Source organism: Acinetobacter sp. 25-47-130, from assembly GCF_056779705.1.
This window is the reverse complement of sequence record NZ_JBWYII010000003.1, coordinates 1-57,671: the sequence shown is the minus strand read 5'-3', so window position 1 is coordinate 57,671 and position 57,671 is coordinate 1. Positions and strand designations below refer to the sequence as shown.

Genomic DNA, 57,671 nt, shown 5'->3' with positions numbered 1-57,671 from the left:
GTCGTTTTTGAAAATCTGATTGAGTAAGTTTCATATCTTTTCTGCAGCTTAGGCTATTTAATTTAAGAAAATACAGTACTACTTATATGTTAAGTAGTACTCTTGATTAAATGTAATCAACTTGGTCGATGAGGTGTAAACATCTCAACGACACTTTGCTCATTTTTTTTCGAAATTGTTGGTTTTACATGTTTCAGTAATGAGCTTTCTTCAACAGCAATCTTGGTTCGTCCAACAGATAAACTCACTGGAATTAATCGAACAAATTCATAAAGTTCTTGATAGCTAATTTCACCTTCTTCATCATTATCAGAATCTTCAAACTCGACTGCTGCAATATCTTGCAAGTGTTCAATCAACTCAGCTTCATCAGCACGAATATGCCCAGACGCTAATCCAAACCCCAATACCACTCCTGCACACCAATCTGCTAAAGCTTGAACACGCTCAGACAATACATGTTCATCATCAGGCAAAATGGGTAAATAATCTAATTCATCTTCTGATAAAGCATGCGAAACATCTTCAGATTCCTCAGCCAGTAAATTAAGCGCCGTAGGTTCTAATTGAGGCACATTCAATGTAGACAAAATTTGTATCCACTCCTCATGAGATGGCGGTTCAGTTACACAAACAATACCTGTAAGTAGACCATGTAACTCACTAGGACTAGTAATTTCCTCAATTGAACCGAATTGTTGGTTCCAATCTGTCCAACCTGAAATATCGTCTTGCATTCGCTTTTCCAATCTCTATACTTCTGTATATATTACCTTTGATTGCGAAACTACGCGACCTCGTTATGTTAGAACAATTACAGCGTTTACAAACGCATTTAGGCACGCTTAAACATCGTTTGTCCGAAACCGAACAAATGAATAGTTCTCTTGAAGCTAAGCAGAAAGAACTTCAGGAAACTCATCAAACTCAAACTGCTCAAAAAAATAGCGTCATCACTCAAAAGCAAGAACAGATTGAAAGTCTAAATGACAAATACAATCAATTGGATGGTATTTATAAAACTTTAAATCAAGATGCTACTGCTTTAGCAGAACGTTATAGTCGTTTAGAAAAGAGTTGTACTGATTTAAAAAATAGATTTCAGGAAATCTTGGCTGAAAGGAATGAGTTGAGAGTCATCAAAGAAAAAATGTTGGCTGAACAACGTCAAGCTCAAAAAGAAATTGATGAATTGAAGGCTGAAAATCAACGTTTAATCAAAAAAAATGAACTCGCTAAAACTAAGGTTGAGCAAATCATTCAACGATTGGCCATTTTAGGTACTGATCAAGATCATCATGCCCAAGAAATCCAACAATTAGAAAATCCGGCTGAACAAAATGAGGAAGCATAATTATGTCTGAAGTCGTTACAGTCGAGTTAAGACTAATTGAACAAACATTTAGACTTTCAACCACTCAAGATCGGAAAGATGATTTACAACGTGCTGGTGATTTGCTGAATGAGAAATTTCAAGAATTTCGTAGAAAAGCACCTAACGTAGAACACAATAAGCTCGTTATCATGGTGGCTTTAGAGCTTATGCAAGAAGTTTTAACAATGAACAAATCCTTACAAGAATATTCTCATTGTGAACGCTTACTTGCAACAATCTTGGAAGACGTTGAAAAAACTGTATAAATTTGATCTAAGTTTGCACAGTCAGTTTTACTGAGTGAATTATCACGCAAATAATGGGTACACCAAGGTTTGCCAATCTCACTCATTTCGTTATACTTAATTTAACTCTGGGATGTTCGCCAGCGGGTCTATTCCCCTGCCGATACTTAAACTTATGGATTGTGTTCTGTATATTTAGAGCGTATGCCCACCTCGAGTGGGAAACCCAGTAAGTATACGTCGCGTCCACCTTGAACTCGTCGGGTTCAGGGTAACGACACATGCAGCGGCATCTCCGGAGTCTTTATTTTATTTTCTCTTTTTTCTTATTTTTGAATAAACATCCTTGCGCTTTATCCCAAATTAATAATCAATATTAATAATTTTTGATTTTTATCACATTATTTTCACTATAAACAACTTATTAGACACTAATCTAAAACAAATATACTTAACTCTCAATATTATTTAATTATTTAAACCTATTGCTTTATATATATTTAACAATATAAAAAAATTGACATATTATTTGTAAATTTGGTTAATAATGACCTAGTAACTTTTCTAAAATTTAAATTATTATTCCCCATAATAGAAATTACACAAAAAGTATTTCATTTTAATGTCTTCTTATTGTTTAAAGACTTCATATTATTAGTCAAACATTATAAACAATGAGAATAGATTTATATTTAAAGGAAGAGAATATGTCTAAATTAGCAAAATTGGCTGGGGTTGCGAGTATTGCTGCAATACTAAGTGCATGTGGTGGTGGAAGTGAATCGAAGCTTGACACGCCAAATGATAATTATATTAAACCAGGCGATGTGAGCTCTACATTTATACCTTTTAAAGATAAGGATTTTTTAACAAAACTTAAAGAAAAGCTTGGTTTTTCAGAATCTTTGAATGTCATGGATGATCGATTTAATCAAGCATTAGGACATATGATTGGCGAAACATTGGGTGATGGACCCATTACTCGTACAGGTAGAGTAATTGAATTAACAGATCAAGGAACAAGTGCATTTACAATTTTTAGAAATTCAATTTGTACTGAGCTCACTAAAAGTGGAACTACTCAAACAATCAAGCTAAAAAGTGGTAATGATTCTTGTGCAACTAGTTTCGGCAAGGAAGTCGTAACATTTAAAGGAGGATCTATTTCGCTTACTGAAACATTAAGCTCTACCACAGTTGAGTTTAATAATGCGCTTTATACACCGTGGACTGATACATCTAAACTATATTTAGTCACTGGTAAAATTGTAAAAGATACAGTTGGTTCTAATGGCGCAATTTATTCTGTAAAAGATCCTTTAAAATTCCAGATTTTAGATAAAAACAACCCTAGCACTACATTGGAATATATGGGGCTACAGGATTATGAATACCGTTTTTTTGATGATCAATTACAAAGTGTGTCAAGTAAAGGTACAATCGTTGGCCAACCTAAAGATGCTAATTTTTCATATGCATTTAACTTCAGTGTAACTCAACCATTCGAAAAAGAGTGGTGGAGAATTTACCCGAAAGCAGGCGGTAAGTTAGAAATTATTGATGAGTACAATCAAAAGATTGTCGTTGAACAAACTAAAGATTATTCATCATCCGCATCAGTTCGCTTTAACTCAGGCGTGCCAACTAATGTGTCTTGGAGCGATATCGTTAAAAAGAAATAGGCATAAAGCCCCCATCTGGGGGCTTTTTTAACCATTTAATTCCATGTGTTGCGCGTTCTCTGACATTCTAAGCTGCTCATAATGCACTGGATCATATGCGCATGCACTTATCAACAAAGTATAAGTAACTACTGCGATAAAAATTTTCATCTCACATTTACTCATGAACCAATATGTGGGTAATTTAAAGCATGGCTAAAAACAAATAAAACCGATTAAAATTATAAAAACCATCTATTTTTTAGATTATTAGTTACTCATCTTGAAGCGCACACTCATAATTCTTAGGATCATCACTACATCGTATCTTTTTAAGGATAGACATCATTTCAGGATGATAATGCCCTTCTTTTGTCATCTGAATTCTAGCTTCGCGCATAATTTTCAAATATCCAGGTTTCTCAGCATCTCTAATATTCATCCAAAATTTAGGATCAATTTTAGATTCAGTTTGATCAATAAATTTATAAGCTGGTGTCAATTGCTTGGAAATAATCTCCCTTGCTATGGGCCCCATTCCAGCAGGAAATTTATTTCGATGCATAATCAATGTACCCGTCACTTGAACCAGTGGAAAACGAATAATTGCGCCTCGTACCTCGCCCTTGTTTGTCATTCCACGATAGAGTTCCAAAGGTTCAAATAAGATTGCAGGTGCTGCGATAATATCAACTTCCTTATTGTTGAATTTTCCGCCTACAGAAGTTAAATCCACTGAAACTGGTTGAGCACCAACATTTTGGACTAATTTTTTTTGGGTTGCGTCAAAACTCATTACAGCAACTTTTTTCCCAGCTGCTTTAGATAAAGTATCAATTTTACGATCATTTACCATAATATAAGCAGCACCTAAAGGCACAATACCTACAACCTCATAATCCTTATTGACCATTTTCGAATCAAATTCAGGTCTTGCTAACAGCTGAATCACTTTAGTCAGTTGTTTATAGTTTTGAACTGCACCTATTGCATCAATACTTCCAACAAAAGAGTTGAATTGCTTAGCACGTAAATTACTTATTCCAGCACCATCACAACGTTTACTTCTAAAGTCTTCAGTTAAAACCCGTTCATCTGTATAGACTTTTAAATTAACTTCAGTGGATGTTTTTTGCTTTAATTTTGGATAATTCAAATCTATCTGCATTTGTAGCTTAGCCGTACGATTGACAGTCATTTGCACGCCAAAATCTTGAGCAACTTTAGCAATTCGTGGTAATTCACTCATATAGCTCGTCGCCTGCTCAAATGCTTCACCATGAGCACCGCTCGGTGAATACACACATAAGGTGACTTGTTTCGGAATCTGTTGCCAAACTTTTGGATCATTCAGTAGTTTTTTTATTTTATTCACAGAATGGCTGGACAATGATAAATCCAACTTAGAGTTAGTTTGAGCATTTACATGATTTGTGATTAGACCAGAAAGACTAATTACTGTCGTGAGCATAACCATACGATAAGCATGCTTGCTCTTTTTAAATAGACTACCGTTTTTTTTATTTTTCATTATCGTTCCCTTTTCTATTCTTTATGATCAGAGCTTCATTGATCTGATAGAGTTCAGCTTATCGGCTTCAATTAAAAATTAAATTGACCCCAATCTTTTATTTGTTACACCTAGGGTAAATGAAAAATATACTATCGAAAATATTCAAATCAGGTTGATTAAACCTGAGTAAAAATCGATAAACTACTTACCCTTACACATGCACTTAGATTGGTACAGTTTGAAATGCAGTTGCAGACACAACTTTTAAGAAAAAATCTACGTTCTCGTAGAAGACAACTCTCAATTTTTACGCAACGACGTTCTGCTTTTCAGATTTTGTCAAAAATCCAATCTCATTCTAAATTTAAATCTGCACAAAAAATTGGGATTTATTTAGATGCATTCGGTGAAGTTCAAACACATATCCTAATCATGCATTGCTTTTCAAAGCATAAAGTCGTCTATCTCCCAAAAGTCTCCAGACTTGATTCAACTTTAAAATGGGTTCCAATTTCAAAGCATCAATATCTAAATAAACGTTTTACTAAACATAAATTAGGCATGTATGAGCCTATGCATAGATTGGGGCAAAATGTAAAACAACTTGATGTACTGTTGATGCCCCTTGTTGCGTGTGATCATCATGGAACACGTATGGGTATGGGAGGTGGCTTTTATGATAGAACGTTAAAGCATGCGAGCAATCACCCCTATCGCATCGGTTTAGCGCATGACTTTCAATTAATTTTAGATCCTTTAAATCGCCAGCCTTGGGATCAGCCATTAGATGAGTTAATCACCCCTAAAAAACGATTAAAATTCAAACGGAGAATGTTAATTCACCCTAAATCCAACTGAATTTATCAAGATTAGTAGAAATAAATCGAATTTTATCGATTTTCACCCTTGTATTTTTTAAATTACACATCACTATAAAAATATGGCAACACCGTTGTCACTCATTAGGAGTGCTCATGACTGATATTATTATGAATGAAGAAAACTTAGAACTTCAGACCCCTAGCGTGTTACCGCTATTAGCTTTGCGTGATGTTGTGGTTTATCCACACATGCAAATTGCGCTTTTTGTCGGCCGTGAAAAATCGATTAAAGCAGTTGATGTAGCTCGTAACAGTGACAATTTAGTTTTTGTAGTAGCTCAACAAGATTCTCTTACAGAAGAAATTGATCACGACAATTTATATCAATACGGTACTGTCGCGAAGATTGTGCAAGTCGTAAATCATGAGAACGATGAAAACTGCATTAAGGTTTTAATCGAGGGTATTTATCGCTCTAAATTGATTAATATTTACGATCAAAACGATTATTTAGAAGCTGAGCACAGCCTTAGCCCAATGACGATCCGTATGGAATCGTCAACTCAACAAACTCGCCTCGAAGAATTACGTGGTCTTTTCAGCCAATACGCTGAAGCAAAACTACGTAATGCGCGTGAGTTAATTAATGCTGCAAATAAAATCGATGATTTATTGCAACTCATGTTCTTCGTCGCAACACGCGTGCCGTTAAATATCGAAGTGAAACAAAAATTCCTCGAACACGATGAATTTGAAGCTCATTTACAAGAGTTAATGACTTATTTGCTTCAACAGTCTGAAGAACAACAGATTGAGCAAAATTTACATGACAATGTAAAACGTCAAATGGAAAAGAATCAGCGCGAATATTTTCTAAATGAAAAAATGAAAGTTATTCAGCGTGAACTTTCTGACATGAATGGCGGTGCTGAAGATGATATCGCAGAGATTGAAAAACGTTTAGCTGAAGCTGATCTTCCTGAGCATGTTCGTAAAAAAGCAGAAGGTGAATTCCGTAAGCTCAAAGCAATGCAGCCTGCATCGAGTGAAGCAGCCGTAGTTCGTAATTACATCGAAACTATTTTAGATACACCATGGAATAAGGCGAGCAAAGTAAGTATCAATCTTGCTAAAGCTCAAGATATTCTTGATGCTGATCATTATGGTTTGGATGAAGTTAAAGAACGTATCGTTGAATATCTTGCTGTTCAGTCACGTGTAAAAAAACTACGTGGACCAGTATTGTGTCTCGTAGGTCCTCCTGGTGTAGGTAAAACCTCATTAGGTGAGTCTGTAGCTAAAGCAACAGGTCGCGAATTCGTTCGAATGGCACTTGGTGGTGTTCGTGATGAGGCTGAGATTCGTGGACATCGCAGAACTTATATTGGTGCGATGCCAGGTAAGATTGTGCAATCACTTTCTAAAGTCGGTGTAAAAAACCCTTTATTCCTACTCGATGAAATTGACAAAATGGCTCAAGATCATCGTGGTGATCCTGCATCTGCCTTGTTAGAAGTGCTTGATCCTTCACAGAATCACAAATTCAACGATCACTATCTCGATCTTGATCTTGATCTATCTGAAGTCATGTTTATTTGTACTGCAAACAGTATGAATATTCCTGAAGCTTTGTTAGATCGTATGGAAGTCATTCGCCTTCCTGGTTATACAGAGGAAGAGAAAATCAACATTGCTGAGCGTTACTTAGTACCTAAAGCAATCAAGAATAATGGCTTACGTGCTAAGGAATTGAGTGTACATGAAGAAGCAATTCGAGATATCGTACAACGCTATACACGTGAAGCTGGTGTTCGAAGTTTAGAGCGTGAAGTTTCTAAAATCGCACGTAAAGTGGTTAAAGAAGCGGTTAGTAAAAAAGCGAAAAACCTTCAAATTGAAGTTAATTCTGCAAATCTACCTGACTACTTAGGGCCACATAAATTCGATTTTGGTATGGCGGAAGAAGAAGCTCAAGTCGGTCGTGTTAATGGTCTAGCTTGGACTTCAGTTGGTGGTGAACTACTGACAATTGAAGTTGCAGCAATGAAAGGTAAAGGCAAATTCGTAACCACTGGTTCTTTAGGTGATGTTATGAAGGAGTCTATTACTGCAGCGATGACCGTAGTGCGTACACGAGCTGATGCTTTGGGTATCGATTCTACTCGCTTTGAAGAAACCGATATTCACGTGCACTTACCTGAAGGCGCTACGCCTAAAGATGGTCCTTCAGCTGGTCTTGCTTTGACGACAGCATTAGTTTCAGCGTTTACTGGCATTGCGATTCGACCTGATATTGCAATGACTGGTGAAACTAGCTTGAGTGGACGTGCAATGCGTATTGGTGGTTTAAAGGAAAAATTACTGGCTGCGCATCGTGGCGGTGTAAAAATGGTCTTTATTCCACAGGAAAATGCACGCGATTTAGTCGAAATTCCTGATAATGTGAAAGAAGGTTTAGATATCAAAGTTGTAAAATCAATTGATGAAATTTTACCACTAGCATTAACCTCTATGCCTAAACCATTAGTAAAAACACCCATTGTGAAAGCAGTTGACGAATCAAAATCTGCACGACACTAATCGGTCTTTTAACTGAAGAAAGAGAGCTTAGGCTCTCTTTTTTTATAAGATATCAATGGATGCAAATTTAACAACTCATTATGTTTTAACTTTTGATTTTATAAATTCATCACTTTGAAATGTATAATATCGTGAAACTTCTAGTGACACATTTTCATGAAAATTCGTATCTTGACCATTGGTCAAAAAATGCCAGCATGGGTTCTTACTGGTTTTGAAGATTATTTCAAAAGAATTCAACCTTTTGTACAAACTCAAATTGTTGAGCTTCCTATGGCGAAACGCGGAAAGAATGACTCTGAAGCTGATATTTTAAAATACCGTAATATCGAAGGCGATAGCATTTTAAATGCACTGAAAGGAAATGAACTTTTAATTGCACTTGAAGTGGGAGGAAAAGAGTTTAGTACAGAAAAATTAGCTGAAACCATGAAAGGTTGGATGCTTGAAGGGAATGATGTTGTGCTCGCGATTGGTGGACCTGATGGACATTCTGATGCAGTTCGTAAAGCTGCTGCTTGGCACTGGTCTTTATCTAAATTAACGCTACCCCACCCTATGGTTCGCATTCTGTTGATTGAACAACTGTACCGTGCCATGAGCATTAATCATAACCATCCGTACCATCGTGCTGGATAATCGTTCCGAATTTGCAACATGATGTTCAAATTTAAATGGTTACTCTGATTTCTAAAATTTGCGATGATCACCTCATACATCTAAGAATGGAACTACCCTCATGACTATTCAAACGCTACCTGGCTTATTCATCTCACATGGCTCTCCAATGCTGGCTTTGAATCCTGAACAGGTTGGTCCAGCTTTACATCGCTTGAGTCTCAATTTGCCCAAACCTAGAGCGATAATCGTCATGTCTGCGCATTGGGAAAGCAATGCACTCGAAGTAAGTACAGGGGCTAGACCTGAAACATGGCACGATTTTCGAGGTTTCCCAGATGAACTCTATGAAATTCGCTATCCTGCCCCTGGTGCTCCAGATGTTGCTGAACAAGTTTTAAATTTATTCGCTGAGGCACAAATTACTGCACATGCCAATAGTACACGACCTCGTGATCATGGCGTATGGATGCCTTTATTACATATGTATCCAGAAGCTGATATCCCCGTAGTCGAAATCTCTTTACCCATGACGATGTCTGCTGAAGCGATATTTAAAATTGGTCAAGCTCTCGCTCAATTAAGAGATCAGCAAATATTATTAATTGGCTCGGGAAGCATTACTCATAATTTAAGAGAGCTTGCTTGGCATGGTGAAACGAGTGAAGTTCCAGAATGGGCATCAACTTTTAGAAACTACGTGGTGCAGCAGCTCACTCATTCGGATTATCCTGCTATTTTAGCGTGGAATACGATTCCTTATGTTCATCGTAACCACCCTACGATAGAACACTTTGCACCTTTATTTTTCTCTATGGGCACTGGTGATCGTTTTAGCATTGTACATAGTAGTTTTACCATGGGTGCTTTAGGAATGGATATTTATCGCTTTGATTGAGAGAAAATAAAATATCATTTTTTAAATGACCATCACGAATTAATCATCGATCAATGGATACATTTTGATACTGAAAAGTGCAGAATGTATCCATATTTTTTTAAATGCCCTGCGTTATCCTTCTTCTGATCAATACAATTTAGAAAACTTGTTATGAAATTAAAATTAATTGCCTTGGCTATTTTGCCTATCACACTTGCTGCGTGTCAGACTTCCGATCTACAAAAAGCTGGGGATTTAGCTGTGTCTGTGCTTCAACAACAAAATGCTGATCAAACTCTCTCTGCATACCAATGGCAAGCCAATCCACAAAATGCGCCTCAACCAATCACTTTAAACTTCACCACTGATAAAAAACTTTCAATTCATACGAGCTGCAATACTTTATTTGGCGGGTTTGAGCTAAAAAACAATACTATCGTAGCTGCTCAACTTGCATCTACCATGAAGGGATGTAATGGTTTGGCTGCCGAACAAGAACGCTTTGCTGGAAATCTATTTTCCCAAGCTGCTGTTCCTTTCGTGCTTAATTTAAATGATCGTGATAATCCAACGTTGACTTTGGTACAGCCGAATGGTGAAAAGATTATCTTCACGGGTAAAATGACACCTGAAACCAAATACAAAACTCAAGGTGAAACCATATTTCTTGAAATTTCGCCAGAAACTAAACAATGTACAGGTGTAGCTCCCCAAACTTGTCTACAAGTCAGAGAAATAAAATACAACGATAGTGGTATTAAAACGCAAGTCGATAAAGACTGGACTTTATTCTACGATCAAATTGAAGGTTTTTCACATAGTCCGAATGAACGTCAAATCATTCGTGTAAAACGTTATGAAATTAAAAATCCTGCTGCAGATCAATCAAAGTATGCTTATATTTTTGATATGGCTGTAGAGCGTGAAGCTGTAAAAGGTTCTTTATAAAGAATAAAAAACCGAGGCTAAGCCTCGGTTTTTTTATTTTTGAATATATTATTAGAATACACCCTGAGCTAACATCGCATCAGCAACTTTTACGAAACCAGCAATGTTCGCACCATCTACATAATTCACAGTACCATCTTCTTGAGTACCGAATTTTACGCAGTTACGGTGAATTTCTTTCATGATTGCATGTAAACGCTCATCTACTTCTTCGAAAGACCAACCTAAACGAAGCGCATTTTGAGACATTTCAAGCCCAGAAGTTGCAACACCACCTGCATTAGATGCCTTACCTGGCGCATATAGAATTTTTGCATCAACGAATTTTTCAACTGCAGCAAGTGTAGAAGGCATATTTGCGCCTTCAGCTACGCAGATCACACCATTTGCAAGCAATTTATCCGCATCATCAGCATCTAATTCATTTTGTGTGGCACATGGAAGTGCGATATCACACTTAATACCCCAAGGACGTTGCCCTTCAAGATATTCAAAACCATGCTTCGCTGCAAACTCAGAGATACGACCACGTTGAACGTTTTTAAGCTCCATTACTTCAGCTAAAAGCTCTGGAGTTAAACCGTCTTTAATGTATACAGTACCAGCTGAATCTGAAAGTGAAACAACTTTTGCACCCAAATACATTGCTTTGTCAGCAGCAAACTGTGCAACGTTACCCGAACCAGAGATTGTAACTACCTTGTCTTTGAAACTGTCGTTACGAGTCTTAAGCATTTCCTCAGCGAAATACACTGTACCGTAACCAGTTGCTTCAGGGCGCGCTAGTGAACCACCAAAAGTTAAACCCTTACCTGTAAATACGCATGAAGTGTCATTGCTGAGTTTCTTCATCATACCCGCCATGTAACCAACTTCGCGGCCACCAACACCAATATCACCCGCAGGAATATCTGTGTCAGAACCTAAGTGACGGTATAACTCGATCATGAGTGCTTGGCAGAAACGCATGATTTCGCCTTCTGATTTACCTTTAGGGTCAAAATCAGAACCACCTTTACCACCACCCATTGGTAGTGTAGTTAACGCATTTTTGAAAGTCTGTTCAAAACCTAAGAATTTTAGGATTGAAAGGTTCACTGAAGGGTGGAAACGCATACCACCTTTGAATGGACCAATTGCTGAGTTGTACTGAACACGGAACGCACGGTTAACGTGTGTTTGACCTTGATCATCAACCCAAGAAACGCGGAATTGAATCGCACGTTCAGGTTCAACTAAACGTTCTAATAAACCATGAGCTGCATACTTAGGGTTCTTTTCAATAAAAGGCCATAAGCTTGTCATCACCTCTTCAACAGCTTGAAGAAATTCTGGTTGATGTGCATCACGTGTTTTAACGTAGTCTAGGAAGTCGTTAAGGCTGTTGTATTTCAACGCTTAATCCTCAGCAGAAAATGGATCAAAATTGGTCAAAATTTCAATATATTGATAAGTTTTGGCGCAAAGTATTAAATATCTTTTACAGGCACTGTACAATAGTTTTCATAATTTTTTTTAATATTTTTTTAATTTCAATTACTTAATTATAGTATTTGATAATTTTAAATTATCAAATTCATTACTTTTAATTATGGATTAATGCTTATTCGGCGCTTTTATTGCGCGATAAATGACCCATAACAGCGCACCCCAAACTAACACTAATCATGTTAAAATCATTCATATTTCGCACCTATGATCTCCTTTCGCTTGATTAAGTTTTAACGTACATGCACGCACAAATCTCATTGATACAACAAGTTGATGCTTTCCTACCTCAAACCCAATGTGGTCTATGTGGCCACCGTGATGGTTGTTTACCTTATGCTAAAGCTATTGTAGAAGGAGAAGACGCGAATAAATGTGTCCCTGGCGGTCAACCTGTTGCTGACGCAATTGCTCACTTACTGAATCGCCCTAAGCTTAAAGCTGAAGAAAGCGTTTGGCCAATTCAATCTGATGGTCGCCCACAACGTATGAAAGCGATCATACGTGAAGACGAGTGTATTGGTTGCACTAAATGCATCAGTGCTTGCCCTGTAGATGCCATCATTGGATCAGGAAAGTTAATGCATACTATGTTAACTGATCTTTGTACTGGATGCGAATTATGTATACCACCTTGTCCAGTTGACTGTATCGATCTTGTTGAAGATTTACAGCCCATACCAAATGAGCAAGCCCGCATCCTAGAACAAAATGATCTTAGAAATCGTTATTATGCTCATATTCAACGTGAGGAAAATCGCAGTCTTCATCGCAAAGGTCCTGTCGTTAAAGCTGAAATTGATACTGCGCTTTTTGCTCAGTTTTCAAAACAATTACAATCAGTACCTACTATTCAAACGATAAAAAAAACAGCGCTTCATAAGACATTAGATGCAAAATCTACAATCAAACTTGCCAAATTACGTACACAAATTAAAAAGCTTGAAAAACAACTTGCTGTACGTGAGAGTGTCGATAAGCAAGAGCAACTCAATACTTTATATGAAAAACTCAATTCAATTGAGGGTGTTTAAATGAACGTTAAAACACCTAAAACTGTAAAAAACATGACAAAAAAGCAAATTCAAATTTTTTTTGAAAGATTAAGAGCTCAACGCCCAAACCCTAAAACAGAGCTGAATTATTCTTCACCCTTTGAGTTGTTAGTTGCTGTGACCTTATCAGCACAAGCCACTGATGTAAGCGTAAATAAGGCCACAGATAAGCTTTTCCCTGTAGCAAACACACCTGAAGCAATCTATGCCTTAGGTGTAGAAGGATTAAAATCTTATATTAAAACAATAGGTCTCTATAACTCTAAAGCTGAAAATGTCATCAAAGCTTGTGAAATATTGATTAAACAACACAACAGTATTGTTCCTCACAACCGCGCTGATTTAGAAGCACTTCCGGGCGTAGGTCGAAAAACTGCAAATGTGGTATTAAATACCGCTTTTGGTCAACCAACCATGGCCGTTGATACCCACATCTTTCGATTAGGTAATCGTACTGGACTTGCGATAGGAAAAAATGTACTCGAAGTTGAACACCGTCTAGTTAAAGTGATTCCAAAAGAGTTTATTGTAGACGCTCATCATTGGTTAATTTTACATGGACGTTATTGCTGTATTGCGCGGAAGCCAAAGTGCAATCAGTGTGTTGTGAGTGATGTGTGCAACTGGCCTGAACGTTTCGAATATGGAGCGACAAGACAGATCGATTTAAAACAGGTTTAACGATCAAGAGATTTTTTTTGATCTTTTTTCTCTTTATCTAATTTCATCTGTTTTTGACTATCGCGAAGTAATTTAAAACTTATAAATACCAAAAAAGACAATACTGCCAAGCATGCAAGCATCAATAAAATAATGGCAATATTTTGCACTTGTTTACCTTCACATCATAAAAAAGAAGCCCTAATATGACTTAGGGCTTCTTTTTTGTCAAAGCTGAATAATGGTTATTTAGTTTGATCTAAAATTGCAAAAAGTTCTTTTTGAACTTCTTCAATAGGACGAAGTCCATTCAACTTATCATACGTTGGCGCATTTTCACCTGAAGCTGCACGCCCTTGGTAAAAGCCAACCAACTGTTCAGTTTCAGTATGATACGAAGCCAAGCGCTTACGAATTGTTTCTTCTTGGTCATCTGGACGCTGAACTAAATCTTCACCAGTTTCATCATCTTTGCCTTCCACTTTTGGTGGGTTGTAAACGATATGATAAACACGACCTGATGCTGGATGTTGGCGACGACCCGATAAGCGTTTAACGATTTCTTCATCAGGCACATCAATTTCGATCACGTGATCAATATCAATGCCTTCTTTTTCCAAAGCTTCAGCTTGAGGAATCGTACGAGGGAAACCATCAAAGATACAACCATTTGCACAATCTGGTTGTGCAATACGCTCTTTAACCAGACCAATAATCAGTTCGTCAGAAACTAGACCACCATTGTCCATTACAGATTTTGCCTGTAGACCGAGTTCAGTTCCTTCACGAATTGCAGCACGGAGCATATCACCGGTTGAAATTTGTGGGACATTGTAGCGCTTGCAGATCAACTGAGCTTGAGTACCTTTACCTGCTCCAGGTGGTCCGAGTAATATAATGCGCATAAATAAACATCCTCATTTTAACTATATCGACGATACTTGGTTAATGTCTTTGGTAGGCACCAATCCAGCATCTATTTATAAGAAAGCCACAAATAAATGAATCAGACCCGCGAAGAAACCTGTTACCCCACCTAGCACAATTAAGATCCATTCGTCTTCCTGGAATGCAGGACGTAATAGATTTTGAAACTCGCGCGGCGTTAATTCACGGATACGTTCTTTAAACATTTGATAGATTTTCTGTGCGCGGCTCGCATTAAAAGCTGGGTCGCATACAGGCACCATCGTAATTTCAATTGAGCGATCGATCAAGTCTGTCTTGAGTTTTGCATACTCTTTTGGACCTAAAGATAGCTGTAATGATGTACGAACCAATGGTGTTTCCATGATTTCATTGATATGACGTTTAACAATACGGCGTGTTTTGTCTTTTTTTCCACCATACATCATTTCCATCATAATAGATTTCAATGTAATCAAATCTTCAGTCACTACACGGGCAAATACATCAGATACTTCTTCTTGGCGCTTCATAAACGCACCTTGAATATTATAAGAACCAATGCGTGGAATGACAGGTTTTATCCAAGGGAATTTACGATCTTTCGTTAATTCAAAGAATTGTGGATAACGTATATAGTGTGGTTCAACTGGATTAAATACCATCCAAATTGCAATCCAATTTGTTAAAAAGCCCCAAATTGCTGCCCAGAATGGTACAGTCCAATGCCAAGGCACCACAAACCAAACGATCATTTGGAAGATACCGAAGAACATACCGATTAATGCACTGATATGCCAAATGAAGTTAATTTCTTTTTGACCCACTTTTAGGAACATATTGACCATCAATTGACGGTCGCCTTCCATTTGACTCACTACCATCGCACGCATATCCACGAGCGACTCAACATTTAAAGTTAATTCGGTTACGAGCTCTTTCAAAACATTTGGAAGTTGCTTATGTGCTTGCGCATAAATACGTCTCTTGATTGAGTAAGGTAAGTTTTCCCATAGAACCGCATTGCGATCCATCATCACTTCATCAATTAAGTGCTCTAACTCAAAGCCAACCTGTTCACCAATGATACGAGCAGTATCCTCGGGATCCATCGCATCTAAGAACTCTCGTAAGGAGCCAAGTTTTGATAGTGTATTGTCGGTAATAATACCCGATATACGTCCTGCCTTACGTGGAACAATTCCTTGCCATCCCACCGGAAGCGGACCTAAGTGAAACCCCCAAAACTTAATTGGATAAAACACCATCTTGAGTGCCATCCAGACGTGAGCCCAAGTCACAAATGCGGTTACTGGGATAATACTCAGTACTGCATAAAAATCAGGTCGATTGACGAAGGCTTGCCACAAATCACTCACATATCCAAACATTCATGACTCTCATATTCATATATCTAATTGCAGTCGAACTTGAGGTATAAAACCATAAAGCTTTCTAAAATCCTACACTTAAGGTGTAAGCAAACTGTAGTTCTGGTTTAGTTTCAAAAATCACTTGGTTTCCTTGCGTGATTTCCTCTCCTGCTTTTATCCCTACACTAAATGTACTAATTCTTTCTTTATTCAGCATGACATAAGATAAATCTATACCACCACCGAGTTGAGATTCCTTTTCACCATTGACTGTTTTTGATTTTAGATGACCAGCAAATGCACCTAAATAAAATCCATTTAAGTCCTTAGTTCCGAGAATTATTGGGTAACGAAAACCGACTTGAGCACCCACATCGTGGTCGTCATTTAAGAAAGCGCCAAGCTTTCCGTATCCAATACCGTATGGAGTGACGTATTCTAAATTCCCATGCGCTAACCGTTGTGTAACACCAGCACCCACATTTATTTTAGAAAATTGTTCTGGTTTCAATTTTGCTTCAGGATAAAACGATGAAAAATCTGCGTATGCTAAATTCCCTACCCACATCATGACAGCAAAGGAAACGATTTTTCTCATTATTTTCTCCATTTTCTCAAACTGAGAACAATATTATTATTCATCCATAGTGATTCGACTTTAACAGAATAATTTTCGTTCTTATATACAACAAGCTTTAAAATTAGTGTCTATTTGGTCAAATTTTAATTTTTATAACATACGAACTATTTATTAATTTTACAAATTTTATAGTCAATCTGAGTTAAAATACTTAGATATAAAGTCAGCTTTTACCCGCAAAAAAGTAAAGATCTATGAAGCAGCAGTTCCCACTGAAGAATGTACAACAAGAAAAGCGAATTTTTCGTAGTCGAGTGGTGTTTGCTATTTGCGTGGTAATCTTTTTTTTACTTGTTCTATTGTCTCGATATGCTTATTTGCAAATTGTGCATTACGACCAGTTTAAAGATGCATCGGACAAAAACCGAATTCGTTTACAACCGATTTCCCCTGCCCGCGGTTATATTTTTGATCGTAACGGCATTCTACTGGCTGACAATTATCCAGTTTTTACGGCTACATTAAGTAAAGCGGATGTACCTGATATTGAAGATACAGTAGAACGCCTTAGAAAGATTATTGACTTGAGCGAAGAAGACATCGAACGCTTCATGAGTCGTGTAAAAACCGCAAAAAAGACTGAACGTGTAACGCTTAAACTAAACTTAACTGAAACAGATATCGCTAAATTTAGCGAAGTAAAGTTTAAATTTCCTGGTGTTTCCATTGAAACCCAAATGACGCGTTATTACCCACATGGTGAATTATTTGCCCATGTTATTGGGTATGTCGGTCGTATTAATGATAAAGAACTTAAAAGCATTGATAAAGATGCTTACGCAGGCACCAACCTGATCGGTAAAATTGGCGTAGAAAAATTTTACGAAGACCTGTTGCATGGTTCACCTGGCTTTGAATCTATTGAGACAGATGCATTTGGTAATGTCTTACGGAAATTAGGGCGTAAAGATTCTGTACGCGGTAATGACCTCTATTTATCACTTGATTATGGTCTCCAAACAGTAGCTGCTGAGCAACTTGCGGGGCGTCGTGGTGCAATTGTTGCAATGGATCCACGTACAGGTGAAATTTTGGCACTCGTTTCGAGTCCGAGTTTCAACCCCAATTTATTCGTGACTGGTATCAGTCATACAGACTATAGTGCACTGCGTGACAATTTAGATCAGCCGTTGTATAACCGCGCAGTTCAAGGGACCTATCCACCAGGTTCTACCATTAAGCCTATGGCTGCATTAGGGGGTATTCACTACGGTATTGTCGATTGGTCAACTGCTATTTCAGATCCAGGTTATTTCCACTTACCAGGAGACTCTCACAAATTCCGCGACTGGAAAAAAACGGGGCATGGTGTAGTCAATATGCACAAGTCCATTGTTGTCTCTTGTGATACTTACTATTACGTTCTTTCTTACCAGATGGGGATTGATCGTATGAACACATGGATGCGTCAGTTTGGATTTGGTGAGAAAACGGGTGTAGACCTCCCTAGCGAAAGCACAGGCTTGTATCCTTCGCCAGAATGGAAAATGCGTACTCGCAATTCTAAATGGCTCAAAGGTGAAACAATCTCAGTCAGTATTGGGCAAGGTGCATTCACTTCTACCCCTTTACAACTCGCGATGGCAACTGCAATTACCGCAAATCATGGCGCCCATGTTACACCGCATGTATTGCGTGAAACCAAAGGAACAAAGCAATTCAAAGTCCACAATGCACCAGATTATAAAATTGCCTTCAATGGTACTGATGAAGATTGGATTAAGATGCGTGATGCCATGGTGGATGTGATCCAATCTGGAACAGGTAAAGGGATTCGTGGTGGACTGCAATATCAAATTGCGGGTAAAACAGGTACCGCTCAGGTCAAGAGTATTGCGCAAGGTAAAAAGTATAACGAAGCTTTATTAACTGAACGTCAACTCGATCACGGCTTATTTGTAGGCTTCGCCCCTGCCGACAACCCAGAAATAGCGATTGCAGTGATATGGGAAAATGGTCGTGGAGGTTCAGGAGCAACCGCGCTCGCACGTCCTGTATTAGATTATTGGTTACTCCATCGTGATCGTAAGCCAATAAAGCCGATGAATCATGTTGTCAGCGGCGGCTTAATGACAGCAGGCATTAAGCCTGGTGAATTACCTAGCGGATCTAGTAATTTATCAGCCGATCCAAATGCACTTCCTCGTGAACTCCAAACATCACGTAACAGCAACAGTGCAACGAATGCAATGAATGCAACGAATGCAACGAATGCAACGAATGCAACGAATGCAACGAATGCAACGAATGCAAACACTGACACTCAACGTAACACGAGTCAATAAATGAAAAATCAACTCCGCATCATTGGTGGTGAATGGAAACGCCGTGTATTACCTTTTGCCACTATTGAGGGTTTAAGACCAACACCAGATCGTGTACGCGAAACTTTATTTAATTGGTTAATGTGGGATATTCAACAAGCGCAGGTGCTAGATGTTTGCGCTGGATCTGGTGCATTAGGTTTTGAAGCGCTATCTCGAGGGGCAGCTCATGTCACGATGATCGAACCTAATTTAGAGCAAAATAAATTTTTAAAATCAAACTTAGCGCTTTTAAATGTGAATAATGCAAAACTGATTCAAAGCACTGCCCAAATCGCGCTAAAACAACTCTCAAACAATCAATTCGATGTAGTTTTTTTAGATCCTCCCTATAGTTTAAATCTTTGGGAGGAGTTGGCTTCATTGATTGACCCAAAACTCAAAGCAGATGCATTTATTTATGTCGAAGCCGATCAACCATTGTCATCACTTAATCTACCTTCTTCATGGCACCTCATAAAAGAAACCAAAGCTGGAACAGTTAAATCAGGCCTTTATCGAAAAATAGATTAGACATTTAAAATGTCTGATTCCAAAAAATCCGAATCAATCTGCCTCGATCGTAGGGAAACGAGGATAAAAACTCGTACCCTATCGTTTGATTCTGTTTCAGCAAATACTCAACACCATATCCAAACGTAATGCTTAATTGTTCCAGATTTGATAAGTCAAAATGACCTGTATCAAGTTTATTCTTCAATTCATTCCGATCAAAAGCCGTGAAATTAAAAAATTGAATACGTTCGGATTGAAAAATTGAATGCGTCAATACATCAAATCTCGAATATTCTTTCTCATTTAATTCTGCAATCTTGGTCTGTTCACTATTTAAATCTTCTATGGCAGGCTCATAGTGAAGTTCTTGCTGAGCTTCAAAAAAATTAAAAATGAGATTTTGATCATTCGTATTTTCATCATGATCCAAGGAATTCGCGTGAACAGCAGAAATTGAAAAAAACATCAAAGCTTGTAAATAAAGTTTTAAATTTTGAATCATATTAATTTTACGTTTCTATATCTTATTATTATGCATGAAAAAAGCCTCCACTCAGGAGGCTTTTTACTTAAAGCATTAAGCTAGACCTTTTTCTTTAAGTACTTCTAGCATCGTTGAACCAAGTTCAGCTGGGCTACGTGTATATGCCATTCCAGCACGTTCAAACGCAGCGAATTTTTCTTCTGCCGTGCCTTTACCACCTGAAATAATAGCACCAGCATGACCCATTCGCTTACCTTTCGGTGCAGTCACACCAGCAATATAACCAACAACAGGTTTGGTCACATTTGATTGGATATATTCTGCCGCTTCTTCTTCAGCTGTACCACCAATCTCACCAATCATAATAATTGCATCTGTGTCTGGATCATCTTGGAACAGTTTCAAAGCATCAATCTGATTCATACCAGGGATTGGATCTCCACCAATACCAATACACGTTGATTGACCTAATCCTAACTTCGTAGTTTGTGCAACAGCTTCATAGGTCAACGTACCAGAACGCGAAATAATACCGATTCGTCCTGGCTGATGAATATGTCCTGGCATAATACCAATCTTACATTCACCCGGCGTGATAACACCTGGACAGTTTGGACCCACTAAGCGAGTACCATTTCCATTGGTTTCTAGATAGCGTTTCGCTTTCAGCATATCAATGGTTGGTACACCTTCAGTGATAACAACAATCAGTCCAACGCCAGAGTCAACTGCTTCAACGATAGAATCCAATACAAATGGTGCAGGAACGTAAATGACCGATGCATCAGCACCAGTCTCTTTCACTGCATCTTTCATTGTATTGAATACAGGTAGATTTAAATGAGTTTGACCGCCTTTACCTGGAGTCACACCACCCACAACCTTAGTACCATAAGCCAAAGCTTGTTCTGAGTGGAATGTACCATTTTTACCCGTAAAGCCCTGTACCAATACTTTAGTGTCTTTATTAATTAATACGCTCATGATTGATACTCCTTATGCTTTTACTGCAGCAACAATTTTTTCTGCGGCATCAGATAAGCCGTTTGCAGAAATTAGTTTAAGACCAGATTCATCAAGTAATTTTGCACCTAGTTCTGCATTATTCCCTTCTAAGCGAACAACAACAGGCACTGTTACATTTACTTCTTGAACCGCTGCAATAATTGCTTCAGCAATCATGTCACAACGCACAATACCACCGAAGATATTGATCAGCACACCTTGTACTGACTGATCCGCTAAAATGATCTTGAATGCTTCAATTACACGCTCTTTGGTTGCGCCACCACCTACATCCAAGAAGTTTGCTGGTTGACCACCATAGAGTTTAATGATGTCCATGGTTGCCATTGCAAGACCTGCTCCATTCACCATACAACCAATATTACCTTCTAAAGCAACATAGTTAAGGTCAAACTCAGATGCCTTGAGCTCACGCTCATTTTCTTGCGATTTATCTCTTAAAGCAGAAACTTCTGGCAAACGATATAAAGCATTCGAATCAATACCGACCTTGGCATCAACACACAAAATTTCACCATTTTCACGGACTGACAATGGATTAATTTCAAACAATGCGAAATCATTTTCTACGAACGCTTGATAAGCTGCAGACATAATTTTAACAAATTGATTAATCTGTTTATCTTTCAGCTCTAAAGCAAAAGCGACTTCACGAGCTTGGAAAGGAAGTAAGCCAACCAATGGATCTACTTCAACTTTAATAATTTTTTCTGGAGTTTCTTCAGCGACTTTTTCAATTTCGACACCACCTTCAGTAGAAGCCATGAAAGTAATACGACGTGATGAACGATCAACAACTGCGCCTAAATACAATTCACGCTCAACTGGATAGACATCTTCTGCAACGAGTACACTGTTAACTGGTTGCCCATTTGCATCCGTTTGATATGTAACTAAACGAGTACCAATAATTTGCGAAGCATATTCTTTTGCTTCATCAGCTGACTTAACGACTTTAACGCCGCCAGCTTTTCCACGCCCACCGGCATGTACTTGTGCTTTCATAACAGCGAATTTGCCGCCTAGCTGTTCAAATGCTTTTACTGCTTCCTCTGCATTTGTAGCGATGATGCCTTCCTGAACTGGCATACCATATTTTTTTAACAGCGATTTCGCCTGATACTCGTGTAAATTCATTGTTTTACCTTTTACTACTTTTCACTTTTTATGACACACCAATATTTAAACTTCCTTCGCAATAAATATTGGCATTTATTAAATTTAGTATTCTATTTTTAGATGATTATTCAAACAAAAACAACCACCAAATGCAAAAAGAGCGGCCTCAGCCGCTCTTTTTTGTGTTATTTACGTTTACGCTGAATCGCGTGAATTGCTCGCCCATCTACTGCTAGCGCAGCCTCATGAACTACTTCAGAGAATGTTGGGTGACCAAATGTCATTAATTGAAGATCTTCAACGCTTGATACAAATTCAAGTGCGATCATGCCTTGGTGAACGATATCGGACGCAGCAGGTCCAATCACGTGCATACCAAGCAAACGATCCGTTTTAGCGTCAGCAACAAATTTCACGAAACCAGCATTTTCTCCAGCTGCCATCGCACGACCATTCGCTGCGAAACCAAATTGACCTGTTTTAACTTCGTGACCTTTTTCTTTAGCTTGTTCTTCTGTTAAACCAACCCACGCCGCTTCAGGGTGTGTATAAATCACAGAAATAATCGTGTCATAGTTCACTTGAGCTGCGTGACCATGTATACGTTCAACAGCCATTACGCCTTCTTCCATTGCTTTATGTGCAAGCATTGGACCACGTACTAAGTCACCAATTGCATATACACCTTCAACAGAAGTTGCACACCAATCATTTACTTCAACCAAACCACGTTCAGTAAGTTTAATGCCAGAATCTTCTGCTAATAAACCTTCTGCATACGCTTTACGACCCACGCAAACGATCAATTTGTCGAAAGTCTGAGTTTTGTCTTCGCCACCTTGAGTGTACTTAACTGTCACTTCACGACCATTGATTTCTGTACCAGCTACTTTTGCGCCAACACGAATATCAAGACCTTGCTTAGTTAATACTTTTTGGTAATCTTTTGCCAAAGCTTTATCAGCCATTGGTAAAAATGCATCCATTGCTTCAAAAACAACAACTTCTGCACCCAAACGACGCCATACTGATCCAAGTTCAAGACCAATGACACCTGCACCAATTACACCTAAACGCTTAGGTACTTCTTGGAATTCAAGCGCGCCAGTAGAATCAACGATAAGATCTTGATCTACAGGAGCAACAGGAATATTTACAGGAACAGAACCAGAGGCAAGAATGACATATTTAGGTTCTAAAATTTGAGTTTCACCTTCATGTGGAACAAACTCAACTTTTTTACCAGCTAATAATTTACCTGTACCCTGCAACCATTCAATGCCGTTACCTTTCAACAGGCCATCAATACCCATTGTAAGTTGGTTAACGATTTTATCTTTACGAGCAAGTAATTTTTGAAGATCGAATTTCACTTCGCCCGTTGTAATACCATGATCATCTAAATGATGAACAGTATCTTCATAACGATGTGAAGAATCTAAAAGTGCTTTAGATGGGATACAACCCACGTTCAAGCAAGTACCACCTAATGATGGTTTTCCTTTATGAATACGCTTTTCAATACACGCAACTTTGAAACCCAGTTGTGCTGCACGAATAGCAGCTTCATAACCACCTGGACCACCGCCGATTACTACTAAATCAAATTGTTGAGACATTCTTCTCTCCAAAAATGGGCCTAGAGGATCGCTCTAAGCCCATGGATTTATTCTTTAGAATTAAAGATCAAGGATAAGTTTAGCTGGTTCTTCTAACAATTCTTTGATTGTTACAAGGAAACCTACTGCTTCTTTACCATCAATTAAACGGTGGTCATAAGAAAGCGCTAAATACATCATTGGTAAGATTTCAACTTGACCATTTACCGCCATTGGACGCTCTTGGATTTTATGCATACCCAAAATTGCAGTTTGTGGCGTATTTAAAATTGGTGTTGAAAGCAATGAACCGAAAGTACCGCCATTAGTGATCGTGAATGTACCACCTGTCATGTCTTCAATGCCCAGCTTACCATCACGTGCTTTGAATGCGTAATCACGGATACCATTTTCAACTTCAGCATAGTTCATGCGATCAGTATCACGTAATACTGGAACTACTAAACCACGATCAGAAGATACCGCTACACCGATGTCATAGTAACCATGATAAACAATATCATCACCATCAATTGAAGCATTTACAGCTGGGTAGCGTTTAAGTGCTTCAGTCGCAGCTTTAACAAAGAATGACATAAAGCCTAAACGAGCACCATGACGCTTTTCAAAAGCATCTTTGTACTGAGCTCGCATGTCCATGATTGGCTTCATGTTAACTTCGTTGAACGTCGTTAACATTGCTGTTTCTTGCGTTGCAGCAAGTAAACGTTCAGCCACACGCTTACGAAGACGTGTCATAGGAACACGTTTTTCAATACGCTCACCTACAGCTACGCTTAATGGTGCAGCAGCAGGTTTAGATTGGTGATTCGCCACATCTTCTTTAGTGATACGGCCACCACGACCTGTACCTGAAACTTCTGATGCATTGATACCAGTTTCAGTTAATGCCTTACGAACAGCTGGAGCTTGGTCTTGAACAGGAGCTTGAGCACGTTCAACAACCGGAGCAGCACCCGCTTCTGTAGCAGCCGCAGCTTGTTCAACTTTCTCTTCAGACTGAACAGCTTGAGTTTGAGAAGCACCTGAAACAGCACCTGCTTCAAATGTAGCAATTACTTCATCAGAAAGAACTGTGTCGCCTTCGCCTTTAATGATATTTGCAATCGTACCATCTGCAGGAGCAACAACTTCAAGTACAACTTTATCCGTTTCGATATCACAGATCACTTCATCACGTGATACCGCTTCACCTGGTTGTTTGTGCCAAGTTGCAATTGTTCCGTCTGCAACTGACTCTGGGAATACCGGTGCTTTAATTTCGGTTGCCATTCTTAAGATTCTCCTGATTATTCTGCTACGATCGCAAGCGCTTCGTTAACGAGTTGTGCTTGTTGTTTTGCATGTAAATATGGTGAGCCACAAGCCGGTGCAGCAGATGCTTCACGTCCTGCATAGCTGATTTGAATTTGTTGACCTGACTTCATAACACCTTCGTATAAACGTGGTGCGATGAATAACCATGCGCCTTGGTTCTTCGGTTCTTCTTGCGCCCAAACAAGCTCTTTCATATTTGGATATTGTGCAAGTACTTCCGCTAAACGTGCTTCTGGATATGGGTACAATTGTTCAACACGAACAATAGCAGTGTTGTTCAATTCATTTTCACGACGTTTTTCAAGTAAATCGTAATAAACCTTACCACCGCAAAGCACTACACGAGTCACATCCAACTTATTAATGTTATCAACTTCATCAATCACAGTTTGGAAAGTGCCGTTCGCTAATTCATCAAGATTAGATACCGCTAATTTATGACGTAATAATGACTTTGGAGACATGATAATCATTGGTTTACGAATTGGGCGAATCGCCTGACGACGTAAAGCATGGAAAATCTGTGCAGGAGTTGTAGGCGTCATCACTTGCATGTTTTCTTCAGCACATAGCTGTAAGAAACGCTCTAAACGTGCAGATGAGTGTTCTGGGCCTTGACCTTCAAAACCATGTGGAAGAAGCATCGTTAAACCACAAACACGCTCCCACTTTGTCTCACCAGAAGCAATGAATTGGTCAATAACAACTTGAGCACAGTTCGCGAAGTCACCAAATTGTGCTTCCCAAATAATTAAGCTCTTAGGTAGAGTTGTTGCATAACCATATTCGAATGCCAATACTGCCATTTCAGACAATAATGAGTCATAAATCGCTGTACGCGGTTGATTTTCTTTAATATGGCAAAGTGGAATATACGTCGAACCGTCTACTTGGTTATGAAGCTTCGCATGACGATGCGAGAATGTACCACGACCAACATCTTCACCAGTTAAACGAACAAGATAACCCTCGTCCAATAACGAAGCATAAGCTAGAGTCTCAGCTGCACCCCAGTTCAATGGCATTTCACCAGTTTGCATTTTAAGACGATCATCGATCACCTTAGAAACTTGACGCTGCATCACGAAGCCTTCAGGAAGCTCACGCATTTTGCGACCAAGTTCTTTTAAACGCTCTTCAGGGAAAGTAGTATCCCAAACGTCAGTGTATTCATGACCTAAGTATGGCGTCCAGTCAACGAACATTTTTTTATTCGGTTCAAGTACAAGTGCATTCGCAACATGTTTACCTGCTTCTAAATCAGCACGGTAATCTTCGATCATCTGATCAGCAGTCGCACGATCAATTACACCTTCTTGTACTAATTTGTCAGCATATAATGCACGAGTCGTCGTTTTCTTATTAATGACTTGATACATCATTGGCTGAGTTGCTGCTGGCTCATCTGCTTCATTGTGACCGCGACGACGGTAACAGAACATATCGATAACAACGTCTTTACGGAAAGTATGACGGAAATCATGTGCAAGTTGAGCAACAAACAATACAGCTTCAGGATCATCACCATTCACATGGAAGATTGGTGCCTGAATCATTTTCGCGATATCAGTACAGTATTCAGTAGAACGTGCATCACGTGGATCTGATGTTGTAAAACCAACTTGGTTATTGACAACAATATGAACTGTACCACCTACCGTATAACCACGTGTTTGTGACATTTGGAAGGTTTCTTGGTTCACACCTTGACCAGCAAATGCAGCATCACCATGTACGATTACGGGTAATACGTCATCACCACCAATGTCTTTACGACGAACTTGACGAGCACGTACTGAACCTTCAACTACAGGCCCTACGATTTCTAAGTGTGATGGGTTAAATGCCAATGCCAAATGAACTTCGCCACCTGGAGTCATTACGTTTGACGAGAAACCTTGGTGATACTTAACGTCACCAGAACCTTTCTTGTGAAGTGATTTACCTTCAAATTCACCGAAAAGATCTGCTGGGTTTTTACCCATGATATTGACAAGCAAGTTGAGACGACCACGGTGTGGCATACCGATCACAACTTCTTTACATCCCACAGAACCTGCGCGTTGAATAACAGCATCAACCATCGGAATGAAAGATTCACCGCCTTCCACACCAAAGCGCTTAGCCCCAACATACTTATTGCCTAAGTATTTCTCTAAGCCTTCAGCTGCAGTTAAACGTTCAAGAACATGTTTCTTTTGTTCTGCTGAAAAACCAAATTGACCTTTCACACCTTCAAGACGTTGTTGAATCCAACGTTTCTCTTTAGTGTCAACAATGTGCATATATTCAACACCAATAGAAGCGCAATACGTCGCCTCCATCGCATTGACCATTTCACCTAAAGTTGCTTCAGTTTTGCCAATTGCAAGATTACCTGTATTGAATACAGTATCTAAGTCAGATTTGGTTAAACCATGAGCCGCTAGATCAAGATCAGGCACTTCTTCTCGTTTTGCCAAACCTAATGGATCTAATTTTGCTTTTTGATGACCGCGGTTACGGTATGCAGCGATTAATTGTAATACGCCAATCTGACGACGCTCGTGCTCAGAACTAACTGAACTTTGAACGACAGGCTGAATACGGTTTGAGTTACGACCCAATAAAAGGAATTGCTCACGTACATTGCTGTGTGGTTGATCCCCTTTTGGGAACTTACCAAAGTATTCTTGCCAATCAGCACCGACTGATTCTGGAGCAACTAAATACTGCTCATAAAGTTCTTCAATATACGCTGCACTGTCAGCGGAAAGTTCAGTGTCAAGACGCAATGCGTCAGCAACTTCTTGCATTTGTGGACCCATTTCCTATTGCAAAACATTACAGGGAGCTTTCTAAGCTCGCCCATGATTGATAATGCCAAATCGGTAAATTGACATTCACCCATCTGGTACAAAAGACCATGGGGCGTATAGCATTAGAGAGTTTCTAATACCAATGACGAATCATAACGCCCTCATTGGCATCATCACTCATCTTTATACTCGATAAAATTATCGAGCAATTTTTGCAAATTGACTTAGAAAAAAATAAAAATATTAGTCTTTTCTAAAGCAACTTTTCAATTTGATTATCCCTGCTTTCAGCTTAACACCAAACCACCAAAATGTTGATTTAATGTACAGATTGAATAATATTCATGCTAAAAATTTTGTTCAAATCCTACCATGAACTTCACTTCAAACTGATTTTATTGACACATACCATTCATAAATTAGCTAAATACAACTATAAACCATTGAGATAATATAAGGTGCATTTAGATAAATTCTATTAAAATTCATAATTATTAGACTAAAGCCTAAAATTATAGATTTAAATACATGCAACTTGGATCATAAAACCGATATCTTAACATTTTAAAAAGATATTTGCAGATGCAAAACGTTTTCATTTATCCCTAAAGTGCATATTTTTTTATGATTGGGGCAAATCTAACCACTTCAACCAAAATATCTCGAAAACTAAATTTAACATCAAGTTTTGATTAAAAAAAAAGCACACCTAAGTGTGCTTTTTTTGGAACAGCATTATCCAGCTTGATCTAACAACATGCTACGAATGTGACCAATCGCTTTTGTTGGATTTAGACCTTTAGGGCATACTGATACACAGTTCATGATACCTTTACAACGGAATAAACTGAAAGGATCGTCTAAACGAGCCAAACGGTCTTGAGTAGCAGTATCACGCGAATCAATAATGAAACGATATGCATTCAATAATGCTGAAGGACCCAAGAATTTATCAGGGTTCCACCAAAATGATGGGCAAGACGTTGAACAACATGCACAAAGAATACATTCATACAAACCATCAAGATGCTCACGCTCTTCTGGAGATTGTAAACGCTCTTTAGGTGGTGCAGGTTGATTATTAATCAAGAACGGTTGAATTTTGTCGTACTGATCATAGAACTGATTCATGTCTACAACCAAATCTTTGATTACTGGAAGACCTGGTAATGGACGAATAGTAATTACTTCTGGCAAATCGTTTAGGTTCCAAAGGCACGCTAAACCATTTTTACCATTGATGTTTACACCATCTGAACCACAAATACCTTCACGGCATGAACGACGGAACGTTAAAGTTTCGTCTTGAACTTTCAATGCAAGTAGCGCATCAAGCAACATACGGTGCTTATCAGTCAACTCAAGCTTGAATGTTTGCATGTACGGTGCTTTATCCTTATCAGGATCGTAGCGGTAGATATTAAATGTACGAGTACCTCTACTCATCTTACTTCTCCCAATTAGAATGTACGTGGTTTAGGTGGAATAGCATCAACTGATAAAGGCTTGTAACGTACTGGCTTGTACTCAAGACGGTTATCAGCAGAGAACCATAAAGTATGCTTCATCCACTCATCATCACGACGGCCGTAAGGATATGCTGGATGATCTGGAGATTCTTCAAAATCTACAACAGTATGCGCACCACGACATTCTTTACGTGCAGCAGCAGAGATTAAGGTTGCTTTTGCAACTTCGTATAAGTTTTCCACTTCAAGTGCTTCAATACGCGCAGTATTAAATACTTTTGATTTGTCTTTTAAGTGGATATTACGGATACGAGGCTCAAGTGCAAGAATCTCTTTCACACCTTTTTCAAGAAGTTCAGTTGTACGGAATACACCTGCATGATCTTGAACGATATCGCGAATTGCATCAGCAACTTCTTGCGCATTCTCACCAGAAGTTGACTCATCTAAGCGACGGATACGCTCGACAGTTTGCTGAAGCACAGTTGTTGGAAGCGGCGCATATTCATCACCGTGATGCTTAGTCACATAGTCAATGATATGTTCGCCAGCAGCTTTACCAAATACAACTAAGTCAAGCAATGAGTTTGTACCTAAACGGTTAGCACCATGTACAGACACACATGAACATTCGCCAATCGCATAGAAACCTTTCACTGGTTTAGTGAAATTGCGATCCGCAGCATTGGTAGAATAAGTATCGCTATCTTTGTCGTAATGTGCTTCTAGCGGAGTAGTTTCACGCGATTCAGGAACAACAACTTGACCATGAATGTTAGTTGGAATACCACCCATTTGGTAATGGATTGTTGGTACAACAGGAATTGGCTCTTTTGTGATGTCAACGTTCGCGAACTTCTTACCAATCTCAAATACAGATGGAAGACGTTTCATGATCGTATCAGCACCCAAGTGCGTCATATCAAGAAGGATATAATCACCTTTAGGACCACAACCACGGCCTTCTTTGATCTCTTGGTCCATAGAACGTGATACGAAATCACGTGGTGCCAAGTCTTTCAAAGTTGGAGCATAACGCTCCATGAACGGTTCGCCGTCTTTGTTACGAAGGATTGCACCTTCACCACGACAACCTTCAGTTAACAATACGCCTGCGCCTGCAACACCCGTTGGGTGGAATTGCCAGAATTCCATATCTTGTAATGGAATACCTGCACGAGCAGCCATACCAAGACCGTCACCAGTGTTGATATATGCGTTTGTAGATGCGCGGTAAACACGACCAGCACCACCCGTTGCGAACAATGTTGCTTTCGCTTGGAATACTGCAATTTTACCTGTTTCTTGGTCAATTGCTGTAACACCAAGTACATCACCTGCTTCATTACGGATCAAATCAAGCGCGATCCATTCTACGAAGAATTGTGTACCCATTTTCACGTTGCTTTGATAAAGCGTGTGAAGAAGTGCGTGACCTGTACGGTCGGCAGCAGCACAAGCACGAGGAACAGCTTTTTCACCATAGTTCGCAGAGTGACCACCGAATGGACGTTGGTAAATTGTGCCGTCAGCGTTACGATCAAATGGCATACCTAGATGTTCAAGTTCATATACAACTTGTGGCGCTTCACGAGTCATAAACTCAATTGCGTCTTGGTCACCTAACCAGTCAGAACCTTTTACTGTGTCATAGAAATGGTAGTGCCAGTTATCTTCTTGCATGTTACCAAGAGAAGCACCAATACCACCCTGTGCAGCCACAGTGTGAGAACGCGTTGGGAATACTTTAGTCAATACCGCAACTTTCAAACCAGCTTGAGCAAGTTGGTAAGAAGCACGCATACCAGAACCACCACCACCAACGATGACAGCATCGAAAGTTTCGTGTGGAATATTTGTATAATCTTCTTTAGGGTTTATAGCGCCCATGATTGTTTCCTATCAATTCGCCCAAAAAATCTGGATTGCCCAGATCGCATATGCAAATACAGCAATAATAACTGCTGAAGTCAGTACAAGGCGTAAACCTGATGCTGATGGACCCATTTGACGAGTCGTCACATAGTCAGTGAATACTTGCCACATACCAATCCATGCGTGTGCAACAAGAGATAAGACTGCCAATAAAGATAAAATCTTCATCGGTAATGTCATCATAAAGCCGTACCACTGTTCGAAGTTGAAACCACCATTACAAAGGATCCAACCAAACACCACAACAGTATAAACAGCTAAAACTACAGCACTTACACGCTGGATAAACCAATCGCGAGAACCTGAACCCGTTAAACCAGTAGCACTTTTCATTAGAGTACGATCCATACAAATGATGCAACGATACCAATTGCAGATAAAATTAATGCGATTGTTGCTGCTACACGACCACTTTGTAACTCTTCAGCGATACCCATATCAGCAAGCAAATGCTTGATACCTGCGATGAAGTGGTAGATTAAGCCAGCGACAAATACCCATACGATGAAGCGCACGATAAAGCTATCAAAAATAGCTTGAACTTGTGCAAAGCCCTCAGGAGAAGACAATGATTTGTCTAAGATCCATAAAAGAACTGGTACGAGTAAAAATACGATGACACCTGAAAGACGGTGTAAAATAGATGCAATAGCCACAGGGGATTTTAAGTTTACGTCTAAAACTTGACCCATGGACAAATTGACAGGTCTGTTGCTTTTCACAGCGGGCATCCTGTAGTTAAAAACTCCATCCGGAGTTTGTTGGAATTAATTCGAAGGAAAGCTGGCATTTGTTAGACAAATAAATTGTCTAAACCTTTATACGACACGGAATTATAAAACGTGCAATTTCAAATTACAAACCTACGAAGCAGGCGTCAACCATAAAATATTTTTAAATAAGAATCATTTACATCTACTTTCTTACAGTTAAGTCATCTCTCCATTTAAATACAAACACTAAGCCATTAATATTTATATCAATTTATTTTAATTTAGTGTTACTGAACTCAAATGTTCGATTTGTCTTAATTAGACTAAAGCACAACTCACTACAAAAATATATTTTTTTAAGAAATATAATATTTATTTTATTTTTCAAAAACTTAAAGAAAATTAATTCTCAAATAATTTGTACTTTTAAAACTAATTAGAAAAATGAATATTGCTCACATGGTCATTGTTTTTTTATCTAATTGAATTGAGTAATTTCAAATGTAAAAAAGGATAAAAATCATATGCACTTATAAATTAATTACAAAATGAACTTCATTTTCTAATGTTGAGCTCATCACTTAAAATGTAATGAAACATCATAAATTAGACACTTTTTAATCAATTAGTAAATAAAGTGAAAAAAAATATTTCATTGTCATTATTGGTCTATTTATTCAGTCTATCATCTTAAAAAAACAGACAAATTCTATAAACAATCGCTTTTCACAACCTTTAACATATTGATAAAAGGTATTAATAATCAAGCATTACTTGGTTTAAATCATCAAAATATGCACGTTTTTGTCTTTTTTTTTATGCCACTACCGTTGAAATTGTCTTATTATACGGCGGCGCTAGTGAAAAGCAGATAAATTCCTACTGATTAACTGAGTTTAGAATCAGTCACTTTAGGTCGTCATTTTTATCCATAAGTATAATTGACAATTTTTGACTACTCACTAAGCTTAGAGCAAATTTTGAAACCGTCTAACTCACGGATTACAACAGATTATTTCGGGTTAGATAAAACATTCACCAGGACAGGAGATCTATTGAATGTCTGAAGCAACTGGCAAAAAAGCCGTATTACAGCTTGATGGCAAAGAAATTGAATTACCAATTTACAGCGGCACATTGGGCCCAGATGTAATCGACGTTAAAGATGTATTGGCCGCAGGTCACTTCACTTTTGATCCTGGTTTTATGGCTACAGCGTCTTGCGAGTCTAAAATCACATTTATCGATGGTAATAAAGGTGTTCTATTACACCGTGGTTATCCAATCGACCAACTAGCTACTAAAGCTGATTATTTAGAAACTTGCTACTTATTATTAAATGGTGAGCTTCCTACAGCTGAGCAAAAAGAAGAGTTTGACGCTAAAGTTCGTAACCACACCATGGTCCACGATCAAGTTAGCCGCTTCTATAACGGTTTCCGCCGTGATGCACACCCTATGGCGATTATGGTTGGTGTTGTTGGTGCGTTATCAGCGTTCTATCACAACAACCTTGATATCGAAAATGTTGATCACCGTGAAATTACTGCGATCCGTTTGATTGCTAAAATTCCTACCCTTGCTGCGTGGAGCTACAAGTATACTGTTGGTCAACCATTCGTTTACCCACGTAATGACTTAAGCTATGCAGAAAACTTCTTGTACATGATGTTTGCTACTCCAGCAGATCGTGATTACAAAGTTAACCCTATTCTTGCAAAAGCAATGGATCGTATCTTCACGCTTCATGCTGACCATGAACAAAATGCTTCTACGTCTACAGTACGTTTAGCTGGTTCTACTGGTGCTAATCCGTATGCATGTATCGCTGCTGGTATCTCTGCACTTTGGGGCCCTGCTCACGGTGGTGCAAACGAAGCTGTTCTTAAGATGCTTGATGAAATCGGCTCTGTAGAAAACGTTGCTGGCTTCATGGAAAAAGTGAAGACTAAAGAAGTTAAACTTATGGGCTTCGGTCACCGTGTTTATAAAAACTTCGATCCACGTGCTAAAGTAATGAAAGAAACTTGTGATGAAGTTCTTGGTGCTTTAGGTATCAATGATCCACAGTTAGCTTTAGCAATGGAATTGGAGCGTATCGCACTTTCTGATGAATACTTCATCAAGCGTAACCTTTATCCAAACGTTGACTTCTATTCAGGTATCATCCTTAAAGCGATTGGTATCCCAACAGAAATGTTCACTGTAATCTTCGCACTTGCACGTACTGTTGGTTGGATCAGCCACTGGTTAGAAATGCACAGCGGCCCATACAAGATCGGACGTCCTCGTCAGCTTTACACTGGCGAAGTTCAACGCGATATCGTTCGTTAATTCGAACTACGTCGACAGTCAAAAAACCACCCTTTGGGTGGTTTTTTATTATCTGATTAACAACAAAATATTGTTTTCAGCCCTGATGAAATACAAACCTCGTATATATAGAATATCTACAAACAAAAAAAGCCTGATTAAATCAGGCTTTTTGATCAGTGTTGTGAATAATGATCCAAGTTTAATGAGCTTAACTGCTGTTTTAATTTTGCAAGAGACCATGGCCATGCTGCAAAGTTACGACCATTTTCATCCAAATAGTAACTCTTACAGCCACCTGCATTAAATACAGTGGTTTTAAGATGTTTTTGAACCAATTGATTATGTCGCTTAACAACGTCGTCTTTAATCACAAGCTTGTTAATATTTTGCTTTTTGATCTTTAGTAGGCCATCAAGAATATAATCTAATTGAGCTTCAGCAATACCAATAAATGAGTCATAAACCAGAATATTTGGTCCTAACACCAAAAATGCATTTGGTACATTGGTAATACTTGCACCTAAATAAGCTTCTGGTGAACTATTTTTCCAGCGTTCCGCTAAGAGCTTCCCATCCATATCATAAATGCGCTTACCAATTGGCGGATGCGATACCTCAAAACCCGTACCCCAAATGATGACATCTACTTCATGACGCTCACCATTGGCCGCAACAACCGTATTCCCATCAATCTCAACCAACCCCTCATTGATTAGTTTCACATTATCTTGTTGCAATGCTGGATAATAATTGTTGGCAAATAAAAGACGTTTACAACCAATATCAAAATTTGGTGTGACTTTTTTTCTTAATTCATCATCTTGAATTTGCAACTTCAATAATTGTTTGCTTAAGAAATTCACAGGTTTCAGCACTTTTGGATTACGCAAACCAAAGTTAATGCCATTTAAAATTTGGGCAATACTGCTCCGCCAAGTGGATTGAATAACGGGAAATTTCTGGATCAGTGATTTCGCTTGATCATTCAAATTCATATCAGCTTTTGGCAAAACCCAAGGTGCTGTACGCTGAAACACAAAGAGTTCTTTCGCTAATGGCTGAACCTGAGGAATAAATTGAATCGCTGAAGCACCTGTACCGATAACAGCAATACGTTTACCTTTAAGATCGTACTCATGATTCCATCTTGCAGAGTGAAACATTTCCCCCTTGAAACTTTCTATGCCCTTAATTTTTGGAAATGATGGCTCAGTAATGGGTCCCGTTGTAAAGATTACCGTTTTTGCTAGATACTTTCCTTGAGAAGTTTCTAACAACCACTGCGCCTTCTCGTTATCCCAACGTGCTGCTTTTAATTCATGATTAAATTGGATTTTTTCATTCAGTTGATGCTTCTCAACCACTTCCTCAAGATAACTTAAGATTTCTGGCTGCTTGGCAAACAAATGACTCCATTTGTGACTTGGCGAAAAGGAAAAAGAATATAAGGCTGAAGGAACATCACATCCACATCCTGGATAATTATTATCGCGCCATGTACCACCAACTCGGTTCGCTTTTTCCAGCACAATGTAGTCGCGATATCCTGCCTGATTCATTTTATATGCCGCAGCGATACCGGAAATACCTGCACCAACAACAATCGTGTCATACACCTTTTGTGATTGTTCGACTTTAAGTTCTTTATCTGCGTTATTTTTTTTCTTTACTTTTACTTCTGCTTTTTCAGATTGATCAGCAGTTTGAATTTTTAAATCTGCATTGCTCTCTAATTCGTTATCGAGTGTCATTCTTTTATCTCTCTATTATTTTACAAAACGCTTAAACCATGGATAACCTACACCTAACATTTTGGTATATAAGGTCGGTGAAGCACGCTTCATCAACCAAAATAATTTCGCGTCTGGTTGTGGAATCGTATAAAGAATGCCTTTATCTAAATTGTTTAAGGTTTTTTGTGCAACTTGATCGCTTGTGACAAATGCATGATTCTGCAATAAATCATCCGCTAAACCCGAGTAATTGGAAGGTAATCGCCCATTCTTCATAATATTAGTTGGTACTAAAGTTGGGCAAAGCACATTCACACGGATATTATCTTGATGTAGTTCTGCAGATAACGTTTCAGATAATGCAAGTACACTAGATTTCGTCACGTTATAAGCTGTCATTTCAGGTGCAGCTGTAAATCCTGCTGCTGAAGCAACATTAATAATTGCCCCATAACCTTGTTGTTTAAACTTCGGTACAAAAAAGTGACAACCATGAATCACGCCCCATAAATTGACATGCATACACCATTGCCAATCTTCTAGTGTCACCTCATCAAACTTACCACCTAACCCCACGCCAGCATTATTAATAACAAGTGTCACAGGATGATTAAAAAGGTTTTCTGCTTGATTCGCCAATCGCTCAACATCTTCCTTTTTTCCCACATCGCAGGATTCAGCAAATGCTTTTTGGCCTGTGGTCTGAGAAATCAGCTGAACAGTTTCTTCAGCTGCAGCTAAATTAATATCAGCACACACCACTTGACCACCACGTTTTGCAATTTCCAATGCAAAACTGCGTCCAATACCACTTCCAGCACCCGTTACCACAGCATAAGCCTGATGGCTCGGTTTAATTTTCTTCTTAAAAAAAAGCATGAACTATCCTTATTCTTATACCTTTAAAGCAGGCATGAATTCCTTCGTAAAGTATGGTGTTAAAATACCATCCACTGGATTTAATAAACGTTCTTTGTAGTACTCTAAAAACGCTGATGTATCATGATCATTCGGATGGAAGTCTGGTTTGAGATATTCGAAAATATGTTTGATCGAACTGCCATAAACACCATCTTTTAGACCAAAGATCAAACCTACACTTCGGTACATATCTTTGTAGTAACTCAAACTGATTAGATTTGATGGCTTACGATAAAATGGCACAACTAGTGATGCAGCAGAAATCAGCACTAAAATCGTAATAAGCGCTGGGAAAAAGCCTGCTATTCTTAAAGCATAGTTACTCGAAAGAAGTTGGAACACATCATATGCAATATCTTTATGCTCTGATTCCTCAAGCATATGCCACATCCAAATTGCGCGTTGTTTCTCATCTTGAGATTCGAAGAAAATATGCTCATGATTCATCATGTATTCAGCAAGCACTGCGGTAAAATGCTCAATCCCAGCCATAAGCGATAATTTCATTGGCTGAGGCAACCGATTAAAACCATATTCAAAAACGTGATGCGCCAGAAATCTAAACAATTTGACAGGCAAATCTGCCTTTAAAAAAGCGTCATTTAATTCTTCATGAAGTTTAGAATGTAAAGCTTCTTGCCCAATCAGCGCTGTCACTCTTTGCTTGAGTAATGGATCTTGAATAAAGTCACGATGATAACGTGCTGTATCAATAACGAGATCCTCACCATAGGTTAAAAAAATTGAAAGTGAGGCAAAGTAAGCACTTGCTAATTCCGCATTCAAATAAAATTTTGGATCAATCTTTTGATGATCAAAATCAAATTTCATATGACGAATTGGAATAGCTTTTGATTGATTCTCAGGATCAAATTTAGAACCGTTTAGAAATTTAGAAATTTTTTTTAATGGCTGAGTTAATAACATGGCGAACCTTCTCTTTTATCTCAGTGAATAAATTCAAATAATGTGAATTCTTCGACGTTTCTAAAAAATTAAGATAAAAAGACGAAATAGCCATTTGCATAATAAATCTTTAGAGATGGCATAATTGCTCATTCATCAAGATTGTCTAACAAAATTATTAAGTTTTAATCAGTAAATACCTTTTCATTATCATTAAAGGTCAACACCATTTTTAACAAGTAATGATTCCAAATAGTGATATTTTGAATGTCACATAAACTTTAAGTAGATTAAGAAATAAGTATGATGTTGTGGATGCCACTTATTTTAAAATGGATAAAATTTGACGCTTTTAGATGTAGATCACTCACCCAAGGTGAAATCACGTTGAGCCAAAGTGTCTTTGGTGATCTTATAGATTTTGACAGTGTGAAAATCATGAATCATCCGTTTCTACCGTGGCAACCCTCAGCGGTATTTATGGCACCAAAGGGCTATTTGCATATTCGTAACAAACATTTCAAAACTGACTATTCGAAAGAAAATAAAATCTATCAAGGAATTTTCATTCACGAGATGACTCATATTTTACAACACCAACAAGGACAAAATGTTTTGCTCAAAGGCGCTTTTCTGCAAAGTGTGTATTTTATTTGCTTCAAAAAGTATAATCCTTATGCCTATAAATTTGACCCTAAAAAAAATTTCAATGAATACAACATTGAACAACAAGGCGAAATAGCTAGAGATATATTTTTGAAAAAGATTCCGAATATTATTTTGAATCAATAAAAACTGTAAAATTAAAAGAATATTTTTTATTCAAGCTATTGATTTGTGAATCAGAAACACCATATCAGCTTTGACATCTGATTTACTGTGTCGCAAATCCATTACGATTTAATTTTTTATGTACAAACAATGGCAAAAGCTAGTATCTACTTTTATTTTAGATAGAATACATATGAATCGTAGTTTTTGCTGTGCAAGAAATAAGATCTTTTATCATGTTTTAATGATGTAAATTTGAGCCATTTGGCAGTTATGTAATATCACATACACACAGCTGAATAATTACTCCAATAAAATCAGCACGTGCTGTATATAAACCTATAGGATAGGACTTGGTTTAAATGAATAGTTTTAAAGTTTCTCTTGCTCAATTCTCTCCATTTGTCGGCAATTTAGAAGCCAATGTTCATCGAATGATTGGACTCGCTAACGAAGCCAAACAGCAAAATGCCAATATCATTGTGTTTCCTGAACTTTCGACCATTGGTTATCCTGCAGAGGATCTCCTACTTCGTCCAAGCCTAAGCAAACGTACAGCATCAGCTTTCGAAAAACTGGCTGAAGTGAAAGACATTGTGATGGTATTTGGTTTTGTTAATCAAGCTGATTCGGGTGCACGCTATAACTCTGCAGCCGTTATGAAAGATGGGCAAGTATTAGGTATTTATAACAAGCAAAATTTACCAAATTATAGTGTTTTTGATGAAAAGAGATATTTCGCTGAGGGTCATCAACACCTTGTATTTGAGTATTTAGGACATAAATTCGGTGTATTAATTTGCGAAGATGTCTGGACACTTGAGAGTGTTCAACAACTTGCCAAACTGAATGTTGAAACTGTTCTTGTGTTAAATGCCTCACCATACGAAGTTGGAAAGCCTCAACACCGTGTTGTTACGCTTAAAGAGTTAGCTAAACAATTGAATCTCAATCTTGTTTATGTCAACCAAGTGGGTGGGCAAGATGATCTCATTTTCGACGGAACAAGTTTCGTTGTAAATGCAAATGGTGAAGTTGTACTTGAAGCACCAAGCTTTAAAGAAGACCTTTTTCATGTTGAATATGAAGCAGAGCTTAAATCTTTTAAAGCCGCTACCAAAGCACCTGCATTAGATACGATTGCAGAAATTTACCAAGCTTTGGTTTTAGCAACACGAGATTATGTACAACGCTCAGGTTTCCCTGGTGTCATTCTTGGTCTCTCTGGTGGTATTGACTCAGCGCTTACTCTTGCAATCGCTGTCGATGCTATTGGAGCAGATAAAGTTCAAGCGGTTATGATGCCTTACACATATACCTCTCAAATCAGTGTTGAAGACGCGACTGAGCAGGCAAAACGCATGGGAGTCACTTTTGGTATTGCGGAAATTCACCCAATCGTCAACAGCTTTATGCAGACATTACACCCATTCTTCGGCAATTCTCCTGCTGATGCAACTGAGGAAAATTTACAAGCTCGCGCACGCGGCACCTTATTAATGGGCCTGTCGAATAAATTTGGTAATCTTGTTTTATCTACAGGTAACAAATCTGAATTATCTGTTGGTTACTGCACGCTGTACGGTGATATGGTCGGTGGTTTTGCTGTACTTAAAGATGTTTATAAAACGATTGTATTTGAGTTAGCCAAATACCGTAATAGTTTGGAAGATACGCCTGTAATCCCTGAACGTGTGATTACTCGCCCACCTTCTGCTGAATTACGACCTGATCAAAAAGATCAAGACTCATTACCACCTTACGATGTTCTTGATGCAATTTTATATGCATATATTGAAGAAGATCAGAGTCTTGAAGATATTATCTCTAAAGGTTTTGATCGAGATATCGTGACTAAAGTCATTGGATTGGTTGATCGCAACGAATATAAGCGCCGTCAGGGTGCAATTGGTCCACGTATATCCTCTCGTGCGTTTAGCCGCGAACGCCGCTATCCAATCGTAAATGGATGGAAAGCAGGTGTCTAACTCGACACAACTCAATCAATTTGCTCAAGCACTTATGCTTGAGCAAATTCGGTTTACGCAACAGTATTTATTAAATGCTGAATCTAATGCTGTACTAGACACGTTTGTTTCACAGGCTTATGCTCAGTTCAATCGAATCAAACTAAAAGACATTGTAAATCTTGAACAACTTCATGCTGTTGTTTCAAAATATGCTTTTGAATTAAATCTTGGACCTGATTTACTAGAGTTTATTGGCGCAGTTGCACAACGTATTTACCTTCATTTAAAGGATTCAAATGCTTTAATCGGAGATTTAATTTCTGACCATGATTTTGGGCTATGGCTAAATAAAATTCTTGAATTAGATCAAGTACGTTATGGTTTAAAACAACAAATTTTAAGTAATGAGAAGGCACATTCAGTAAGTCTTCAATTAGCAAATCAAATTTTAGAAAAATATACACCTTGGCTGGATAGGCTTCGAAAAAATAAAGTTCAAAATAATACGGTCAAATCAAAGATTTTTAATTTTCTCCAAGATCAGCAACACACATTAGAGTTAAAACTAGAATCCCAACTTGCAAATGCAATATTGGTTCAATTAGGCGAAATTATCACACTGCCTCAAAATGAACTTTATGAAATCATTCAACATATTTGGTCAGATCTCCAATTTCAAAAAATTTCAGCTCAGCTTGAGCAGATTGAAGCCATTGATGTCGAAGATTTTTTTATTCTGGTGTATGAAACCTGGAGAAATTTGCGCCAGTCTTCTGAGATTCAGTCCATCATTTTAGAAGTGGTTGATGAGTTCTATGAATATTTTGGTGATTACAGTTTACAAGCTTTACTCACGGCTGTTGGATTAACTCAAGAAGATTTAATGATCGAAGCCCATCGTTTTGCACCTCAACTTATCAGCATGTTAAATGATTTTGGCGTTCTAGAACAATTAATTCAAAGTTTGATTCAGCCTTTTTATCAAGCACAATCTACACTTGATATTATCTCAAAACATTTTGAGAAATAAAAAAAAGACCATGCGGTGAGCATGGTCTATAAAAATGGTGGCTATGACGGGACTTGAACCTGTGACCCCCGCATTATGAGTGCGGTGCTCTAACCAACTGAGCTACATAGCCGTAAACTGTGTGCGCATTATCTTAAGTTATCGTAGTATCGTCAAGCATACGAAAGCACTAATGATCACCCTTTATACAAATAAACCTTATTTGAACAAAATTAATCCATAATTATATGATTTTATTGTAATAGTAAGGTTTCAATGACATCAAAATCATGCTCAATCCTCAATATTTCATTCTCATATGCTGTTTAAGCCTTGTGAGCGGATGCCAAACGATTCATCCCATATTTGTGAATTATCACGGTGTACGCATGGATGTCGCTCAATGGATCAATGCTCAAAATTTTATAACCATGCAACAAAAACGAACTCTAGTTCAATTAAGCCGTGCTCAACAAAAGCTCGTGCATATTGATGTTATTCCTGAAGATCATAAACTTGCCGTGAGTAAAGAGAATGCGGTCGCTCTACATTGTGCACATCTTTATTTAACTGAGAAAAAAATTGATAGCTTGCAAAATATTGTGTTTTCAAATGTAAATCAGGCAGCTGTATTAGCACAATTTGAACAAGAGTTTCCAAAAATTAAGCTAGATCCTCAGCTTATTCAGTGCCAATGAAAACTCAAGATTCCACACATAAAAAAAGACCACACTAGTGAGTGTGGTCTATAAAAATGGTGGCTATGACGGGACTTGAACCTGTGACCCCCGCATTATGAGTGCGGTGCTCTAACCAACTGAGCTACATAGCCGTAAACTGTGCGCGCATTATCTACTTGATTGATGTATCCGTCAAGTAATATCGACACTGTTTGATCAAAATTTGTTGAAGTGAGCCGATAAGCCGGGTTCTGTCTAGAACGATCATTCCTCTAGGCATACAATCACTCATATGCTCAAGCGACCTACCCGAATCCAGTATGGGCCATACCTTAAGGATTCCTATTTGGTCTTGCTTCAGGTGGGGTTTACCATGCCATGAACTGTTACCAGTCATGCGGTGCGCTCTTACCGCACCCTTTCACCCTTACCATTTTCTAGGCTAAACCGAAGTTCAGTTGCAAAATGGCGGTCTACTCTCTGCTGCACTTTCCGTAGGCTTACGCCTCCCAGGCGTTACCTGGCACCTTGCCCGATGAAGCCCGGACTTTCCTCCCCTGCTTTAGTCACAAAGACCTTCACAGCAGCGATCGTCTGGCTCACTTCAAGTGGCGCATCTTAACAAACTTTGAGATCAATTGCTCGTGCTTTTTTGAGCAATTAGTTTTTTATACTTTTCCAGCAATTCAACCTCAGATTCCACATGATTAGGATCTTTAGGAATACAGTCTACTGGGCAGAATAATGAACACTGGGGTTGGTCATGATGACCAACACATTCAGTACATAGGTTCGGATCAATTTCATAGATCAGTTCACCCATATAAATCGCTTCATTTGGGCATACAGGCTCACAAACGTCACAATTGATGCACTCATCCGTAATAATTAAAGACACTCTACCAACCTTGCTGATGCTTACGTTCAAATGCCTCAACAACTGCTTTTGGCACAAATTTCGTCACATCACCTTTCAAACGTGCAATTTCACGAACTAATGTGGATGAAATAAACGAGTATTGCTCTGACGGCGTTAAAAATACAGCTTCAAAATTTGAATCTAATTGACGATTCATATTTGCAAGTTGAAACTCATATTCAAAGTCAGACACTGCTCTTAAACCTCTGAGTACAGCTGTTGCCTTTTGCTCTTGAAAAAAATTCACCAACAAACCATCAAAACCAACAAATTCTACGTTATCTAAATGGCTTAATGATGATTTTGCAAGCGCAACTCGCTCATCTAAACTAAACACTGGATTTTTGTGATGACCAATTGCAATCGCAACTACAACTTCATCAAACATTTTTGCAGCACGAGAGACAAGATCAATATGACCATTGGTAATAGGATCGAATGTTCCCGGATAGATGACACGAGTTTTAGACATCCATTTATACTCTAAGATTATTATGTAGGCGCATAGTTTAACAAAAACTCAATTCACACGCACACTTGTTGACAGTGAAATGACTTCACCTCAAGCCAAGTTTGAGGCAAAATAGGCCTAATCTTGGAATATTTGTATTATGTCGAAATCGATTGTAGTTAAAAAAAATAATAGTGGCACTATTGCGCTAAATAAACGTGCACGTCACGATTATTTTATTGAGGAAAAATTTGAAGCTGGTTTAGCGTTACAAGGTTGGGAAGTAAAATCTCTTCGCGCTGGACGCATGAGTATCACGGAAAGCTATATTATTTTCAAAAATAATGAAGCTTATTTATTTGGTGCTCAAATTCAACCTCTTCTTTCTGCTTCAACTCATATCGTTCCCGAAGCAACACGTACTCGTAAGCTACTTCTTTCACGTCGTGAACTCGAGAAACTCCAAGGGGCGATCAATCAAAAAGGTTACACATGTGTACCTTTGGCGTGCTATTGGAAAGGTCGTTTAGTCAAACTCGAAATTGCACTTGTTAAAGGTAAACAATTACACGACAAACGTGCCACTGAAAAAGACCGCGATTGGCAGCGCGATAAAGCAAGAATTTTTCATAAATAAAAAAACCGCTCAAATGAGCGGTTTTTTTATTAACAGAACCTTAAATTTCCATAACAGTTTGGAGCAAAAGTTTGATTTTTAAGTTGTAAATCTTTTAATGGAAAATTTACATTGGTATTCGGCAAATGAACATTTCCAACACCAAGTTTGTCACCAAACAAACAATCAAGTGCATTACAAGATGGAGGATTTCGGCTGATATAATCACTGATTGGTCCAACTACTTGTTTTAACACATCATTTGTAATATCAATACGCTTCTCAGGTGTAACATCTCCAATATTGATCGAATCATTAAATGCCATCCACCAACCTTGCTGTGCAGCAACATCAGCATTTGGCCACCAGATCTCACTATTTTGAACAGAGAGTGAGAATGGATTGTTTACAGGGATTTTATGAATTAAACCTAAGTTTTGATCTACCGTAATGTTGGCTTTTAAGCCCGTAATGTTACCACTGACCTCTTTTTGCAAATTCAGCAATCCTACCCCTAGCACTTGGATATTGGCCTTGAGATCACCACCAAAATTCAACTGATTAATATTGGCAACACCTGTCAGTTGCGCAGAACTCATTCGAGTACCAGATACTGTAGTGCCATTGATTTGAATTGGTGCTGTCGTTTCTTGTAATGCTAGATTATAACTATCCGATTTAAAATCGAGTGTCAAAGTAGGTGCAATAATACAAATCAAACAAATTCTTGCATTCACTTTTCCATCGATAGTTTGACCAGTATCGGCATAGGTCATACTTCGAGCATTAGTATAACCCATACCCTGAGTGGGATTAATTTTTAAATAACCACTGAGTGAGTTAATACCATTCGGTTTATCAGAGTTTTCATCACCAAGCGTCAGTAAACCTAATACTTTTTCAGCACTGAGACGCAAACCCACAACTTCTCGAGTTGATGCAGATGTTGGATTTTTTACCGCAAACTCTAAAAATGGATTGGTTAGCTTGGCTGAAGAACCCGCACGACCCTCTCTAGTGTCTGACATACCACTCAAACTCAGATTTTCGATATCAATATCACATCCACCTGCTCCATTAATACCACCACAGCCAAGTTGTAAATGCTTAATATTTGCATTGAGTTCTATATCTGCTTCCATTCCAAGCTTATAAAAGCCAACGCCTTTACCTCGCATATTGTTTGCCCCGTCATTGGGATCAATATAACTCATACTTAATAAAGCTTGACCGTTTGTCGCAGATAACTCTTCATCAGTCATCATTTTTAAATCATTCTGAATGTTATTAGCAGTTGCAGACAAAGGAATCAACACTAAGCAAGATGTTGATAAAATCAATTTGATAGAAACAAGTAAACTCTTCAACATTAGAGTCTCCGTATTATTTTTATTCAGGCTTAATCCATAAGCAACAGCATTACTATCTATAAATTAATGAAAAAAATAAAGAGGCTCAAAACTTGACTTAACGAATTGAAATAGAGAAATAATAATAAAATTGAATATTTTTAGAGACTTACATCACAATCAACAGTATTAATATGTGATGTAAATAATCATTTATCCGATGAAATGCGAACTCAAAAACTCAAGTACATCACCTATTTAACAGAATCTTAAATTTCCATAACAGTTTGGAGCAAAGGTTTGATTTTTTAGTTGCAAGTCTTTTAATGGAAAATTCACACTTGTATTCGGTAAATTGACATTACCTACACCTAACTTATCCCCAAAAAGACAATTCAAGACAGTACATTCGATGGGATTTCGAGTAATGTATTCACCAATAGGTCCAACCACTTGTTTTAATACATCATTAGTAATATCAATACGTTTCTCAGGTGTAACATCCCCAATATCAATTGAATCATTAAATGCCATCCACCAACCTTGCTTTGCGGCAACATCAGCATTTGGCCACCAGACCTCACTATTTTGTAGAGAAAGTGAAAATGGGTTGTTGAGCATGATTTTATGGATAAAGCCTAGGTTTTGATCAACAGTAATATTGGCTTTTAAACCTGTAATATTTCCAGTCACTTCTTTTTGTAAATTTAATAACCCAAGAGATACATTTAAGGAAGCCTTTAAATCACCATCAAAGTACAGTGGATTGATATGCGCGATACCACTTAACCTTGCAGAGTTCATTCGAGTGCCAGATATCACAGCACCATTCAGTGTTAATGGAGCTGAGGTTTCTTGTAACGCGAGGTTGTAATCATCAGATTTAAATCCTAATGGAATCCCTAAACATCCCAAGATTGGTATACAAATGTTTGGCTTTACTCTCCCATCGATCGTTAAATTAGTATCGCTATAGGACATATTACGAGCATTGGTATAAGCCATACCTTGGGTCGGATTAATTTTTAAATAACCACTGAGTGAGTTAATGCCATTCGGTTTGTCAGAGTTTTCATCACCAAGCGTCAGCAAACCTAATACTTTTTCAGCACTGAGACGCAATCCAACGACTTCTCGCGTTGATGCCGATGTTGGATTTTTTACCGCAAACTCTAAAAATGGATTGGTTAACTTGGCTGAAGAACCTGCACGACCTTCTCTGGTGTCTGACACACCACTCAAACTCAGATTTTCAATATCAATGTCACATCCACCTGCTCCATTAATACCACCACAGCCAAGTTGTAAATGCTTAATATTTGCATTGAGCTCTATATCTGCTTCCATTCCGAGTTTATAAAAGCCAACGCCTTTACCTCGCATATTGTTTGCCCCATCATTGGGATCGATATAACTCATACTTAATAAAGCTTGACCAGAAATGTCAGACAACTCCCGATCGTCCAATTTTTCCATGGTTGTTTGAGCGTGCACCAGTGGTGATAACATGAGAACAAACATTAAAACAGCTGAATTGAACCCAATATTTTTTGAAGTGTAGGTCATGAATGACTCCAAACCTTGTAATTTTTAGGCAACCAAGTCCAATGGCGCACGTTTTTTATTCGATGATTAATTATAATTATTTTTAAAATTTAATGTGAAATACTTAACACTATTTTGTAATTAATTGATCAGCTCTTTGTCTGAATAAACAATTATAAATTTAATTTCAACAACCTAGTTAACTTCACTTCATTTCATCATTACATTTCAAGCGAGCAATAAATAATTAAATTAGATGAAAATGATTTTTTAATCCATGCAATTTAACCTGAATACGGTATTCGCTAAATGTTCACCAAACCATGTGACCGTTTCAATATCCCCACTCGGAGGTGTTACCTCCACAGGCGCATTATCAGACTGCGTCATGAGTCCCCAAAAAACTAGACATACGATTGAGATCTTGATGCGATCTACCTGTAAACATTAGCGGTAGTACAGACCAAATCATGCCATGTTGCATTGCAAAAAGATTGATATGCTGAAGCACAGCCAACTTATATCCACTTAATCCTCCACCATTTGTGAAACCAGCTGCCAATTTGCCCTGCTATGTTCTCGCTAGCCAACGCTTTGAAGATTGATCCATAAATAATTTCAACGCTGAGGTTAGACTTCCCATATAAGTAGGACAGCCAAATACAATAGATTCAGCTTGATCAAGCAACTCCCAGTTCACGTCTGTAACATTGATGAGCAATACCTCAATATTGAGTTTTTGTGCACCAATGGCGATATGTTCGGCGACTTTGTTAGTGTGACAAAATGGGATGTAATAAACGATAGCGATGCTTTTACGAAGTTTGGTCAGTCATAGTATGAAACTTTGAGAAATCAGATGAGTTTCTTGATTACTGTGCATAAATACAAATGTTGCCATGCGGCCGGTTTTTGAATTACGGCGATGAGAATAATATGTCTGATCCTCCGTGTAACTGCACCGCTCACCTCCAAGAACCTGTTCCACCCCTAAACTTTTCAATATATGGCGAGCAATCGCATACAGATCTGCGTAATACTTACCCTCTAGATCTCCCTTTTGAAATGCTGAACTTAATTCTGGAATCCTATCGCAGAATGTGTGCATTACTTCTTCACCCACTTCAAAGCATGGCTGACTAATTGCCGCACCTAACCACGCCCAAGAGGGTTGAGTGCTCATGGCCTTGACTGTATTTTCAATAATACCATTTGCCAATCCTCGCCAACCTGCATGCAAATTAGCGACTTCAGTACCATCTTTGTTACCGAGAACCACCGGTAAACAATCTGCCGTCATCATCATTAATGCATGATGTTTTTGTTGTGTCACTAAACCATCGCCATTTAGGGCGCGTAAGCTCATGTCATCATTTACAACATGACAAATTGTACTGTGCGTTTGGTTCATCCAAGTCAATCGATTCACCCCATAGACCGAGAAGTCATTTAACAAGTACATTCGATGCTGATGAACACGTTCTGGCTGATCATTTACATGCAACGCCAAGTTAAAACCTTCTAAGTCAGTCTGTGGTGTTTTAAGTGCGTGAGGGTGACTTAATTCTGTTTGTCCTACCACAACACCTTCGGGCAAACCTTGCACAATTTGCATGTAAACTTTCCTTTAATTTAGTAAGCCTTATTTTCCGTACGAAGAGTATCAAGTAATGCTGTGAAATCTTCAGGCCATGGTGCTTCAAACATCATTTCTTCACCTGTACGTGGATGTACTAACCCCAATTTTGATGCATGAAGTGCTTGACGTCTAAACTCTCGTAAATGAGTAGCAAGTTTTTCCGAAGCACCTGCAGGTACTTTGACACGACTGACATAAACTGGATCACCGACCAAAGGAAAACCAATATAAGTGAAATGAACACGAATCTGATGAGTACGTCCAGTTTCTAATTGTGCTTGAACACGTGTGAAATTTTGGAATCTTTCTTTCACATTATAGTGAGTCACGGCATCACGACCACCTGGTAAGATCGCCATTTTTACACGATCTACAGGATGACGTTTAATCGGCTCATCAATTTTACCGCCTGCAATAATATTGCCATAACAAATTAAATCATAAATTCGATAAACTGATTTTTTCGCTAACTGTTTACTTAAGGAAAATTGAGCTTCTAAATTTTTAGCTACAACCAAGAGACCACTAGTATCTTTATCGATACGGTGTACTAGACCAGCTCGAGATAATTCTGCTGATTTAGGAAAATGATACAACAGTGCATTAACCAAAGTACCATTCGGGTTTCCTGCGCCAGGATGTACAACCATCCCCACTGGCTTGTTAATGACTAAGATGTCATCATCTTCATAAATAATATCTAAAGGGATATTTTCAGGTTGACTGGTGACTTGGGCTTCAAGCTCTACATCAAGCGTGAGTAGCTCATTCCCTTCACTTTTATATTTTGGTTTCACAACTTGACCATTTACCAACAAATGACCATCCTTCAACCATTGTTTCAATTTTTCACGCGAAAATTCGTTCCAAGCGAGCGCAGCAACTTGGTCTATTCGCTGACCAAGAGAACTCTCATCCACTTGAAATTGCAACGATAAACGTGTTGCAGTTGGGGCTGAAGTATGGTTATCTGCATCCTCAGAATCTTCAAGTAAATTGATGTCGATTTCTGGGAAATTAGAATTAGAAGTTTGTGCTGAAGTCATTTGCTCATTCGGACAAAAGTGGTTTAATAGTGCAATTGTAGCCTATTGCCCGTATAAACAGAGGAATTTTTATGTCGCTACCACGTTATAAAGTTACGATGCTTGCTTTATCGCTAGGCTTAGCAGCAACATTTGTGGGCTGTAGTAGTAATCCCAAGAAGGATGTTGTAGATACTGGACCTAAATCAACCGAACAATCTTATTTCGATAAAGCACAAAAAGCATTAGATCGTGGTCAATATAGCGATGCAGCACAATCATTAGAAGCAATTGAAACTTATTACCCTACAGGTCAATATACTCAACAAGCTCAACTCGATCTTTTATATGCTCGTTTTCAACAAAAAGACTATGAAGCTGTTATTGCGCTAGCAGACCGTTTTATTCGTTTAAATCCTCAACATCCTAATGTTGATTATGCTTACTATGTTCGTGGTGTGGCGAATATGGAGCAAAACTATGATGGTCTCATCCGCTATACATCACTCCAACAGGCTCATCGTGATGTCAGCTATTTAAAAGTTGCATATCAAAATTTTGTTGATTTCATTCGTCGTTTCCCAAGTAGTCAGTATGCTGTAGATGCTGCTCAGCGCATGAAATTTATTGGTCAAGAACTTGCTGAAAGTGAAATGAATGCGGCTCGCTTTAACTTAAAGCGTAAAGCTTGGCTTGCAGCAGTTGAGCGTGGACAATGGGTTATGGAACATTTCCCTCAAACACCTCAAGTACCAGAAGCGCTTGCAACGATTGCTTACGGATACGATAAACTCGGTGACAAGGCAACATCTCAACAATACGTTGAAGTGCTAAAGCTAAACTACCCTCATCTTGTGAAGTCTAATGGTGAGGTCGATTTACGCGCAGCACGTAAAGATGGAAGTTGGTTAAATCGTGCAACCTTGGGTATTTTAGGTCGTGAAGCACGCAGCCAAACAACGGCAGAAGTATCAGCAGAGCAATCTGACAACACCAATACACAACCCGGTTTATTGAATCGCTTAAGCTTTGGCTTGCTTGGTAATAAAGATCACAATGTGGAAAGTGCGCCAGCAAATGAAAGTATGTACGACCCACAGCGTCAATAATCCATTCTTACGAATCAAAAAAGGTGGGATTACCCACCTTTTTTATTGCATGGCTTTATTTATCGTCTTAAGTGTTTAGGATAGACTTAATTCAATCACTTTATTCCTCATTCTTTTGGCTTTTTAATTATGGCAATTCCACAACATACGATTGATCAAATTTTAGATCGAACTGACATCGTCGATCTTATTGGCCAACGTGTGAAATTAAAAAAGTCAGGTCGTACCTATTCAGGCTGTTGTCCTTTTCATCAAGAGAAAACACCTTCTTTTCACGTCTACCGTGATAAGCAATATTTCCACTGTTTCGGTTGCCAAGCCAATGGAAATGCAATTCGCTTTATGATGGATATTGATAATCGCAATTTCATCGAGGTGATTAAAGACCTGGCAAGCCAAACCGGTATCGAATTACCTAAAGACAATCAAGACAATAAAAAACTCTCATACAAGAGAGAACCTATTAAACCTAACCAAGAAAAGCAACCGCAGGCACCCATTGAAGCAGATGCAGCAGAAATCATTTCTCCGCCTACTTCAGCTTTTGATGTAGATCCTTTTGAAGCATTTCAAAACTATGAATTCGATGAGTATCAATTTAATACAGATGACTTGAATTCAGTTGAGGTCGCACCTGAAGGTAATTTATACGATCTTCTTGAAAATGTTGCTTTATTTTATGAAAAACAACTTCCAAATAGCCAAATTGCGCAACAGTATTTTCAGCGACGCGGACTAAGTGATACCACGATTAAGTATTGGCGATTAGGTTATGCCCCAGAAGATTGGCAACATCTTGAAAAAGCATTTCCGCAAGATATTGAAGGATTAAAACTACTCGGTTTGATCAGAACCAGTGATTCTGGTCGTGATTTTGATCTACTACGAGAACGTGTCATTTTTCCTATACGTGATGCAAAAGGTCGCGTTGTCGGATTTGGTGGACGAGCATTGAATGACGAGATCAAACCCAAATATATCAACTCGCCAGACTCTGAAGTTTTCCATAAAAACCAACTACTCTATGGCTTATATGAAGGTCGTAAGCTCAAAGCCAATCATTGGTTAATGGTTGAAGGTTACATGGATGTCATCGCATTACAGCAAGCTGGCATTCCTGGCGCAGTTGCCACCTTGGGGACGGCGAGCAATGCTGATCATTTGAATCTATTATTTAAACAAAACAATCAGTTAACTATTGCTTTTGATGGTGATTCGGCTGGTCAAAAAGCAGCTCGACGCACTTTAGAAATTGCACTTCCCCTCTTAAATGATGGTCGTGAACTGAAATTTTTTATTCTACCTGCGGAGCATGATCCTGACTCATTAGTTCGTAAGGAAGGTGTTGAAACTTTCAATCGACTTTGGCAACAATCACCACTCTTATCTGAGTTTGCTTTTTCACTGCTCAGTCAACAATATCAAATCAATACACCTGAAGGTAAAAGTCAGGTCATGGCTGAGCTAAATCAACTCACCAATCTGATGCCTAAGCAAGGTTCGTATCGCTATTTGATTCGTCAATATTTCAAAGAAAAATTAGGATTCAATAAAAAGTGGCAACCTCAAGTGAGTCTTGACGCTTCATTATCATTTAATATTCGCACACGAGATGAAGATTTCGCAGTCGCAATGTTAATGTACCATCCATTTCTTTATATTCATTTTGAAGTATTACGTGCAGTGATTCCTGAAGATGAATTGCTTGCAAAAGTATTAAAAATTTTTAATGTCATTTTTGATGACCTGCCAGACGACCAAGAGCTAGCGAGTTATTATATTTTGGGTGCTTGTAGCCCATTTCATCATGAACTCTCTGAGATTTTAAAACGTACCAATATTCAAACACTCACTGAAGCCCCTGAAATGGCTGATAAACTTGCCTCAGAATACTCGCTTTCACTTCAAGAAAAATATCTGAGAATCAAATTTAAAGCAGCAAAATCATTAAACGAGTCTAAAAACTTAAGACAACAACTGAATGAGCTAACCAAAAAAATTGGACTACGCTTACTACATGAATAAATAAAAGCGGTCAGTGACCGCTTTTATTTTTTTAGTTTTCGCTGAGCACTAAAAATATCTTCTAAATGTACTTTAATCGTTTCATAGACATCAGGATTTTCATCTTTAGCGACTTCTCTGAGTAAGATGGATGTAGGATGTAATAGCTTTTGCGTCAAACGATGCGCCATTTCCTGCATGACAATGGCTGCATCATCGCCAGAGGCTAAACGATCTAATGCATGGTTTAATTCAAATGCTTTAACTTCTTCTCCATGAGCCCGATACTCACTAATAGTCGCTCCAGCTTGTGAAACTTTCTGCTGAGTCACCAATTGTGTTGCTAATTGGTTGACCATCACTTCAGCTTCAACAGCGGCTTGGCGTCGCTGCGCTAAGTTTTCGTCAATGACACCTTGAAGATCGTCCACCCCATAAAGGTAAACACCATCCAAACTTTCAACCTTAGACTCAATATCGCGAGGAACAGCCAAATCGACCATCAACATTTGACGGTAACGACGTTTTTTGAGTGCTGACTTAACATCTTGATAGGAAATGACCTGATGTAAACTTCCTGTACAACTTGAAATCACATCAGCGCGATGTAAATTTTGAGCTAAATCAACAAAAGGAATAATTTCTACCGCAACACGATGTGATATTTCTTGCGCCAAAATTTCCGCCCGTTCCTGACCACGGTTACAAATTAAAATTTTAGCAACGCCCATTTCAGCCAAGTGCTTTGCAACCAAGCTATTCATTTCACCTGCTGCAACCACCATGACGGTTAATTGTTCAGGCTTACTAAAAACTTGTAGTGCTAACTGTGCTACCGCATAACCCATGGATACAGCATGACTACCGACCGCTGTTTCTGAACGCACTTTCTTAGCAGCATAAAATGCATATTCGAAAATACGATTTAAATTTTGTGAAACAACTTCAGACTCTTTTGCTAAATTAAGTGCAGACTTAACTTGCCCCATAATCTGAGGCTCTCCAAGCATGAGTGAATCTAATCCTGATGCAACACGCATCAAATGTGTCACAGCATCTGTATTTTCATAACGGTAAATATGATTTTGTAATTGTTTTACATCAATGCCATTTTTTTGAGCGAGCCAATCTAATACCATGTCCGCATTATCGGCGATGGCGTAGACTTCAGTACGATTACAGGTTGACACCACAACCATATCGTTCAGCTGGTCATGGTGACTTTGTTCAGTCAACAATAGTTTTAACTTTTCAGGGTTAAAAGCAACTTGCTCTCGTAATTCAACTGAGGCTGTTTGATGGTTGACACCCAATGCAAAGAAAGACATATCAGATCATCAATTCGCTAAATTTATGCTATTGTGCAATAACGGTGTCATAAAAAGCAGTACTTGGATAAAAAAATTGCGTCAAACAATGAGCCGCACAACCGGCATAACAATTCGACAGTATTCTACCACACTCTTGTTAGTGAGTAGCATGACTTACAGTGCTCATATTAGAGCATCTGGAGAATTTTACCATGCCAATTTAAATCATAAAGTTTTACAACAGGCGATGGTTGCAGAATTTGCTTTAGCTGCACATGACACACCGACTGCTTTACACAACTATACCGTACTTGCAATCCAAACCAGTTCAACAGCTTTAAAACAACGTGCACTTAACGTTGCACTCGAACAAAACGACTTACAAGCCGCTTTAGATATTGCAACCCATTGGGTCGTGCAAGAACCCAAAGATGTACCTGCAAAATTCTATCTTGCGCATATCGCATTAAAGTCACACGAATATGAACTTGCTGCTGATGTGCTCGATGATATTTTAAATTTAGATCCTGAATCAGATTTAGAACAAATTCTTGAAGGAATTTCTCCGGAATCCCCTGAGGATCGAGCATATTTATTAAACACTTTGCGTAATAGTAAAACGCGTAACAATCCTTCAATTCTCGTTTTGATTGCGAGTTTACAAGCACAAAATAATGAAATCGAAAATGCCTTAATTACTTTAAATAAAGCATTAAAAAAACGCCCCAAATCAACAGGGTTTATCTTACTGAAAGCCAACTTACTCATGGCTTTAGGCGACGAAGAAGAGACGCTAAAATGGTTTGAAAAAAGTGCTCGTAAAAATCGTAATAATTTAGAGCTCAGTCTGGCTGAAATCCGCTACTTAATTAAACTGAATAAAAATGAACAGGCGTTAAGCAAATTAAAACGCATCATAAAAAAATGGCCTGATTCGGAAGAAGCTCTTTTTATCGCTGGTCTAACCTCAATTGATCTCAAAGAATATGAGCTTGCTGAACAGTATTTGGTCGAACTACGTGCATCTGGACAGTATCAAAATGATGCTTATTTTTATTTGGCATTAAATGCTGAACGAAAACAACATTTTGAAACAGCTAAAGCTTATTATCGACTTGTAGATGGTAATTTATATATGGTTTCTAGACGAAATCTAATTTCAATCTATGACAAACAAAATCGCTTAAGTGATGCGCTGCGCTTTCTGACTCAGGAACGGGTGAATTACCCCCAACATGCGAGTTTCTTATATCAAGCACAAGCTGAAATACTCAAAAAAATGGGCAATAACAAAGCTGCCTTGGGCTTACTCAAAGAAGCGGCTAAAAACTTAACTGATGACCCTGAAATTTTATATTCTCAAGTCTTATTACTTGATCCATTTACGGATCGCGATCAATTAGATGAATTGCTTAAAAAATTACTCACGATCGAACCCAATAGTCCAACATATCTGAATGCGTATGCATATACTCTGGCGTTGCAAAATCGTCGTTTAGATGAGGCGAGACAATATGCCGAACAAGCTTTAGACAATGCCCCAGAACAAGCATCTATCTTAGATACCTTAGGCTATATCTGCTTTCTTCAAAACGATTTTGACACTTCCACCCGTGTACTTGCGAAAGCATATCAACTCAGCCAAAGTCCAAATATCGGCATTCGATATGCTAAATCGCTTTATATGCTGGGTTCACTGGAAGAATTTAGCCAAGTGTTACATCAACTCCATAAAAATCATCCAAATCATCCTCAATTGGATCAACTCGATAGTTTATTGTTGCCACAAAATATCAAAAAGAGTTAATACTGTATGATCTTAAATTTAAAATCATTATTGCTGATTGCCACAAGTAGTGCACTTCTTGGGTTAACTGGCTGTCAAGCAATTCAAACTCAACCATCACCGCCAACAACGCAAAACCTTGAACAATCAAATCAATTTAATCTTCAGGGTAAAATTGGCGTTAAGACCCCCAAGCAATCAGGCAGTGCTTTTTTTACTTGGCAACAGCAAGATGAACAGTTTGATATCGAGTTAAGCGGAATTCTTGGAGTCGGTAAAACTCAAATCTCAGGTCAACCTGGTCAAGTGACACTGAACAGTGCCAAAACTGGTGAAATTACAGCCAACTCACCTGAAGAGTTATTGTTTCGTGCAACAGGTTGGGAAGCACCAATTACTTATTTAGTCGATTGGGTACAAGCTAAGCAAGCGACTGAAGAAGCTGAAATTCAAAAAGACGAATCGATGCGAATCAGTGAAATTAAAGAACAAGGTTGGCATATTCAATTATCTTACAACGGTCAATCTACACAACCAAACCGTTTGATTTTAAAGCAACAACTTGAAGATGGAACTGAAAATCGTATTACAATGGTAATTCAAAATCGTTAAGTTTGATTATTTATGATTCGTGTACCCTCCCCTGCAAAACTGAATTTGTTTTTACACATTACGGGGCGCCGTGAAAATGGTTACCATGAGTTGCAAACTATTTTTCAGTTGATAGATCTTTGTGATTGGATGGAATTTACTCCAATCTCTAACCAATCTATCTCCATTTCAGGCCTATCAGAAGTAAGTCTTGAACAAAATTTGATTTATCGTGCAATGATGATGCTGAAACCCTATGCCAAAAGTGAAAAATTAGGCATTCATGTCAACATCGAAAAAAATATACCGATGGGTGCAGGACTCGGTGGAGGCTCTTCAAATGCGGCTACCGCGTTATTAATCATGAATCAACTTTGGCAATGTGGCTTAAATCGTGATCAATTAGCAGAAATTGGTGTACAACTGGGTGCTGATGTTCCCATCTTCATCCATGGTCGTAATGCATGGGCAGAAGGTATTGGTGAACACTTAACATTCATAGACTTAGATCAAAAACAATACATTGTGTTAAAACCTGACTGTTTTATCAGCACTCAACTGCTTTTTTCACAAAAATCGTTGACAAGAGACACGAAGACCTCTAAATTTTGCGCCTATCAGATAAAGCCATCTGATTTCAGAAATAACTTTGAACCTCTGGCAAGAAGTCTATATGCTGAAGTCGATGAAGCAATGCAATATTTAGATCAGTTCGGTGTTGCAAAACTTACAGGTACAGGTGCTTGTGTTTTTACTGAAGTAACGACTGAAATGAACATTGATGACATTCTTGCTCATTCACCTTGTAAAGCTTACTTAGTGAATAGTTTAGAACAATCACCATTGAATCAAATCATCGTTTAAATGATAGGGGCGTCGCCAAGTGGTAAGGCAGCGGGTTTTGATCTCGCCATCCGTTGGTTCGAATCCAGCCGCCCCTGCCATCTCATTCTATACAT

At 38.4% G+C, this 57,671-nt stretch carries 51 protein-coding genes, 3 tRNA genes, 2 other RNA genes and 1 pseudogene (1 of these 57 running past the window's edge); 25 read left to right on the top strand and 32 right to left on the bottom strand.

Going from position 1 to position 57,671, the window contains the following annotated elements:
- Window positions 1-34: the start of a Xaa-Pro aminopeptidase gene (gene pepP, locus AC1M83_RS06010; protein WP_180027929.1), read on the bottom strand. Its footprint begins 1,286 nt before the window's first position; only the first 34 of its 1,320 coding nucleotides appear in the window; it begins with the start codon at window positions 32-34; its stop codon lies off the left edge, out of view.
- A gap of 82 nt (window positions 35-116) precedes the next feature.
- On the bottom strand, window positions 117-737 hold the full coding sequence (locus tag AC1M83_RS06005) for a UPF0149 family protein (protein ID WP_092766815.1): 621 nt from the start codon (window positions 735-737) through the stop codon (window positions 117-119).
- 65 nt (window positions 738-802) lie between these two features.
- Here AC1M83_RS06005 and AC1M83_RS06000 point away from each other — a divergent pair, with 65 nt between their 5' ends.
- From AC1M83_RS06000 to AC1M83_RS05985, 4 genes are all read left to right on the top strand, one after another.
- Entirely contained in the window at window positions 803-1,354 is a 552-nt protein-coding gene (locus AC1M83_RS06000; RefSeq protein WP_035269763.1) for a hypothetical protein, read from the top strand.
- A 2-nt stretch (window positions 1,355-1,356) separates the two neighbouring features.
- Window positions 1,357-1,641 (top strand): cell division protein ZapA, encoded by a 285-nt coding sequence (locus tag AC1M83_RS05995; protein WP_180027932.1) that lies wholly within the window; start codon window positions 1,357-1,359, stop codon window positions 1,639-1,641.
- Window positions 1,642-1,742: 101 nt separating this feature from the next.
- A non-coding RNA gene (gene ssrS / locus AC1M83_RS05990) (6S RNA) lies at window positions 1,743-1,926 on the top strand.
- A gap of 401 nt (window positions 1,927-2,327) precedes the next feature.
- Window positions 2,328-3,302: a hypothetical protein gene (locus AC1M83_RS05985; RefSeq protein ID WP_481590225.1), complete on the top strand. Its 975-nt coding sequence runs from the start codon at window positions 2,328-2,330 to the stop codon at window positions 3,300-3,302.
- Between the two features lie 253 nt (window positions 3,303-3,555).
- Here AC1M83_RS05985 and AC1M83_RS05980 read toward each other — a convergent pair whose 3' ends face one another.
- The gene (locus AC1M83_RS05980; RefSeq protein ID WP_481588933.1) at window positions 3,556-4,812 is read right to left on the bottom strand and encodes a putative solute-binding protein; all 1,257 of its coding nucleotides are present in this window, start codon (window positions 4,810-4,812) and stop codon (window positions 3,556-3,558) included.
- 225 nt (window positions 4,813-5,037) lie between these two features.
- Between AC1M83_RS05980 and AC1M83_RS05975 the strand changes: the two genes are divergently transcribed.
- From AC1M83_RS05975 to AC1M83_RS05955, 5 genes are all read left to right on the top strand, one after another.
- The gene (locus AC1M83_RS05975) at window positions 5,038-5,652 is read left to right on the top strand and encodes a 5-formyltetrahydrofolate cyclo-ligase (protein ID WP_481590224.1); all 615 of its coding nucleotides are present in this window, start codon (window positions 5,038-5,040) and stop codon (window positions 5,650-5,652) included.
- Between the two features lie 116 nt (window positions 5,653-5,768).
- The gene (gene lon / locus AC1M83_RS05970) at window positions 5,769-8,195 is read left to right on the top strand and encodes an endopeptidase La (protein ID WP_180027935.1); all 2,427 of its coding nucleotides are present in this window, start codon (window positions 5,769-5,771) and stop codon (window positions 8,193-8,195) included.
- A gap of 156 nt (window positions 8,196-8,351) precedes the next feature.
- On the top strand, window positions 8,352-8,834 hold the full coding sequence (gene rlmH / locus AC1M83_RS05965) for a 23S rRNA (pseudouridine(1915)-N(3))-methyltransferase RlmH (protein ID WP_035268469.1): 483 nt from the start codon (window positions 8,352-8,354) through the stop codon (window positions 8,832-8,834).
- Window positions 8,835-8,934: 100 nt separating this feature from the next.
- A complete protein-coding gene (locus AC1M83_RS05960; protein ID WP_481590223.1) occupies window positions 8,935-9,711 on the top strand; it encodes a DODA-type extradiol aromatic ring-opening family dioxygenase in 777 nt (258 codons plus the stop codon).
- 153 nt (window positions 9,712-9,864) lie between these two features.
- Window positions 9,865-10,641, top strand: coding sequence for an META and DUF4377 domain-containing protein (locus AC1M83_RS05955; RefSeq protein ID WP_035268475.1), 777 nt, complete (start codon window positions 9,865-9,867; stop codon window positions 10,639-10,641).
- Between the two features lie 51 nt (window positions 10,642-10,692).
- Here the strand turns inward: AC1M83_RS05955 and gdhA are convergent, their stop codons facing one another.
- Window positions 10,693-12,036: an NADP-specific glutamate dehydrogenase gene (gene gdhA / locus AC1M83_RS05950; protein ID WP_035268479.1), complete on the bottom strand. Its 1,344-nt coding sequence runs from the start codon at window positions 12,034-12,036 to the stop codon at window positions 10,693-10,695.
- A gap of 335 nt (window positions 12,037-12,371) precedes the next feature.
- Between gdhA and AC1M83_RS05945 the strand changes: the two genes are divergently transcribed.
- Both AC1M83_RS05945 and nth read left to right on the top strand, forming a co-directional pair.
- The gene (locus tag AC1M83_RS05945) at window positions 12,372-13,163 is read left to right on the top strand and encodes an RnfABCDGE type electron transport complex subunit B (RefSeq protein ID WP_481590222.1); all 792 of its coding nucleotides are present in this window, start codon (window positions 12,372-12,374) and stop codon (window positions 13,161-13,163) included.
- The gene (gene nth, locus AC1M83_RS05940; protein WP_481590221.1) at window positions 13,164-13,865 is read left to right on the top strand and encodes an endonuclease III; all 702 of its coding nucleotides are present in this window, start codon (window positions 13,164-13,166) and stop codon (window positions 13,863-13,865) included.
- On the opposite strand, the gene AC1M83_RS05935 is transcribed toward nth, so the two are convergent.
- The 4 genes from AC1M83_RS05935 to AC1M83_RS05920 form a co-directional block, all read right to left on the bottom strand.
- Window positions 13,862-14,014 (bottom strand): hypothetical protein, encoded by a 153-nt coding sequence (locus tag AC1M83_RS05935; RefSeq protein ID WP_171076785.1) that lies wholly within the window; start codon window positions 14,012-14,014, stop codon window positions 13,862-13,864. The two genes, nth and AC1M83_RS05935, sit on opposite strands and share 4 nt — an antisense overlap.
- 75 nt (window positions 14,015-14,089) lie before the next feature.
- Window positions 14,090-14,749, bottom strand: a complete 660-nt coding sequence (gene adk, locus AC1M83_RS05930) for an adenylate kinase (RefSeq protein ID WP_481588925.1) — start codon at window positions 14,747-14,749, stop codon at window positions 14,090-14,092.
- Window positions 14,750-14,824: 75 nt separating this feature from the next.
- The gene (locus AC1M83_RS05925; RefSeq protein WP_035268489.1) at window positions 14,825-16,141 is read right to left on the bottom strand and encodes a DUF445 domain-containing protein; all 1,317 of its coding nucleotides are present in this window, start codon (window positions 16,139-16,141) and stop codon (window positions 14,825-14,827) included.
- 64 nt (window positions 16,142-16,205) lie between these two features.
- On the bottom strand, window positions 16,206-16,721 hold the full coding sequence (locus AC1M83_RS05920; RefSeq protein ID WP_035268492.1) for a hypothetical protein: 516 nt from the start codon (window positions 16,719-16,721) through the stop codon (window positions 16,206-16,208).
- 236 nt (window positions 16,722-16,957) lie between these two features.
- Here AC1M83_RS05920 and mrdA point away from each other — a divergent pair, with 236 nt between their 5' ends.
- A complete protein-coding gene (gene mrdA / locus AC1M83_RS05915; protein WP_481590220.1) occupies window positions 16,958-19,048 on the top strand; it encodes a penicillin-binding protein 2 in 2,091 nt (696 codons plus the stop codon).
- On the top strand, window positions 19,049-19,600 hold the full coding sequence (gene rsmD, locus AC1M83_RS05910) for a 16S rRNA (guanine(966)-N(2))-methyltransferase RsmD (RefSeq protein WP_035268497.1): 552 nt from the start codon (window positions 19,049-19,051) through the stop codon (window positions 19,598-19,600).
- 4 nt (window positions 19,601-19,604) lie between these two features.
- On the opposite strand, the gene AC1M83_RS05905 is transcribed toward rsmD, so the two are convergent.
- The 10 genes from AC1M83_RS05905 to sdhC form a co-directional block, all read right to left on the bottom strand.
- Complete coding sequence (locus AC1M83_RS05905) at window positions 19,605-20,084, bottom strand: hypothetical protein (protein ID WP_051586602.1); 480 nt, start codon at window positions 20,082-20,084, stop codon at window positions 19,605-19,607.
- 75 nt (window positions 20,085-20,159) lie between these two features.
- Complete coding sequence (sucD, locus tag AC1M83_RS05900; protein ID WP_035268498.1) at window positions 20,160-21,050, bottom strand: succinate--CoA ligase subunit alpha; 891 nt, start codon at window positions 21,048-21,050, stop codon at window positions 20,160-20,162.
- 12 nt (window positions 21,051-21,062) lie between these two features.
- Window positions 21,063-22,229 carry an ADP-forming succinate--CoA ligase subunit beta gene (sucC, locus tag AC1M83_RS05895; RefSeq protein ID WP_035268500.1) on the bottom strand — a complete coding sequence of 389 codons (1,167 nt, stop codon included), beginning with the start codon at window positions 22,227-22,229 and terminating at the stop codon, window positions 21,063-21,065.
- A gap of 167 nt (window positions 22,230-22,396) precedes the next feature.
- Window positions 22,397-23,830, bottom strand: a complete 1,434-nt coding sequence (lpdA, locus tag AC1M83_RS05890; protein ID WP_035268502.1) for a dihydrolipoyl dehydrogenase — start codon at window positions 23,828-23,830, stop codon at window positions 22,397-22,399.
- Between the two features lie 60 nt (window positions 23,831-23,890).
- Window positions 23,891-25,102: a 2-oxoglutarate dehydrogenase complex dihydrolipoyllysine-residue succinyltransferase gene (gene odhB / locus AC1M83_RS05885; RefSeq protein ID WP_092766828.1), complete on the bottom strand. Its 1,212-nt coding sequence runs from the start codon at window positions 25,100-25,102 to the stop codon at window positions 23,891-23,893.
- A 17-nt stretch (window positions 25,103-25,119) separates the two neighbouring features.
- A complete protein-coding gene (locus tag AC1M83_RS05880; protein WP_035268518.1) occupies window positions 25,120-27,942 on the bottom strand; it encodes a 2-oxoglutarate dehydrogenase E1 component in 2,823 nt (940 codons plus the stop codon).
- Window positions 27,943-28,680: 738 nt separating this feature from the next.
- Window positions 28,681-29,391 carry a succinate dehydrogenase iron-sulfur subunit gene (locus AC1M83_RS05875; protein ID WP_035268507.1) on the bottom strand — a complete coding sequence of 237 codons (711 nt, stop codon included), beginning with the start codon at window positions 29,389-29,391 and terminating at the stop codon, window positions 28,681-28,683.
- 14 nt (window positions 29,392-29,405) lie between these two features.
- Window positions 29,406-31,304 (bottom strand): succinate dehydrogenase flavoprotein subunit, encoded by a 1,899-nt coding sequence (gene sdhA / locus AC1M83_RS05870; protein ID WP_035268510.1) that lies wholly within the window; start codon window positions 31,302-31,304, stop codon window positions 29,406-29,408.
- A 12-nt stretch (window positions 31,305-31,316) separates the two neighbouring features.
- A complete protein-coding gene (sdhD, locus tag AC1M83_RS05865) occupies window positions 31,317-31,682 on the bottom strand; it encodes a succinate dehydrogenase, hydrophobic membrane anchor protein (protein WP_035268511.1) in 366 nt (121 codons plus the stop codon).
- Window positions 31,682-32,080 (bottom strand): succinate dehydrogenase, cytochrome b556 subunit, encoded by a 399-nt coding sequence (gene sdhC, locus AC1M83_RS05860; RefSeq protein ID WP_179997761.1) that lies wholly within the window; start codon window positions 32,078-32,080, stop codon window positions 31,682-31,684. The genes sdhD and sdhC overlap by 1 nt, the downstream gene beginning before the upstream one ends.
- A gap of 1,041 nt (window positions 32,081-33,121) precedes the next feature.
- Between sdhC and gltA the strand changes: the two genes are divergently transcribed.
- The gene (gltA, locus tag AC1M83_RS05855; RefSeq protein ID WP_035269948.1) at window positions 33,122-34,396 is read left to right on the top strand and encodes a citrate synthase; all 1,275 of its coding nucleotides are present in this window, start codon (window positions 33,122-33,124) and stop codon (window positions 34,394-34,396) included.
- Window positions 34,397-34,551: 155 nt separating this feature from the next.
- On the opposite strand, the gene AC1M83_RS05850 is transcribed toward gltA, so the two are convergent.
- The 3 genes from AC1M83_RS05850 to AC1M83_RS05840 are packed head-to-tail and all read right to left on the bottom strand — an operon-like array spanning window position 34,552 to window position 37,959.
- The gene (locus AC1M83_RS05850; protein ID WP_481590219.1) at window positions 34,552-36,129 is read right to left on the bottom strand and encodes a flavin-containing monooxygenase; all 1,578 of its coding nucleotides are present in this window, start codon (window positions 36,127-36,129) and stop codon (window positions 34,552-34,554) included.
- 15 nt (window positions 36,130-36,144) lie between these two features.
- Window positions 36,145-36,990 carry an SDR family NAD(P)-dependent oxidoreductase gene (locus AC1M83_RS05845; RefSeq protein ID WP_481590218.1) on the bottom strand — a complete coding sequence of 282 codons (846 nt, stop codon included), beginning with the start codon at window positions 36,988-36,990 and terminating at the stop codon, window positions 36,145-36,147.
- Window positions 36,991-37,005: 15 nt separating this feature from the next.
- The gene (locus AC1M83_RS05840; RefSeq protein WP_481590217.1) at window positions 37,006-37,959 is read right to left on the bottom strand and encodes a metal-dependent hydrolase; all 954 of its coding nucleotides are present in this window, start codon (window positions 37,957-37,959) and stop codon (window positions 37,006-37,008) included.
- Window positions 37,960-38,241: 282 nt separating this feature from the next.
- Between AC1M83_RS05840 and AC1M83_RS05835 the strand changes: the two genes are divergently transcribed.
- From AC1M83_RS05835 to AC1M83_RS05825, 3 genes are all read left to right on the top strand, one after another.
- On the top strand, window positions 38,242-38,730 hold the full coding sequence (locus tag AC1M83_RS05835; RefSeq protein ID WP_481590216.1) for a hypothetical protein: 489 nt from the start codon (window positions 38,242-38,244) through the stop codon (window positions 38,728-38,730).
- Window positions 38,731-39,071: 341 nt separating this feature from the next.
- Window positions 39,072-40,697, top strand: coding sequence for an NAD+ synthase (locus tag AC1M83_RS05830; protein WP_481588917.1), 1,626 nt, complete (start codon window positions 39,072-39,074; stop codon window positions 40,695-40,697).
- On the top strand, window positions 40,690-41,709 hold the full coding sequence (locus AC1M83_RS05825; RefSeq protein WP_481590215.1) for a hypothetical protein: 1,020 nt from the start codon (window positions 40,690-40,692) through the stop codon (window positions 41,707-41,709). The genes AC1M83_RS05830 and AC1M83_RS05825 overlap by 8 nt, the downstream gene beginning before the upstream one ends.
- Before the next feature lie 35 nt (window positions 41,710-41,744).
- Here the strand turns inward: AC1M83_RS05825 and AC1M83_RS05820 are convergent.
- Window positions 41,745-41,821, bottom strand: a tRNA-Met gene (locus AC1M83_RS05820).
- A gap of 157 nt (window positions 41,822-41,978) precedes the next feature.
- Between AC1M83_RS05820 and AC1M83_RS05815 the strand changes: the two genes are divergently transcribed.
- Complete coding sequence (locus AC1M83_RS05815; RefSeq protein WP_481590214.1) at window positions 41,979-42,386, top strand: hypothetical protein; 408 nt, start codon at window positions 41,979-41,981, stop codon at window positions 42,384-42,386.
- A gap of 57 nt (window positions 42,387-42,443) precedes the next feature.
- Here AC1M83_RS05815 and AC1M83_RS05810 read toward each other — a convergent pair.
- The 4 genes from AC1M83_RS05810 to coaD form a co-directional block, all read right to left on the bottom strand.
- A tRNA-Met gene (locus tag AC1M83_RS05810) sits at window positions 42,444-42,520 on the bottom strand.
- A gap of 72 nt (window positions 42,521-42,592) precedes the next feature.
- Window positions 42,593-42,974: RNase P RNA component class A (rnpB, locus tag AC1M83_RS05805), an RNA gene on the bottom strand.
- A gap of 28 nt (window positions 42,975-43,002) precedes the next feature.
- On the bottom strand, window positions 43,003-43,266 hold the full coding sequence (locus tag AC1M83_RS05800) for a YfhL family 4Fe-4S dicluster ferredoxin (RefSeq protein ID WP_092766836.1): 264 nt from the start codon (window positions 43,264-43,266) through the stop codon (window positions 43,003-43,005).
- Between the two features lies 1 nt (window position 43,267).
- Entirely contained in the window at window positions 43,268-43,759 is a 492-nt protein-coding gene (gene coaD / locus AC1M83_RS05795; RefSeq protein ID WP_035269911.1) for a pantetheine-phosphate adenylyltransferase, read from the bottom strand.
- 139 nt (window positions 43,760-43,898) lie between these two features.
- Between coaD and smpB the strand changes: the two genes are divergently transcribed.
- On the top strand, window positions 43,899-44,375 hold the full coding sequence (smpB, locus tag AC1M83_RS05790) for an SsrA-binding protein SmpB (protein WP_035269908.1): 477 nt from the start codon (window positions 43,899-43,901) through the stop codon (window positions 44,373-44,375).
- 29 nt (window positions 44,376-44,404) lie between these two features.
- Here smpB and AC1M83_RS05785 read toward each other — a convergent pair whose 3' ends face one another.
- From AC1M83_RS05785 to rluD, 5 genes and pseudogenes are all read right to left on the bottom strand, one after another.
- Window positions 44,405-45,724, bottom strand: coding sequence for a hypothetical protein (locus AC1M83_RS05785; protein ID WP_155756995.1), 1,320 nt, complete (start codon window positions 45,722-45,724; stop codon window positions 44,405-44,407).
- 237 nt (window positions 45,725-45,961) lie between these two features.
- Window positions 45,962-47,224 (bottom strand): hypothetical protein, encoded by a 1,263-nt coding sequence (locus tag AC1M83_RS05780; RefSeq protein WP_228133287.1) that lies wholly within the window; start codon window positions 47,222-47,224, stop codon window positions 45,962-45,964.
- A gap of 294 nt (window positions 47,225-47,518) precedes the next feature.
- Window positions 47,519-48,080 (bottom strand): annotated as a pseudogene (locus AC1M83_RS05775) (flavodoxin family protein).
- Window positions 48,081-48,863, bottom strand: a complete 783-nt coding sequence (pgeF, locus tag AC1M83_RS05770; RefSeq protein ID WP_481590213.1) for a peptidoglycan editing factor PgeF — start codon at window positions 48,861-48,863, stop codon at window positions 48,081-48,083.
- Window positions 48,864-48,880: 17 nt separating this feature from the next.
- Window positions 48,881-49,933 carry a 23S rRNA pseudouridine(1911/1915/1917) synthase RluD gene (gene rluD / locus AC1M83_RS05765; protein WP_481590212.1) on the bottom strand — a complete coding sequence of 351 codons (1,053 nt, stop codon included), beginning with the start codon at window positions 49,931-49,933 and terminating at the stop codon, window positions 48,881-48,883.
- 71 nt (window positions 49,934-50,004) lie between these two features.
- Here rluD and AC1M83_RS05760 point away from each other — a divergent pair, with 71 nt between their 5' ends.
- Both AC1M83_RS05760 and AC1M83_RS05755 read left to right on the top strand, forming a co-directional pair.
- Complete coding sequence (locus tag AC1M83_RS05760) at window positions 50,005-51,021, top strand: outer membrane protein assembly factor BamD (RefSeq protein ID WP_035269296.1); 1,017 nt, start codon at window positions 50,005-50,007, stop codon at window positions 51,019-51,021.
- 129 nt (window positions 51,022-51,150) lie between these two features.
- Window positions 51,151-53,046, top strand: coding sequence for a DNA primase (locus tag AC1M83_RS05755; protein ID WP_092766839.1), 1,896 nt, complete (start codon window positions 51,151-51,153; stop codon window positions 53,044-53,046).
- A gap of 23 nt (window positions 53,047-53,069) precedes the next feature.
- On the opposite strand, the gene hemA is transcribed toward AC1M83_RS05755, so the two are convergent.
- Window positions 53,070-54,353 carry a glutamyl-tRNA reductase gene (gene hemA / locus AC1M83_RS05750; protein WP_481590211.1) on the bottom strand — a complete coding sequence of 428 codons (1,284 nt, stop codon included), beginning with the start codon at window positions 54,351-54,353 and terminating at the stop codon, window positions 53,070-53,072.
- A gap of 76 nt (window positions 54,354-54,429) precedes the next feature.
- Between hemA and AC1M83_RS05745 the strand changes: the two genes are divergently transcribed.
- The 4 genes from AC1M83_RS05745 (at window position 54,430) to AC1M83_RS05730 (ending at window position 57,656) form a co-directional block, all read left to right on the top strand.
- Window positions 54,430-56,142 (top strand): tetratricopeptide repeat protein, encoded by a 1,713-nt coding sequence (locus tag AC1M83_RS05745; protein ID WP_481590210.1) that lies wholly within the window; start codon window positions 54,430-54,432, stop codon window positions 56,140-56,142.
- Between the two features lie 6 nt (window positions 56,143-56,148).
- Window positions 56,149-56,733 carry a lipoprotein insertase outer membrane protein LolB gene (lolB, locus tag AC1M83_RS05740; protein WP_092766842.1) on the top strand — a complete coding sequence of 195 codons (585 nt, stop codon included), beginning with the start codon at window positions 56,149-56,151 and terminating at the stop codon, window positions 56,731-56,733.
- Between the two features lie 12 nt (window positions 56,734-56,745).
- Window positions 56,746-57,576: a 4-(cytidine 5'-diphospho)-2-C-methyl-D-erythritol kinase gene (gene ispE, locus AC1M83_RS05735; protein ID WP_035269285.1), complete on the top strand. Its 831-nt coding sequence runs from the start codon at window positions 56,746-56,748 to the stop codon at window positions 57,574-57,576.
- A 5-nt stretch (window positions 57,577-57,581) separates the two neighbouring features.
- Window positions 57,582-57,656 (top strand) — tRNA-Gln (locus AC1M83_RS05730).
- The last annotated feature ends 15 nt before the right edge of the window (window positions 57,657-57,671 follow it).

Excerpts from the sequence above, each read along its gene's own strand:
- AC1M83_RS05985 (WP_481590225.1), top strand. The coding sequence starts at position 2,328 with ATGTCTAAATTAGCAAAATTGGCTGGGGTTGCGAGTATTGCTGCAATA.
- AC1M83_RS05880 (WP_035268518.1), bottom strand. The coding sequence starts at position 27,942 with ATGCAAGAAGTTGCTGACGCATTGCGTCTTGACACTGAACTTTCCGCT.
- AC1M83_RS05830 (WP_481588917.1), top strand. The coding sequence starts at position 39,072 with ATGAATAGTTTTAAAGTTTCTCTTGCTCAATTCTCTCCATTTGTCGGC.
- AC1M83_RS05780 (WP_228133287.1), bottom strand. The coding sequence starts at position 47,224 with ATGTTTGTTCTCATGTTATCACCACTGGTGCACGCTCAAACAACCATG.
- AC1M83_RS05955 (WP_035268475.1), top strand. The coding sequence starts at position 9,865 with ATGAAATTAAAATTAATTGCCTTGGCTATTTTGCCTATCACACTTGCT.
- nth (WP_481590221.1), top strand. The coding sequence starts at position 13,164 with ATGAACGTTAAAACACCTAAAACTGTAAAAAACATGACAAAAAAGCAA.
- AC1M83_RS05835 (WP_481590216.1), top strand. The coding sequence starts at position 38,242 with ATGATGTTGTGGATGCCACTTATTTTAAAATGGATAAAATTTGACGCT.
- sucC (WP_035268500.1), bottom strand. The coding sequence starts at position 22,229 with ATGAATTTACACGAGTATCAGGCGAAATCGCTGTTAAAAAAATATGGT.
- lon (WP_180027935.1), top strand. The coding sequence starts at position 5,769 with ATGACTGATATTATTATGAATGAAGAAAACTTAGAACTTCAGACCCCT.
- sdhA (WP_035268510.1), bottom strand. The coding sequence starts at position 31,304 with ATGGGCGCTATAAACCCTAAAGAAGATTATACAAATATTCCACACGAA.
- odhB (WP_092766828.1), bottom strand. The coding sequence starts at position 25,102 with ATGGCAACCGAAATTAAAGCACCGGTATTCCCAGAGTCAGTTGCAGAC.
- AC1M83_RS05975 (WP_481590224.1), top strand. The coding sequence starts at position 5,038 with ATGCAGTTGCAGACACAACTTTTAAGAAAAAATCTACGTTCTCGTAGA.
- AC1M83_RS05840 (WP_481590217.1), bottom strand. The coding sequence starts at position 37,959 with ATGTTATTAACTCAGCCATTAAAAAAAATTTCTAAATTTCTAAACGGT.
- coaD (WP_035269911.1), bottom strand. The coding sequence starts at position 43,759 with ATGTCTAAAACTCGTGTCATCTATCCGGGAACATTCGATCCTATTACC.
- AC1M83_RS05980 (WP_481588933.1), bottom strand. The coding sequence starts at position 4,812 with ATGAAAAATAAAAAAAACGGTAGTCTATTTAAAAAGAGCAAGCATGCT.
- AC1M83_RS05850 (WP_481590219.1), bottom strand. The coding sequence starts at position 36,129 with ATGACACTCGATAACGAATTAGAGAGCAATGCAGATTTAAAAATTCAA.
- AC1M83_RS05760 (WP_035269296.1), top strand. The coding sequence starts at position 50,005 with ATGTCGCTACCACGTTATAAAGTTACGATGCTTGCTTTATCGCTAGGC.
- AC1M83_RS05815 (WP_481590214.1), top strand. The coding sequence starts at position 41,979 with ATGCTCAATCCTCAATATTTCATTCTCATATGCTGTTTAAGCCTTGTG.
- AC1M83_RS05945 (WP_481590222.1), top strand. The coding sequence starts at position 12,372 with ATGCACGCACAAATCTCATTGATACAACAAGTTGATGCTTTCCTACCT.
- AC1M83_RS05785 (WP_155756995.1), bottom strand. The coding sequence starts at position 45,724 with ATGTTGAAGAGTTTACTTGTTTCTATCAAATTGATTTTATCAACATCT.
- pgeF (WP_481590213.1), bottom strand. The coding sequence starts at position 48,863 with ATGCAAATTGTGCAAGGTTTGCCCGAAGGTGTTGTGGTAGGACAAACA.
- gltA (WP_035269948.1), top strand. The coding sequence starts at position 33,122 with ATGTCTGAAGCAACTGGCAAAAAAGCCGTATTACAGCTTGATGGCAAA.
- AC1M83_RS06005 (WP_092766815.1), bottom strand. The coding sequence starts at position 737 with ATGCAAGACGATATTTCAGGTTGGACAGATTGGAACCAACAATTCGGT.
- hemA (WP_481590211.1), bottom strand. The coding sequence starts at position 54,353 with ATGTCTTTCTTTGCATTGGGTGTCAACCATCAAACAGCCTCAGTTGAA.
- AC1M83_RS05960 (WP_481590223.1), top strand. The coding sequence starts at position 8,935 with ATGACTATTCAAACGCTACCTGGCTTATTCATCTCACATGGCTCTCCA.
- AC1M83_RS05905 (WP_051586602.1), bottom strand. The coding sequence starts at position 20,084 with ATGATTCAAAATTTAAAACTTTATTTACAAGCTTTGATGTTTTTTTCA.
- AC1M83_RS05755 (WP_092766839.1), top strand. The coding sequence starts at position 51,151 with ATGGCAATTCCACAACATACGATTGATCAAATTTTAGATCGAACTGAC.
- adk (WP_481588925.1), bottom strand. The coding sequence starts at position 14,749 with ATGCGCATTATATTACTCGGACCACCTGGAGCAGGTAAAGGTACTCAA.
- sdhD (WP_035268511.1), bottom strand. The coding sequence starts at position 31,682 with ATGAAAAGTGCTACTGGTTTAACGGGTTCAGGTTCTCGCGATTGGTTT.
- AC1M83_RS06000 (WP_035269763.1), top strand. The coding sequence starts at position 803 with ATGTTAGAACAATTACAGCGTTTACAAACGCATTTAGGCACGCTTAAA.
- AC1M83_RS05920 (WP_035268492.1), bottom strand. The coding sequence starts at position 16,721 with ATGAGAAAAATCGTTTCCTTTGCTGTCATGATGTGGGTAGGGAATTTA.
- sucD (WP_035268498.1), bottom strand. The coding sequence starts at position 21,050 with ATGAGCGTATTAATTAATAAAGACACTAAAGTATTGGTACAGGGCTTT.
- ispE (WP_035269285.1), top strand. The coding sequence starts at position 56,746 with ATGATTCGTGTACCCTCCCCTGCAAAACTGAATTTGTTTTTACACATT.
- smpB (WP_035269908.1), top strand. The coding sequence starts at position 43,899 with ATGTCGAAATCGATTGTAGTTAAAAAAAATAATAGTGGCACTATTGCG.
- mrdA (WP_481590220.1), top strand. The coding sequence starts at position 16,958 with ATGAAGCAGCAGTTCCCACTGAAGAATGTACAACAAGAAAAGCGAATT.
- lolB (WP_092766842.1), top strand. The coding sequence starts at position 56,149 with ATGATCTTAAATTTAAAATCATTATTGCTGATTGCCACAAGTAGTGCA.
- sdhC (WP_179997761.1), bottom strand. The coding sequence starts at position 32,080 with ATGCCCGCTGTGAAAAGCAACAGACCTGTCAATTTGTCCATGGGTCAA.
- lpdA (WP_035268502.1), bottom strand. The coding sequence starts at position 23,830 with ATGTCTCAACAATTTGATTTAGTAGTAATCGGCGGTGGTCCAGGTGGT.
- AC1M83_RS05925 (WP_035268489.1), bottom strand. The coding sequence starts at position 16,141 with ATGTTTGGATATGTGAGTGATTTGTGGCAAGCCTTCGTCAATCGACCT.
- rlmH (WP_035268469.1), top strand. The coding sequence starts at position 8,352 with ATGAAAATTCGTATCTTGACCATTGGTCAAAAAATGCCAGCATGGGTT.
- rsmD (WP_035268497.1), top strand. The coding sequence starts at position 19,049 with ATGAAAAATCAACTCCGCATCATTGGTGGTGAATGGAAACGCCGTGTA.
- AC1M83_RS05875 (WP_035268507.1), bottom strand. The coding sequence starts at position 29,391 with ATGAGTAGAGGTACTCGTACATTTAATATCTACCGCTACGATCCTGAT.
- AC1M83_RS05995 (WP_180027932.1), top strand. The coding sequence starts at position 1,357 with ATGTCTGAAGTCGTTACAGTCGAGTTAAGACTAATTGAACAAACATTT.
- AC1M83_RS05845 (WP_481590218.1), bottom strand. The coding sequence starts at position 36,990 with ATGCTTTTTTTTAAGAAGAAAATTAAACCGAGCCATCAGGCTTATGCT.
- rluD (WP_481590212.1), bottom strand. The coding sequence starts at position 49,933 with ATGACTTCAGCACAAACTTCTAATTCTAATTTCCCAGAAATCGACATC.